42 protein-coding genes and 5 pseudogenes (1 of these 47 running past the window's edge) are annotated in these 57,671 nt (G+C 38.3%); 26 read left to right on the top strand and 21 right to left on the bottom strand.

Translation table 11 applies throughout. The features are described 5' to 3' along the window. Together CEV08_RS03160 and CEV08_RS03155 are read left to right on the top strand one after the other, a co-directional pair. On the top strand, positions 1-2,129 hold the 3' portion of the coding sequence (locus CEV08_RS03160; protein WP_100130348.1) for a TIGR02302 family protein. The gene continues 298 nt to the left of window position 1, outside the view; 2,129 of the gene's 2,427 nt are visible here — the last part of the coding sequence; its start codon lies off the left edge, out of view; its stop codon occupies positions 2,127-2,129. Positions 2,130-2,351: 222 nt separating this feature from the next. Beyond that, positions 2,352-3,122 carry a class I SAM-dependent methyltransferase gene (locus CEV08_RS03155; RefSeq protein WP_100130330.1) on the top strand — a complete coding sequence of 257 codons (771 nt, stop codon included), beginning with the start codon at positions 2,352-2,354 and terminating at the stop codon, positions 3,120-3,122. 840 nt (positions 3,123-3,962) lie between these two features. Here CEV08_RS03155 and CEV08_RS03150 read toward each other — a convergent pair. The 3 genes from CEV08_RS03150 to tsaD all read right to left on the bottom strand — a co-directional run bounded on the left by CEV08_RS03150 (position 3,963) and on the right by tsaD (position 7,734). Next, positions 3,963-4,643: a response regulator transcription factor gene (locus tag CEV08_RS03150; RefSeq protein WP_100130329.1), complete on the bottom strand. Its 681-nt coding sequence runs from the start codon at positions 4,641-4,643 to the stop codon at positions 3,963-3,965. 853 nt (positions 4,644-5,496) lie between these two features. Then, a complete protein-coding gene (locus tag CEV08_RS03145; protein ID WP_100130328.1) occupies positions 5,497-5,931 on the bottom strand; it encodes an EVE domain-containing protein in 435 nt (144 codons plus the stop codon). Positions 5,932-6,639: 708 nt separating this feature from the next. Continuing rightward, complete coding sequence (gene tsaD, locus CEV08_RS03140) at positions 6,640-7,734, bottom strand: tRNA (adenosine(37)-N6)-threonylcarbamoyltransferase complex transferase subunit TsaD (RefSeq protein WP_100130327.1); 1,095 nt, start codon at positions 7,732-7,734, stop codon at positions 6,640-6,642. Between the two features lie 377 nt (positions 7,735-8,111). On the opposite strand from tsaD, the gene CEV08_RS03135 reads away from it, so the two are divergent. The 5 genes and pseudogenes from CEV08_RS03135 to CEV08_RS03115 form a co-directional block, all read left to right on the top strand. Beyond that, positions 8,112-9,428 (top strand): COG4223 family protein, encoded by a 1,317-nt coding sequence (locus CEV08_RS03135; RefSeq protein ID WP_100130347.1) that lies wholly within the window; start codon positions 8,112-8,114, stop codon positions 9,426-9,428. 11 nt (positions 9,429-9,439) lie between these two features. After that, positions 9,440-11,002, top strand: coding sequence for a heme biosynthesis protein HemY (locus CEV08_RS03130; protein ID WP_100130326.1), 1,563 nt, complete (start codon positions 9,440-9,442; stop codon positions 11,000-11,002). A 151-nt stretch (positions 11,003-11,153) separates the two neighbouring features. Then, positions 11,154-11,900 (top strand): glutamine amidotransferase, encoded by a 747-nt coding sequence (locus CEV08_RS03125; RefSeq protein ID WP_100130325.1) that lies wholly within the window; start codon positions 11,154-11,156, stop codon positions 11,898-11,900. Positions 11,901-12,390: 490 nt separating this feature from the next. Next, a complete protein-coding gene (locus CEV08_RS03120; protein WP_100130346.1) occupies positions 12,391-13,359 on the top strand; it encodes a DUF2125 domain-containing protein in 969 nt (322 codons plus the stop codon). A 375-nt stretch (positions 13,360-13,734) separates the two neighbouring features. Continuing rightward, positions 13,735-14,501 (top strand): annotated as a pseudogene (locus CEV08_RS03115) (tyrosine-type recombinase/integrase); the annotation flags it as partial. 925 nt (positions 14,502-15,426) lie between these two features. On the opposite strand, the gene CEV08_RS03105 reads toward CEV08_RS03115, so the two are convergent. Then, on the bottom strand, positions 15,427-20,136 hold the full coding sequence (locus CEV08_RS03105) for an NAD-glutamate dehydrogenase (RefSeq protein ID WP_100130345.1): 4,710 nt from the start codon (positions 20,134-20,136) through the stop codon (positions 15,427-15,429). Between the two features lie 284 nt (positions 20,137-20,420). Here CEV08_RS03105 and CEV08_RS03100 point away from each other — a divergent pair, with 284 nt between their 5' ends. From CEV08_RS03100 to rpsP, 4 genes are all read left to right on the top strand, one after another. Further along, the gene (locus CEV08_RS03100; RefSeq protein ID WP_100130323.1) at positions 20,421-21,077 is read left to right on the top strand and encodes a carbonic anhydrase; all 657 of its coding nucleotides are present in this window, start codon (positions 20,421-20,423) and stop codon (positions 21,075-21,077) included. A 243-nt stretch (positions 21,078-21,320) separates the two neighbouring features. Continuing rightward, positions 21,321-22,883, top strand: coding sequence for a signal recognition particle protein (gene ffh / locus CEV08_RS03095; RefSeq protein ID WP_100130322.1), 1,563 nt, complete (start codon positions 21,321-21,323; stop codon positions 22,881-22,883). Between the two features lie 25 nt (positions 22,884-22,908). Then, positions 22,909-23,238, top strand: a complete 330-nt coding sequence (locus CEV08_RS03090) for a chorismate mutase (protein WP_100130344.1) — start codon at positions 22,909-22,911, stop codon at positions 23,236-23,238. Positions 23,239-23,254: 16 nt separating this feature from the next. Further along, positions 23,255-23,611: a 30S ribosomal protein S16 gene (gene rpsP / locus CEV08_RS03085; protein ID WP_100130321.1), complete on the top strand. Its 357-nt coding sequence runs from the start codon at positions 23,255-23,257 to the stop codon at positions 23,609-23,611. A 108-nt stretch (positions 23,612-23,719) separates the two neighbouring features. On the opposite strand, the gene CEV08_RS03080 is transcribed toward rpsP, so the two are convergent. Next, positions 23,720-23,935, bottom strand: a complete 216-nt coding sequence (locus CEV08_RS03080) for a DUF1674 domain-containing protein (RefSeq protein WP_100130320.1) — start codon at positions 23,933-23,935, stop codon at positions 23,720-23,722. Positions 23,936-24,017: 82 nt separating this feature from the next. Between CEV08_RS03080 and htpX the strand changes: the two genes are divergently transcribed. The 3 genes from htpX to CEV08_RS03065 all read left to right on the top strand — a co-directional run bounded on the left by htpX (position 24,018) and on the right by CEV08_RS03065 (position 28,307). Continuing rightward, entirely contained in the window at positions 24,018-25,064 is a 1,047-nt protein-coding gene (gene htpX, locus CEV08_RS03075; RefSeq protein WP_100130319.1) for a zinc metalloprotease HtpX, read from the top strand. 68 nt (positions 25,065-25,132) lie between these two features. Further along, on the top strand, positions 25,133-26,497 hold the full coding sequence (locus tag CEV08_RS03070; RefSeq protein ID WP_100130318.1) for an RsmB/NOP family class I SAM-dependent RNA methyltransferase: 1,365 nt from the start codon (positions 25,133-25,135) through the stop codon (positions 26,495-26,497). Positions 26,498-26,561: 64 nt separating this feature from the next. Continuing rightward, complete coding sequence (locus CEV08_RS03065; protein WP_100130317.1) at positions 26,562-28,307, top strand: heparinase II/III family protein; 1,746 nt, start codon at positions 26,562-26,564, stop codon at positions 28,305-28,307. Between the two features lie 1,974 nt (positions 28,308-30,281). Here CEV08_RS03065 and CEV08_RS03060 read toward each other — a convergent pair. The 4 genes and pseudogenes from CEV08_RS03060 to CEV08_RS03045 form a co-directional block, all read right to left on the bottom strand. After that, on the bottom strand, positions 30,282-30,434 hold the full coding sequence (locus tag CEV08_RS03060; protein WP_100130316.1) for a DUF1127 domain-containing protein: 153 nt from the start codon (positions 30,432-30,434) through the stop codon (positions 30,282-30,284). Positions 30,435-30,591: 157 nt separating this feature from the next. After that, positions 30,592-30,777, bottom strand: a pseudogene (purH, locus tag CEV08_RS03055) (bifunctional phosphoribosylaminoimidazolecarboxamide formyltransferase/IMP cyclohydrolase); the annotation flags it as partial. Positions 30,778-30,889: 112 nt separating this feature from the next. Continuing rightward, positions 30,890-32,509 carry a bifunctional phosphoribosylaminoimidazolecarboxamide formyltransferase/IMP cyclohydrolase gene (gene purH, locus CEV08_RS03050; protein WP_100130343.1) on the bottom strand — a complete coding sequence of 540 codons (1,620 nt, stop codon included), beginning with the start codon at positions 32,507-32,509 and terminating at the stop codon, positions 30,890-30,892. A 1,090-nt stretch (positions 32,510-33,599) separates the two neighbouring features. Continuing rightward, entirely contained in the window at positions 33,600-34,391 is a 792-nt protein-coding gene (locus tag CEV08_RS03045) for an SURF1 family protein (protein WP_100130315.1), read from the bottom strand. 285 nt (positions 34,392-34,676) lie between these two features. Between CEV08_RS03045 and rpmB the strand changes: the two genes are divergently transcribed. The 4 genes and pseudogenes from rpmB to CEV08_RS10235 all read left to right on the top strand — a co-directional run bounded on the left by rpmB (position 34,677) and on the right by CEV08_RS10235 (position 37,182). After that, entirely contained in the window at positions 34,677-34,994 is a 318-nt protein-coding gene (rpmB, locus tag CEV08_RS03040) for a 50S ribosomal protein L28 (protein ID WP_100130314.1), read from the top strand. 145 nt (positions 34,995-35,139) lie between these two features. Further along, on the top strand, positions 35,140-35,823 hold the full coding sequence (locus CEV08_RS03035) for a VUT family protein (protein ID WP_100130313.1): 684 nt from the start codon (positions 35,140-35,142) through the stop codon (positions 35,821-35,823). A 761-nt stretch (positions 35,824-36,584) separates the two neighbouring features. Then, positions 36,585-36,911 (top strand): annotated as a pseudogene (locus tag CEV08_RS10240) (DNA adenine methylase); the annotation flags it as partial. After that, complete coding sequence (locus CEV08_RS10235; RefSeq protein ID WP_100130311.1) at positions 36,907-37,182, top strand: DNA adenine methylase; 276 nt, start codon at positions 36,907-36,909, stop codon at positions 37,180-37,182. The pseudogene CEV08_RS10240 and the gene CEV08_RS10235, both read left to right, overlap by 5 nt. Before the next feature lie 976 nt (positions 37,183-38,158). Here the strand turns inward: CEV08_RS10235 and cobT are convergent. The 3 genes from cobT to CEV08_RS03010 form a co-directional block, all read right to left on the bottom strand. Next, complete coding sequence (gene cobT, locus CEV08_RS03020) at positions 38,159-40,087, bottom strand: cobaltochelatase subunit CobT (protein ID WP_100130310.1); 1,929 nt, start codon at positions 40,085-40,087, stop codon at positions 38,159-38,161. Positions 40,088-40,102: 15 nt separating this feature from the next. Next, positions 40,103-41,083 carry a cobaltochelatase subunit CobS gene (cobS, locus tag CEV08_RS03015; RefSeq protein WP_100130309.1) on the bottom strand — a complete coding sequence of 327 codons (981 nt, stop codon included), beginning with the start codon at positions 41,081-41,083 and terminating at the stop codon, positions 40,103-40,105. A gap of 200 nt (positions 41,084-41,283) precedes the next feature. Continuing rightward, positions 41,284-41,904 (bottom strand): J domain-containing protein, encoded by a 621-nt coding sequence (locus tag CEV08_RS03010; protein WP_100130308.1) that lies wholly within the window; start codon positions 41,902-41,904, stop codon positions 41,284-41,286. 125 nt (positions 41,905-42,029) lie between these two features. Here CEV08_RS03010 and CEV08_RS03005 point away from each other — a divergent pair, with 125 nt between their 5' ends. After that, on the top strand, positions 42,030-42,302 hold the full coding sequence (locus CEV08_RS03005; RefSeq protein WP_100130307.1) for a BolA family protein: 273 nt from the start codon (positions 42,030-42,032) through the stop codon (positions 42,300-42,302). A 19-nt stretch (positions 42,303-42,321) separates the two neighbouring features. Here CEV08_RS03005 and CEV08_RS03000 read toward each other — a convergent pair whose 3' ends face one another. Next, the gene (locus CEV08_RS03000; protein ID WP_100130306.1) at positions 42,322-43,290 is read right to left on the bottom strand and encodes a tyrosine recombinase XerC; all 969 of its coding nucleotides are present in this window, start codon (positions 43,288-43,290) and stop codon (positions 42,322-42,324) included. A 3-nt stretch (positions 43,291-43,293) separates the two neighbouring features. Further along, a complete protein-coding gene (locus CEV08_RS02995) occupies positions 43,294-44,115 on the bottom strand; it encodes a SapC family protein (RefSeq protein ID WP_100130305.1) in 822 nt (273 codons plus the stop codon). Positions 44,116-44,246: 131 nt separating this feature from the next. Between CEV08_RS02995 and rimM the strand changes: the two genes are divergently transcribed. From rimM to CEV08_RS02960, 7 genes are all read left to right on the top strand, one after another. Next, positions 44,247-44,792, top strand: coding sequence for a ribosome maturation factor RimM (gene rimM, locus CEV08_RS02990; protein WP_100130304.1), 546 nt, complete (start codon positions 44,247-44,249; stop codon positions 44,790-44,792). A 349-nt stretch (positions 44,793-45,141) separates the two neighbouring features. Continuing rightward, the gene (trmD, locus tag CEV08_RS02985; RefSeq protein WP_100130303.1) at positions 45,142-45,840 is read left to right on the top strand and encodes a tRNA (guanosine(37)-N1)-methyltransferase TrmD; all 699 of its coding nucleotides are present in this window, start codon (positions 45,142-45,144) and stop codon (positions 45,838-45,840) included. 213 nt (positions 45,841-46,053) lie between these two features. Next, a complete protein-coding gene (gene rplS, locus CEV08_RS02980) occupies positions 46,054-46,503 on the top strand; it encodes a 50S ribosomal protein L19 (RefSeq protein ID WP_100130302.1) in 450 nt (149 codons plus the stop codon). A 452-nt stretch (positions 46,504-46,955) separates the two neighbouring features. Beyond that, positions 46,956-47,357, top strand: a complete 402-nt coding sequence (gene sdhC, locus CEV08_RS02975; RefSeq protein WP_100130342.1) for a succinate dehydrogenase, cytochrome b556 subunit — start codon at positions 46,956-46,958, stop codon at positions 47,355-47,357. An 18-nt stretch (positions 47,358-47,375) separates the two neighbouring features. Next, positions 47,376-47,762, top strand: a complete 387-nt coding sequence (gene sdhD / locus CEV08_RS02970; RefSeq protein ID WP_100130301.1) for a succinate dehydrogenase, hydrophobic membrane anchor protein — start codon at positions 47,376-47,378, stop codon at positions 47,760-47,762. Positions 47,763-47,768: 6 nt separating this feature from the next. Beyond that, on the top strand, positions 47,769-49,613 hold the full coding sequence (gene sdhA, locus CEV08_RS02965) for a succinate dehydrogenase flavoprotein subunit (protein WP_100130300.1): 1,845 nt from the start codon (positions 47,769-47,771) through the stop codon (positions 49,611-49,613). Between the two features lie 14 nt (positions 49,614-49,627). Next, positions 49,628-50,407 (top strand): succinate dehydrogenase iron-sulfur subunit, encoded by a 780-nt coding sequence (locus tag CEV08_RS02960; RefSeq protein WP_100130299.1) that lies wholly within the window; start codon positions 49,628-49,630, stop codon positions 50,405-50,407. Between the two features lie 113 nt (positions 50,408-50,520). Here CEV08_RS02960 and CEV08_RS02955 read toward each other — a convergent pair. The 7 genes and pseudogenes from CEV08_RS02955 to CEV08_RS09655 all read right to left on the bottom strand — a co-directional run. Further along, positions 50,521-50,776, bottom strand: a pseudogene (locus tag CEV08_RS02955) (Arm DNA-binding domain-containing protein); the annotation flags it as partial. Between the two features lie 2,763 nt (positions 50,777-53,539). Continuing rightward, a complete protein-coding gene (gene virB11, locus CEV08_RS02950) occupies positions 53,540-54,601 on the bottom strand; it encodes a P-type DNA transfer ATPase VirB11 (RefSeq protein WP_100130298.1) in 1,062 nt (353 codons plus the stop codon). Then, positions 54,576-55,724, bottom strand: a complete 1,149-nt coding sequence (gene virB10 / locus CEV08_RS02945; RefSeq protein ID WP_100130297.1) for a type IV secretion system protein VirB10 — start codon at positions 55,722-55,724, stop codon at positions 54,576-54,578. Before virB10 ends, virB11 begins: the two co-directional genes overlap by 26 nt. After that, positions 55,724-56,545 carry a P-type conjugative transfer protein VirB9 gene (gene virB9 / locus CEV08_RS02940; protein WP_100130296.1) on the bottom strand — a complete coding sequence of 274 codons (822 nt, stop codon included), beginning with the start codon at positions 56,543-56,545 and terminating at the stop codon, positions 55,724-55,726. Before virB9 ends, virB10 begins: the two co-directional genes overlap by 1 nt. Positions 56,546-56,558: 13 nt before the next feature. After that, the gene (locus tag CEV08_RS02935) at positions 56,559-57,260 is read right to left on the bottom strand and encodes a virB8 family protein (protein ID WP_100130295.1); all 702 of its coding nucleotides are present in this window, start codon (positions 57,258-57,260) and stop codon (positions 56,559-56,561) included. Further along, complete coding sequence (locus CEV08_RS02930) at positions 57,257-57,400, bottom strand: TrwH protein (protein WP_100130294.1); 144 nt, start codon at positions 57,398-57,400, stop codon at positions 57,257-57,259. Before CEV08_RS02930 ends, CEV08_RS02935 begins: the two co-directional genes overlap by 4 nt. A gap of 98 nt (positions 57,401-57,498) precedes the next feature. Then, positions 57,499-57,671 (bottom strand): annotated as a pseudogene (locus tag CEV08_RS09655) (trwi protein); the annotation flags it as partial.

Below are 57,671 nucleotides of genomic sequence, written 5' to 3'. Positions count from 1 at the left end.
AACACCAGCCTTTGAATATTCAGACAGATCACGCATGTTCTGAAAATGAGGAAGATGTTTGTGCTGTTATTTGGCGTGAGCATCAACGCCGAATGGCAAAAAAATTAGACCATTTAAAAACTGGGTTTATCTCTCTTAATAGTGCGGCTTATGATCCTTTGGCTTTGAGGGCTTTGTGTGTTCTCCTTTTCGTGTGTGCTTTTAGTTTTTCTTTTGGTTCACGAGGGGGGCGTTTGGCTGATGCTTTTGATTTTCGTCCTGTTGTTGATGAAAAATTCATGCGGATTGATGCTTGGGTAACACCCCCTGCTTATACCGGTATGGCACCGATTTATTTGACAAAAGATGAGAAGACACAACTGGAAATTCCTAAAGGGAGTGATGTGGTTGTGCGTGTTGTCAATGGGGCTGGCATTACAGTCAAAGCAAAAACTGTAGAAGATGGGCAGAGAGTTTTGTTTTCAGAAAAAAATGAAAAAACAGCCTTGGATGATCCAATCGTTCATTTTGAAACCCATTTAGAGCATTCAATGGATTTGTTTGTATCATCACGTCGTAAAAAACAGCAATGGCGTTTGCAGATGATCAAAGATGCGTTTCCAACAATTGATTGGCTAGAAAAACCAGGGCGGATTTTAACGGGATCATTAGAGTTGCGGTATGTGTTGGATGATGATTATGGTGTGACAAAGGCTTTTGTTGAAATAGAACCTCTTTTTCAGAATAAAAATGCTTCTTCTCTTTATAAAGCGCCGGAAATAAAGCTTCTTCTTCCACGGGGTGGAAAAGGCAAAATGCGGACGGTATATGATGTATCAGCGCATCCATGGGCCGGTTCACAAGTCAAAATTACTTTGGTGGCAGAAGATGGCGCAGGGCAGAAAGGACGTAGCAAAACTTTTGTTATGATATTACCGCAGCGTGTTTTCTCAAATCCTGTCGCGCGTGCTGTGGGTGAATTGCGTCGTTTACTTGCTCTTGATGCTTCTAAAAGAGAGCGTGTATTGGATATGCTTTCTGCTTTGCTGGTGCGTCCAGAAAAGGGGCTTCAAAATGCAGCGCATTTTCTCGTTCTACAAAGTGCGTGGACAAGGCTTTCTTTGGCACAAACAGAAGAAGATTTGCGCGATGTGGTAGATTATTTATGGCAGATTGCTTTGGGGATTGAAGGAAATCAGCTTGAATCCGTGCAGAAAAATTTAAAACAAGCACAAGCTGCTTTACGGGATGCATTGCGATACGGTGCTCCAGCGGCAGAAATTGAACGGCTTATGGCAGATTTACGTCAAGCTATGGATGCGTATATTCAGGCTTTGGCTGAAAAAGCACCAGATAGTCAAGTTTCTAAAAATTCTAAAAGCTTAAAAAGCCCTAATCTTTCTGAAGATACATTACAAGAAAAGTTGAATCTCATTGAGGAAATGGCTAAAACCGGCTCCTCTTTAGCAGCGGAACAACTCTTGGCGGAAATTGAACAGACACTTGACCATTTGCATGTGCAAAAAGGTAATCAAAATGAGGGAAAAAAAAGCCAATCTGCACAAATGAAAGAAAAAATGGACCAACTTGGAGATTTAATGCGTCGTCAGCAAGAAATCCTCAATGAAACACATCAATTGGAGATGGAACAAAGGCGTGGGAAAAATGTACCGGAAAAACAAAAAAAATCTTTAAAAAAACGCCAAGCTGAATTGCAGTCTGAATTATCAACATTAGAAAAAGAATTATCAGAACAGGGATTTGAAACAGGCGATGCCTTGAAAAAGGCGGAAGAAAAAATGAATTCTGCAGAAGATGCTCTTGATCATGGAGATCATCAGGCATCTATACAAAATCAATCTGATGCTTTGGAAGCTTTGCGGCAAGGTGCCCAAAGTGCTTTGAAAAAAATGCGTGAAGCACTCAAAGAAACAGGAAATGAGCAAAATGCTGATTCTGGTCCGAAAGATCCGTTAGGACGTCCACTTTCTTCAAAAACAGAGGAAGGACAAGAAGGTAAGGCTCTCCCACAAGAAAGTGATCAAATGCGTACGCGGCAAATTTTGGATGAAATTCGCAAACGCCTTAGTAAGGAACATATTCAAGAAGCAGAAAAAAACTATCTTGAAAGATTGCTTCGTTTTAATTAATCGATGTTGGTTTTTTTCTTAATTGATGTCAGAAACAGTCTATGAAAATCTCTATGGGTTCACCTCAAAAGAAAATTGATTAAAGCACTTGTAATGCAATAATCATTTCGTTGTACTGATTTTGGGGTCATTTAAGTTTACAATGTGAAATATTAAAATGTTCGCTATTGTGGAGAAAGAGCAAAAGCCCATATAGGTTGAGTATGTGAAAATCTGTAATACTTGAAATTTGTTTCTACATGGTATGTTGAGTTGGATATCGTTACACTGAAAAATTTTTATGCTTCTGCACTTGGACTGCGTGTGCAAAAGACGCTGTGTGACCAATTGAATTTATGGTGGCCCGATCTTGCGGATAAACGGGTTATGGGGTTGGGTTATACACTTCCTTATCTTTCTGCATTGTGTGAACGTACTCAACAATGTTTTGCTTTTATGCCGGCTCGACAAGGTGCTTCATCTTGGCCTTGTGCTGAGCAAGTTGCTACAGCGCTTGTTTTTGAAGAGGATTTGCCCCTTCCGGATGCATCAGTTGATTGTATTTTATTGGTCCATGCATTAGAATATACAGAGAATTCATTTGAAACGTTGAATGAAATATGGCGTGTTTTAGCCCCCAATGGTCACTTGATTGTCATTGTTCCTAATCGCTCTGGATTTTGGGCGCGCAATATTACCACGCCCTTTGGTTATGGCGAACCCTATAGTCGGCAACAGATTACGCGTTTGTTTGAAAAAACAAATTTTGTTGCAGGGAAAATACAAGGAATTGTCCATTATATGCCTTCGACAGGTTATGTTTCGCGATTGTTTTCATTCTTTTATGAGCCATTTGCGCGCCATCTTTTTCCTTATTTTGGTGGACTCTTAATATGCCAAGCACAAAAACGTGTTTATCAGGGATTGCTTGTACAGCGTCGTCAGTCGCGACGTGTTTTTATTCCTGCTTTATCTCCACAGACAAGAAATATCTTAATTTATAAAGATTATTAATCCCTTTTCTATTGGCATAAGAATCGCAAATGTATGAGACTTCTCTTATTTTAAATTTTTGAATTTACAGTCAAAAAATATCCGTTTGCACATTATATGTGAGATTAGCCAATGAATATAGCTCCTTCTCTCACTCCAAATTACTCTCATGTTGAATCAAACAAAATCATTTGCTTGTATGCCACAAGTGAGGAGAGCTCGTGTGGGTAAAAATTGGATAAGAAAGAATATGTTTCTTATGGTTTGTCTCAAGAGTTGTAGGATTGTCGCAACATTGGAGCAGGCCCAAAGTGTGTGATGGTGCTGGATTTCCCTTTTATTAATAAGCATAAAGATGGTGGTGCTCAATGGTTTTCTTTGTCAATAGGATAGATATATCATATAGTTAATTATCCTGTTTCTTAAGAGGAGATAAGTAAAGGATGGAGCAAAAATATAAGAAATATCTCTTAACTTAGGCGAGTAAATGTGAGGTAAAACAGTGCCTTTAAAAAATAATCATCAATATCAATATGCTAAAGAAAATGGTTATGATAAAGAATGTTGCGACAAGATATTACGATTATTTGTATGCGAAATATATTTAAAATTTTAAAGAGAGCAAAAACATATGAAGCAGCAGCTGCCAAGTATATCGTAAGAAGCATTTCTATTGGGGGTTTTCGTGTTGGAATATTTTCATAATAGATTTTTTTATATTTTGTCATAAAAGTGCTGTTAAGGGAAACTTTATACAGCACTACTCAAATAGCATGTAAGCATTTTTTTCATCTCATTTTTGTTTTAATGCAAAGGAAGATTGAAAATATTAAAATTATTTTTGAAACGATCAATATCAAATTAGAGGTTTAAACGGTACCCATTTTGATCTGTTATGAGAATTTGTGCATTGGAGGGATCATTTTCGATTTTTTGTCGCAAACGATAAATATGTGTCTCCAAAGTATGGGTGATAACGTTTTCATTATACCCCCAAACTTGTTCTAACAATGTTTCACGGCTGACAATTTTATCATTGGCATAATAGAGGCATTTGAGAATCGCTGCTTCTTTTTCTGTGAGATAGATTTCATTATTGCATGGATCAAGAAGGAGTTTTTGTCTTAGTTTAAAAGTATAGGAGCCAATATGCAAGGTTGCGTCTTCATTTTGTTCATATTGGCGCAACTGTGCTCTAATTCGCGCTAATAACACCGCAAAGCGAAAGGGTTTTGTCACATAGTCATTGGCACCTATTTCAAGGTCTAAAAGGGTATCGCAGTCTGTATCATCATTCGTTATCATGATAATGGGAGCACGAAATCCTTGGGTGCGTAATTGTTTAACGGCTTTTCGACCATCAAAATCAGGAAGTTCAAGTCCCAAAATAGCAAGATCAATATTTTCTTCTTGGACTACTTTTATTCCCTCTTCAGCTGTTTTTGCTTGGAAAATTTCAAACTCTTGATGCATTTGCAATTGTTCTACTAAAATGGGGCGTAGATCATCATCTTCAATGATTAAAAGAGTATAGTTGTTCATATTTTTCCTTATAAGCATGTTAAGGCACTGATTGGTAAAGAGTAGTTTCATAAAAAATGAGATTTGATGCAAGAAAAATTAAAAAAGAAAGTCTCTAAAAAATGAATTTTTATGATTTTATGGTTGCTTGTTAAAGAGAAGATGGAACGTTGTGCGTGGAATATTTATACATTGATTGGAAGCGTTGTGTTATACTTTGAGGTGTATTTGTGTCATTGGATACCACCTCTTTACGCTTGTATTAGAGAGAAACAAGCCGGCACCATCATATTTTCGGTCTTCTCAATGTTGAGCTCCTTGGTGTTTGAGATTCTTTATAAGAGGCATGTTTGTGATCCATGCAGGCTTTTCTGTTTTTAACGTGCAAAGGACATGATTTTGATTGTTTCAACATGAAACATGTTTGGAATGAGAGAAATCCTACGGTATGAAGGAACTCTCATTTAATATGAAAACAATGAACACTTTTTAAAATCAATACGATATGTTTTTAAACGTGAAGAGAACAGTGCAATATCGAGCACATAACACTGTGTAGGAGAATTTCACGGTCATTTTTATTGTTTGTTATCCACGTTCAGTTTTGTTTTTTCGTTGCATTTGTATGCGAAGAGGTGTTGTTCGTTATAATCCCCATTATAATCATTGAGTCAGTCTTTCCTTGAGCCATGTTGAAAAGATGCATCATGAAGAAAGTGTTTGCGCAATTTTGGCGGGCTGTATTGAAAAAGGGAGGAAAATAAAAAATAGCAAGGAAAAATATATTAGAACATGAGAGTACGTAAAGGAGGCGTTGTACTTGTTGTTTTGCGCCATAAAGCACTTTTTCATATGATGAGATGAATTTATTGTTTTAAGATAAAAGCATTTCTTTCTTAAGGTTGCCCATTAAACACACTTCTTTCCATTCATCTTCTGTCACGGGTTGTACTGATAAGCGGCTGGCATTGACCAGCACCATATTTGCAAGTTTGGGATTGGCTTTGATTTGTTTTAATGAAACAGGTGTTGGCATGTCACAAAGTGCACGGATATCCACACACTCCCAGCGTGGATCAGAGCTTGTAGAATCAGGGTGTGCTTCAGCACATATTTCGACAATGCCTACAATTTCTAAACCTTTATTTGAGTGATAAAAAAAGCCTTTGTCACCATATTTCATGGCGCGCATATTATTACGGGCTTGATAATTGCGGACACCATCCCATTGTTCGCCATCCGCTCCTTTTTTCTTTTGCATCTCCCATGACCATTTATGAGGTTCAGATTTAAAAAGCCAATAAGCCATGTGTTCACCTTTTTCATAGACTGTTATGCGTTCATCATGTCCAATTTTTTATAAGCATCTTTGTAATATCATCAATGATGATTTTTAAAATGAAGTAAAGAGCAGCTATTATCTGTTTTTTCTTGTTTTAAAATAATTTGTAATAGAGAAACGCGTTCCATTGATTTTTCATGTTGTATAAAGTTGTTTTCTTAATTTTTTAGCAAAAAATTGTATCAATGTATTAAAAAAATAAACTTAAAATTTCTCAGCCACGTGGAGGCTTGATTATCTTTTCAGCTACGGTTTGAAATTCAGTCACTAGAGGCACATTACATTGGAAAAAATTTAGACATGGGAAAAAATTTAGCAAAAAAAATTAGTTTTGAAAAGTTACTACAATGGTTGTGAGACAAATAGATGATTAAAGGTAAGGATGTCAAAGGATGGCTATGTTTTGGTATGGTAGGGTGCGCCTTATGGTGCCGTAAATATTGTCATTTGAAGTGTGGTGATATAAGGTAGTTTTTTTGAAACATGAAGTGTTTTTAAAATATATGATGAATATTTAAGTTTGCCTATCGCGCTTTGAGTTAACTGAAGCCTGTGAAATGAGAAGCAAACAAAATTGTTTGCAGGTGGAAAATTGATTTAATAACCATCTGGATGTTTACAGACTGGATTGAGTGAAAATCTTTGTTCTTTGAAAGGTAAGGGAAATCAATTTTCTTATGCTTTTGTTCCACGGCGTCCCATTCCGATCAAGGGCGTGGCTTTTTCATCTAATGGCCAGCGTGAGCGAGGGGCAATGTCAAGAGGGCTTGTTTCTCCTCGTGCGAGTTTGTGTGCACCGGCAAAAGCAATCATTGCTGCATTATCGGTACACAAGGAAAGAGGAGGGGCTATAAATTCAAAACCATGTTGGTGGGCAAGTTCTTGCAATGTAGAGCGAAGTGCTTGGTTTGCAGCAACGCCGCCTGCAACAACTAAAGCAGGAGAATGCTTTCTTGGATCATGAGAGAGAGGATATTGGTTGGTAAAATGTTGTAGAGCCAAATGAACACGATCATGCACCGTATCGGTCACGGCGGCTTGAAAACTTGCTGCAATGTCTGCAACATCATTTTCTGTAAGAGGCGCTATGGCTGTTGCGGCTTGTCGAACAGCCGTTTTGAGTCCTGAAAAGGAAAAATCTAACCTTTTTTCACCTTTTAAAGGTCGTGGAAGAGGGAAGCGATTTTTATCACCCAATAAAGCTGCTTTTTCAAGTGCTGGTCCACCAGGATAAGGAAGACCTAAAAGTTTGGCAGTTTTATCAAAGGCTTCTCCTAATGCATCATCAATGGTGGTTCCTAAACGCTGATAGTTACCTATTCCATGAACAAGGATTGTTTGTGTATGACCTCCTGAAACTAAAAGTAATAAATAAGGAAATTTGATATTGTGCGTTAATACAGCTGTTAAAGCATGTCCCTCTAAGTGATTTACAGCAATAAATGGTTTTCCAGTGGCAAGAGAGAGTGCTTTTGCGCTCATAATGCCTACCAATAGCCCCCCTATCAAACCAGGTCCACTGGTGGCTGCAATGCCATCAATATCTTTTAATTTTATGTTTGCTTCTGTGAGGGCTTGAAGAATTAAATGATCAAGAATTTCAACATGGGCACGAGCGGCAATTTCAGGAACAACACCGCCGTAAGGTGCATGATGATCAATTTGACTCCAAACAATATTAGAAAGAATTCGGCTGTTTGATTCATTGTTGTATTCAATGACAGCTGCGGCTGTTTCATCACAACTTGTTTCTATTCCCAGCAGACGCATTTTAAATAAAACCTTATATTGAAGATCCTTTTCTGTCTGCGTACCATGAACAGAACAAGACGCAAAGGATTTCTCTTAAGAATTGGGACTTTTATGAGAGAATGCATTGTAGTCCTTTCTTTGAATTTTATGGCATTCTTGATTAAAAAATGAAGCTATATTTTTTCGTGTAAGATTCAGATGTGCTTTTAAAAACTTGTCTATTAAAGTTTATCATTGTAAATATTATTGGGACATTAGAAATTTTCTATAAAATTATATTCTTTGTAAAAAGAATGTAAAGCAAACAAAAATATTTGAAAAAAGCTTCATCTTTAAAACTTTTTTCATTTTATTATTTTATCATTGGAAAGAAGTGTACACAAAAAGTGACAGAGATGGTCGATTCTTCAAAATCAAAAACTAAATCACATTATGCTGGTACGCGCTGTAAGAAGCCCGTTATTGAACATGAAGCTATTTCCCATGATTCAGAGGAAAAAATACAAGATTCTGTAGAATCTCATGTAATAGAAGAACAAAATATACAAGATCAGGATAAAAGTACTTCTGATGCGGCTTGGTTTTGGTTGCTCCTTTCAGGGATTTTCGGGGGAATCATTTCTTTGGGAATTTTTTGGGGACTTCAATGGGCGGGTTTGTTTTCTTCTCCTTTTGTGGAAAATTCTGTTGGAGGCAAAAACGTTTTGCAGATTGCTAAAGCTGCAAAAAGCCAAGGTGAAGAAACAAGAAAACAATTGGAGCGTGTGCTTCAAGAAATTGATGCATTAAAAACAAAGTTTTCTTCTATAGAAAATTCTGTTGGAGAGGAAAAAGTTTTGCAAATTGCTGAAGCTGCAAAAAGCCAAGGTGAAGAAACAAGAAAACAATTGGAGCAGGTATTTCAAGAAATTGATGCGTTAAAAACAGCGTTTTCTTCTTTTTCATCACAACAGTTTAAAACAACGACAAATAATGAACTATCGAAGGAAGAAAGTAGAAAAGCTTTTGCGATTTTAGAGGAAAAAGTAAAAGCTCTTGAAGAGGCTGTACAAACTTTTGTTGGCGAGTCAAAAGAGATAAAGGCGGCTTTGTCTATTGGACAGAGCAATGCAAATGACCTTACTGCGTTAAAAAAACAGTTGGAAGCATTCCAAGAAGAAATTACTGTTAAAAATAGTGAGACAAAAGAAATAAATACGGAGCTTTTTACAGCAATCAGTTCGTTGAAAAATGCTGTAGAACGTGGTGGATCTTATAGCAATGAATTAAAGCTGTTACAGCAATTATCGCCTTCGATTGATGGACTTGATGTGTTGCAAAAGACAGCTACTGTAGGTCTTCCAAATTTAGCACAACTTTCAGTTGATTTTGCTCATGTTGCCGATGCAATTGTTGGTACGCAAAATATTGTTGCGTCAGATGCTGGTTTTTTTGATCGAATTTTAGCGTGGATAAAAGGGCTCGTTGTTTCACGACCGATTGGAAATGTTGAAGGGACAACGCTGGGGGCGATTGCTGCGCGTATGGAAGTTGCTATTCAAACAGGCGATTACGAAAAGGCTTTGAGCGAATGGCAATCATTGCCCCAAAGTGCAAAAGATGTTTCAATGGATTTTGTTCAGCAGCTTGAAAGACATATTGCTATTCAACAGTTGCTGCAGAAATTGCTGTTGTCGGTTCAACAAGGGTCTTTTAAGGCAACAAAGATGTAAATAGGCTCCAGATGATACGTGTTTTTATTTATATTTTTGTTGTTTGTATCCTTGGTCTTGCTTTTGGGTGGGTTGCAAATCACAATGACGTTTTTGTCCTCACATTTTTGCATTTCAGATTTTCCGCTTCATTGCTTACAGTGTTAAGTGTGCTTATTTTGCTTTTTGCAACGCTGGTGTTTTTATGGTGGTTGTTGTCTTTCTTTTTGTCCATACCGCGCGTTCTTTCCAATTATTTTTATAAACGCCATAAAAAGCGTGGTTATGAAGCTCTCTCAAAGGGGATTCTTGCAACTTTTGCTGGTGATAGTATTGCAGCGCAGAAGATGGAAGCAAGAGTTGTCAAATATCTTGCAGGAAAACAAGAACCGCTGGTAAAACTCTTAAAAGCGCAGACCTTGTCTTTACAAAATAATTCTGTTCGTGCCATCAGTCTTTTTGAGGAAATGAGAAAGGAAGATCCAACAAAATTAGTTGGGCTTTACGGTTTGTTTCGTGAAGCGATGAAGAGTAAGGCTTATGAGGCAGCACAACAATATGCAGAAGAGGCACTCACTTTATCGCCGGCACTTTTATGGGCGCATCAGGCGGTGCTTGATCGGTTGGGTGCTGAGGGTAAATGGGATAAGGCACTTACTGTTTTTGAAAAGGCGCAAAAAGCTCTCCCGCGTTCTGTTCGCTCAACTCCAGAGCGATTGCATACACAGGTTTTACTGTTAAGTGGGCAAGCACTTCATTTGTTTGATACATATCCTGTAAAAGCCCGTGAAGCCATTTTGAAAGCCCATAAATTGGCGCCTGATTTTATTCCAATAACAATTATTGCTGCTGATATTCTTTATAAATTAAATGAAACGCGTAAAGCAGATAAAATGGTTATAGCGGCTTGGCAAAAAGATCCTCATCCTGATTTGGGGAGGCTTTATCTTGAAAGAGAAGAAGGAGCTGTTAGGCGATTAAAAAGGGCGAAAACACTTGCTTCTTATCATAAAGATGCTTTTGAGTCAGCTTTCCTTATTGCCAAAGCAGCTTTGGATGCTGGTGAAACAGTATTAGCAAGAGAGCAGGCACAAAAAGCATTGCAGTATCATCCACGGGAAAGTGTTTATTTATTATTGGCAGATATTGAAGAGGCACAGGGGAACAATCAAGGTGCTGTGCGTCAATGGCTTTCTTTGGCACTTCGTGCTGAACGTGATCCAGTATGGATGTGTGAGGGATCCATTTTTTCTTCTTGGTCAGCTGTTTCTCCAATCAGTGGACGTTTGGGCTGTTTTGAATGGAAAGCACCTCCCCATGTACCTTCTCTTACATTAGAGGCAGTCAATATTGTGCCAAAAATTCAAGATGAAGAGGATGTTGCGGAAAAAAATGATAGTGTTGAAGATCAGAGGCTTGAAAAATTAACGCCTATAGATGATTCCTTTTTGCATAATGTGCAGGTGGAAAAACAAGATATAACAGACCAAGATGTAAAAACATTCAGCAAAACTCACTTAAATGTTGATGATCCAGGGGTTAAAACAGAAGAAGAAGGGACATCTTTATCGAGGAAGAAGTTTCGTTTATTTTAAATTGCGTCAATAGGGGGATTTGAATGTTTTTTTCAGAAGAAACAATAAATATAGAAGAAAAAAATTATTATTAATCTTGCACAATAAAATTATTCTCTTATGCTTGAAAAAAACGAAGTTTTACTTCGGTACAGAGGTGATTGGTTAGAAAATGTTTTTAAATCAGAGATGTCTTGGTAAAAAGCAAAAAAATAGCAAACCAAGAATTGCAGTCGTTATTCATCGGCGGTCTACTTATACTGGTCGCTTGGGGAAATTTTTACAACAAAATGGTTTTGTTCTTGATGTTTATCGTCCTATTTTTGGACAAAAACTTCCTGATACATTAGAGCATTATGCTGGTGTTGTTATGTTAGGGGGGCCAATGAGTGTGAATGACAGTGAAGCCTATATTGGTGAGGAAATTGATTGGGTTTCGTTATCGCTAAAGGAAAATAAGCCTTTTTTGGGTATTTGTTTGGGAGCACAAATGTTAGCGCGAAATTTAGGCGCGCGGGTTGGTACAAGCAGTGATGGGACTGTTGAAGTGGGTTGGTATCCACTGGAAGTGACCCCACAAGGGAAGGAATTGATGAATTGGCCGGAAATGGTCTACCATTTTCATGATGAAGGTATTTATGATTTACCAAAAGAGGCAGTGCTTTTGGCAACAGGGAATACATATCCTACGCAAGCGTTCCGTTATGGAAACAATGCATGGGGTTTGCAATTTCATGCTGAATTTACACGCGCTATGGTGCGGCGTTTGTTGGTGCGTTCGGCACATAAATTGACGGAAAAAGGTGCTCAACCTGCTTGTGAACATTTAAAGGGGCGTTTAATCTACGATAAGGCTTTAAGCCAATGGTTTGAAGGTGCATTACGGCAGATTTTTTGTACATCGCCCGCACTTGTGTGAGTAGGCACTGTTTATTATCATTCTTATCGTGTTGTAAAATAGTGTGTTTTTTAAGGTTAAAGATAGAAAAATCATGTAAGCCTTTACATATAAGGTGTTTTTTGTTAAAGGTCTTTCTTAAGAAAGTCTTGCTTTTTGAGTTTATGAGATGTTGTATTTTGGGACGGTAGATTATGAACTCCATGAAGTGGTCAGCATATAAAGCCTGATAGATTAAGAAGCTGGATTATTTATAGATTGTTGAATGTTGAGAATCTTTGTCCTTTTTAGGGTGGGGTGAAAATCAAAAGATAAAGAAAGTTTTAAAGTTGTCTACATCCTCTCAAATACCATCATCACAAAAAAGTTTTTCTTTGCGCTATTTATTTTTTGGGCTGTTTTGTCTTGCTCTGATCCTTATTTATAGTGCTTTCTGGTTTTTTTTTCACGTAAAATAGAAAACTATGTTTCTGATATATCAGTAAAAGCATCTCTCGGTACTAGGGTGGCGGTGTGCGAGAATATGCGCAAGGGTGGTTATCCTTTACGTATCGGTATTGTTTGTGACAAGTTTCAATTTTCTTGGCCTTTATATGGGGTTTCTTTATCGACGGGGCGTTTGACGGCTGGTGCACCAATTTATGCTCCTCATTTGGTCGAGTTTAATGTTGATTCTCCTGCATCAATTGTTTTTTCTGAAAACACTTCCATAGTATCCCGTTGGCGCAATTTGGTGATTGAAACGGAACCTTATTGGAAAACAGGTCAGACATTGAAGTTTATAGCTGAAGGGCTTGAACTGTCTCCTTCGCTTGAGAATCAAAAGCTTCAAGGAACATTGGGATTACAAACGACAGATAAAAAGAAAACACAACAAAATGTTGAAGATCAGACATCTTTGCAAGATAATTCTGATGTGGCTGTTCAGAAGTTAGAGCCAAAAGATATCTCACAAAAAATAACGGCAGAATTTTTACGTCTTGATCTTAAACGTGAAAAGAATCATTTCTCAGGAAATATAACTTTTAACGGTTTTGATGTTTCTCCAATTTTTATATCTTCTTTTGTTGAAGTTCCAAAAATTGATGGCAATTTGAAATGGATTTTAAATGATGTTTCCCTTCTATCTGAAGATGAAGGAAAAAATTGGAGACAGAATCTCCATGGAAAAAGTGGCATCTTAAAGAATGGTAAATTGGCTTTTCATACAGGTGGAGGGGTGCATATCAGTGGACCTTTTTCTTTTGATGATGAAGGATATTTGACAGCAACATTTGAACTTGTCTGTATACAGCACATGAAGTTTCTTGAGACTTTGCAAAATTTGTTTCCTGAAGAAGCGGATAATTTTAAAGCGTTATTTTTTATTTTGAGTACACTTCCTAAAAATGCAGATGGCGCTCCCGTTCTTCCCTTAACTATTAGCCATGGTTTGGTAAAACTGGGGATTTTAAAGCTTGGTCGTCTTGATCCACTTTAGGTTTGAGAGGAAATTGATAAGAGCGTGTCTGTATGGCAAGGTATTGATTTATAAAAAGTGTTCATTGTTTTGCATATTGGATGAGAGTTGCAATATCTTGGGTTTTTCTTATTTAAAATCTGTTTATATTGAATCAATCAAAATCGTCCTGCCTTGCATATTACAAATGGGAAAGTCATGTGGATTACTCATTAAGAAAGAACTAAAAATGCCTCTTATAAATTATCTTGATAATTTAAAGGCTTATTCACAACATTAGGGGCTGCAAAAGGGTGTAATGGTGCAAGCTTACTCTTTCACAAGTGTAAAGAGGGTGCTGCTCAATGGATTTACCATTATACTCTTCATGGGCGTCTTCACGGGCGCTGCCGTGAAATGATCTTGCGTGCGCTTTGAAAGATGTTTCCTTAAAACAAGCTGGTGAATTGGCAAGTGGGTGGCACGCTGTTTGATGTATGGGTCATGATCACATTAAAGAACGCAATAAACAAAAGCATGAGGCAATAAGCAATCTCCATTATTTAAAAGATATTGCCTTGGATACTTTTTGAAACTCGGAAAGTTGAATTAAAAGGAGAGGGGAAAGACGGTAAATAGTTTATACATTTACGGCTTTACATTCACCCTAAATTAGGCTGTCTGTCCGTTTCAGAAATTACGAAAACAGAAATACGCAAACACTTGCCCCTATCTGGCATACAAAAGCTGGAGCTGCTCGAACAGCATTGGACCGTTTCAAACATACGGCTGCATTAGGTTTAGATGTTGACTTACAAGCAACAACAAAAGCACGTGCTCTTTTAGGTAAACAACACCATAAAATCACTAATAGATCAGCCATGGATTGGAAAGATGTGCCGGCTTTTTATCACATGCTTTGTCAAAAAACAACGATGACACATTTTGCTTTGCGTTTACTTATCCTTACAGGGGTTCGTACATGCCCTTTATGTCCATACTCATAAAGATCAAGTTGATGGCGATATATGGACTACCCCAAGCTCGAGAATATGAAAGGAAAGCGAGATGCTACAACAGAATTTCGTGTTTCCTTATCAACAGAGGCATTAGACATTTTAAAACAAGCACGCCTGCTCTCTCGCAATGATTTCTTTTTTTCTGCAACCGGTTGGGGGCTCTTACGCAGAAGTGATCCCCATGGCTTGCTTATTCGCAACATGCAAGGGTGGAGAATTTTGATTGATTTAATATAAGCAAGATCGAGATGAGAGAAACTTGGGATACTATGACTCTGCTTCAATATACAAAATATAAATTTTATTATTATAAATCAAGGCATTATGTTTTTATAATGAGGGATATTTGAAAGAAAAATTTGCATTTGTTTTTTGTTTCATCCGCAGGAATTCTTGATACTTTGCAATGTTTATTTGCTGCCAAGCCTATAGTTTTTAAGTGTTATTTTTTATTTTTGATGCTTTGTTTAAAAATGCGGGATAGCGTCCTGTTCTTCTCTTGTTACCCGTTTTTTTCTTGTTGCCCATTTTTTTTTATTGATTGTAGCTTGTTGGCAAATTTTGTATATTTTAACTTCAAGTTTGTACCAATTCATTTTATTTTTAAATGATTTTTAAGGGGCTTTAAAGAATTCTAAAAGTCCATCACCCTCTTTTTGATACCAAATTTCGATTTTTGCCATTTTTTACATTTTTACGATTTTTAGATGTCAAAATCCATTTTTACAAAATGCACATTGAATGGTAAAAAATAATCACAAAAACAATAAATTAATCAATGTTCCTTTCTCGTTCCACTTGCTATGAAATGTATTGTCATATTACATTGATATGAGCAAAGGGTGGATAGAGCAGGGATAAAAGCTTAGCCGTTTTGTTCTGCTTTTAAGTCTGAAAGTTGATGTTTTTACGTTGAGAAATCAATTTTGTTGTCGTTTTGAAATTCTTTACAAGTAATTCTATTGTGATAAGGAGCGGGAGTTTTATTTTGGGTGCTTTACCTCAAAATGAAAAACTCCTGCTCTATTTTTGCATGTTCACTATGGTGGAATAGAATAGAAGTTTTTAATTGGGCTGTTTTATGCTCATTTTAAGTTTGAAAGCCAATATTTTGAAGTTGAGAAATCAATCCTGCTGCAAAAGTAAAACGAGAAATATTGAGATCATTTTCAATAAGGGCACTAATGCGGTTTGTGATATTGTGAATATCATCTTCTTTTGTTTTTTTCCAAGTGGCAAAAGGATTCTTTTTATTTCCATAATTTTTAAGGATTTTTATAACGATTTGCCGTAAGCTTTCAGAAACATTTTCTTTGGCTTGATTTAAAGCCATACTATCATAGTAATCGAGGATAGGAATTGTCCGCTTGGCTTCATTAATGCGGTTTATACGAATGATTTGCGCAAGTGAGAAATAGATCCCTGCGGTTTTAATAAGATCGCTGTTGCTTTGTTTTGCAATTAAAGAAATATCACAGATGGTTGGAGCTGCTTCCAAAAGAGCTAATTGTTTTGCTAATGCTTTTGGTGCTCCTTCTTCATTGTAGTGTCGTGCTTTTTCTTCAATTTTTTGCTTAATATCGTTATTGTGAGAATGCATAAGCTCTTCTTCAATAACACTACGGGCTTGTTTTATTGTTTTTACAATTTCTTCTAATGGACGAGAGAGATCTATGTTGTGCAGACCCCAATTGGTTGTTTCAAAGAGCATTGGAGTCATTGCTGCATAGAATTTGTTTTGGACAAGACCAGGTACTTTGTTATCAAGTTTATCAATTTTATCAGACAATTGAGGAATTTCAAAACTATCACGGATGGCAACAAAAACGCGAATAATATTTTCAGTCTTTTGTTCTGTTGCATCGTATAGTTGATTAACAAAAGTAGGACCTCCACGATTGACAACATCGTTGGCAATGAGCGTTGCAATAATATTACGACGCAATTGATGGTTAATGACTTCTTTCTCAAAATTTTCTTGAATTTGGGTTGGAAAATAATTCAGCAAAGCTGCGTTGAAATAATGATCATCAATAATGGGGCTATTGGCAATTTCTTCTTTGAGCGTTAATTTAGCATAGGCAAAAATAACGGCGAGTTCTGGACGGATAAGACCTTTGCCTTGGGTTGTTCTTTGTCGTAAAACTTGCTCATCAGGGAGTACTTCAACTCTGCGATCTAGAAGCTTTTTTTGTTCCAAATCGTGCATAAAGCGTATTTGATAGGGTAAATCAGTCGTGCTTTGGCTTTCTGATAAAGAAAGAGCAAGGGGTTGTAGATAATTGTTGCGCAAAACGAGTTGTTCGACTTGCGGAGTCATTTTTTTCAAAAGTTTATTGCGCTCTTCGCGGGAGAGTGTTTTAGCACGAAGTGCCGATGCAAGAACAATTTTGAGATTGACTTCAATATCAGAACAATTCACACCAGCAGAATTGTCAATGGCATCCGTATTGCAACGACCACCATTTGAGACATATTCAATCCGTCCACGTTGTGTAACACCAAGATTAGCGCCTTCGCCAATAATTTTTGCACGCACTTGTTCTCCGGTAATGCGTATTGCATCATTTGCACGATCACCTACTTGGGCATCACTTTCTGTTGTGGCGCGGATGTAAGTACCAATGCCACCAAACCATAAAAGATCAACAGGGGCTTTGAGAAGAGCAGAGATAATTTCAAAGGGGGTTCCTGTTTGTCTTTCGAAACCAATGGCTTTTGTTGCTTCAGGTGAGAGCGTAATGGTTTTTTCTTTTCGTGAGAAGATACCACCGCCCTTTGATAATTTGCTTTGGTCGTAATCCTGCCAGCTTGAGCGAGGCAGTTTGAAGAGACGCATACGCTCTGCATGGCTTTCCTCTGCGTTTGGATTTGGATCAATAAAAATATCGCGGTGATCAAAAGCAGCAATCAATTTTGTTTGTTTGGAAAGGAGCATTCCATTGCCAAAGACATCACCAGACATATCCCCAACACCAACACAGGTGAAGGGTGTTGTTTGAATATCGTGATTAAATGATTCTCGAAAATGTCTTTTGACAGCTTCCCATGCACCTTTGGCTGTGATCCCAATTTCTTTGTGGTCATAGCCTGCTGAGCCACCAGAGGCGAAAGCATCATCAAGCCAAAAATGGTTTGCTTGGCTGATGGCGTTGGCTGTATCAGAAAAGGTTGCTGTCCCTTTGTCTGCTGCGACAACAAAATAGGGGTCAGGATCATCATGACAGATGACATCGTGGGGCGCACTGATTTTGCCATTAACCAAATTGTCTGTAATGGAGAGCAAAGCCGTGATAAAGTCCGTATAAGCTTGCCGTGCTGCTTCTATGATGAGAGCACGGTCACTTGTTTGAGGAAGGCGATGGGGATAGAATCCACCTTTTGCACCGGCAGGAACGATAACTGCATTTTTGACTTGCTGGGCTTTGACTAAGCTAAGCACTTCGGTGCGATAATCTAACGCGCGGTCAGACCACCGAATTCCGCCACGAGCGATAGGTCCAAAACGTAAATGGACCCCTTCAACTTCTGGTCCATAAACAAAAATCTCTCGATAAGGGCGTGGTTCAGGTAAACCTTCAATTTGGCGCGGATTTAATTTGGTGGCTAAAATACGCCGTGGACTACCATCGCTAAGAGGTGTAAAGGCATTCGTTCGTAAACTCGTATCGATAAGGTTACAATAACGGCGTAAGATAAGATCATCATCCAAACCAGATACTTTCTGTAATTTTTCTTCAATGCGCTTTTGAATAATCTGTTGGTTTTTTTCTCGTTCTTTTTCTGTGTGACTTTGATGAAATTTTAAATGAAATAAAGCATAAAGCTCTTTGGTAATGTCAGGATAAGTATTTAAAGTTTGGGCGACGCGGTCTTGCGAATAAGGAATGCCAGCTTGTTGGAGATAGCGCCCGTAATGACGCAAAATAACAATTTCGTGCCAATCAAGCTCAGCTGTTTGAGTGAGGGCATTAAAGGCGTCATTGTCCGCATTTTGTGCCCAAATGGCTTCAAAGGTTTCAGCAAGCTTTTGAGCGTCTTTTTCAAAATCGATACAGCGTTGGAAAGTACTTTCTAGTTGCATATCATGAAGATATACGGATTGTCCGTTGCCATCTGGTAATTCAAGCGTTTGTTCTGCAATAACGCGAAACCCCATATTTTCAAGCAGAGGTACACGTTTGGAAAGAGCAAGGGCTTCATGGCGGTGAAAGAGACGAAGAGAAATGTTTTGTTTTTCTTTGTTTCGCGCGTGATAAAAGGTCACGAAAAGGGGCTTCTCATTATGAAGACATAGAATATGTCCGGCATCTTTAATGGCATCTTCCGCTGAGAATAAATCACGATAGCTGTTGGGAAATTCACGAGCTAGAAGGGTTTGTGGCTCTGTTGTTTTGTGGGTAAGAGCGATGGCTTGAACACTATCTTCCCAACTTTGTGCGATTGAACGCACATGTTGTTCAAGTGTGGTGCGCTCATGAAGCGGAACAGTTTCGCTGCCTTTGCGATGGATAATATAATAAACACGGATAAGGGTGCTTTCTAAAAATAGCGGATAGGATTCAAAAAAGTCGCCTTTATAAAGCTCAACAAAATGTTCGCCAACTTTTTCACGGAGGCTGCTGCTATATTGGTCACGTGGTACATAGACAAGGATAGAAACAAAGCGCCCAAAAGAATCAGTGTGGGCTAAAACCCGCAAACGTGGGCGTTCGTCTAGTTGCAGGATAAGTTTGGCATTTTCTGTTAGTGTATCAACATCCGTACGAAACATTTCATCTCTTGGATAGGTTTCTAAAACACTGATAAGCGCTTTTCCAGAATAGTCAGCACGATTGTATCCAAGGCGTTGAATGATGGTTTGGGCTTTTTCTTTTAAGAAAGGAATTTGCAAAACAGAGCGTGTATAAGCTGAAGAGGTAAAAAGTCCTACAATGCGTAATTCTCCGCAGAGTTTGTCTTCTTTATCAAAGATTTTAAGACCAATATAATCGAGCCAAACAGAACGGTGAATTTTGGAGCGGCTATTTGCTTTTGTCACAATAAATAGGTTATCACTTTCCATAAAGGATAAGACTTCTTGAGGAGGTTCTTTCATACTTTCATCATCGACAATATGAATAGAAGCATCTGCAAGTATACCAAGTTCAATATTACTTGCTGTGAAGGATTTTATAGGTTTTTGATCTTTGATGAAGTTGTAAGTGCGCATGCCAAGAAAGATGAAATTATCATTTGTGAGCCAGTGAAGAAATTCAATAGCTTTTTCACCTTCTTGTTTATAGTGTGCAGGAAGGTTTGTTTGATAGGCATGAATATGCTTTTCAACTTCTTCAAGCATAGGTTTCCAGTCTTGTACAGCAGCATTAACCTGCTCAAGAACTAAGGTGAGCTCATTTTCAAGTTTTTGTATCTGTTGTTTGTTTAACGATTCGATGTGAATTTGCATCAGACTGATGCGTTTTCCAGAAGCACAATCAAGAATGGGGTGTGCAATTAAATAAATATGGTTTTTATGTTGATTGAAGACATTTAAAATAGAATCGAGAAGAAAGGGTTTGTTATCATTGACGAGGCTGATAACAGTTATAGGCTTGTTATTGCGGGTCAGATTTTGTTCAAAGTAGATGGTGTTTTTTCCTGCCTGATGGAGATTAAAAGCTTTTACTGCGGTGGCTGCGGCTTTTTGAAGCTCTTTATTTTCGTAATAAACAATATCTTCTTTATCGGTTTGAGCAAAAAGGATTTTTTCTATTTTATCTGGTGTGTTTTTTGTTGCTGATACTTTTTGTTTTAACACATTCATTCTCCCTTTTTGCTTTTTGCTCTTGGGGTCTTTTCTTGTTTTTATTATTTTAAGAGAAGACCGTTATACTTTCTTACACTGTAACATCTTCTCCCTAAAGAAAACAGCTCTTTATTTGAAAAGAATGACTGTGTTTTTGTTATTTTTTAGTAATAATTTGCACTTTAAAGAGATATTTTGCATCAATAAAAGGGACTTTTTATTATTTTTGTATGTTAATCGTTTTTTTTCTAATTATATGAAATGAAAGTAACGAGAAAATTAGAAGTAAAGAGAGAATGACCCGTTTACCAGAAAGACTTTTAAGTGGTTACCAAAACTTTATAAATAATCATTTTTCAGATAAAATAGAACATTATCAGCAATTGGCGATTGAGGGGCAAAAACCGGAAGTTTTGGTTATTGCTTGTTGTGATTCGCGCGCTATCCCAGAAATGATTTTTGATGCTAAGCCTGGGGAAATTTTCACTTTACGCAACGTGGCAAATGTGGTTCCTCCTTTTTCTCCTGATAACAAATATCATGCAACATCGGCTGCTCTTGAATATGCTGTGCAATTGCTTGAGGTGAAACATATTGTTGTTTTTGGTCATGCCCATTGTGGAGGCGTTCATACGGCTCTTAAGGAGACGTATAAATCTTTATCATCAAATGATTTTATTGGCCAATGGATTAGTCTTTTAGCACCAGCTACAGAAATCGTTTTGAATAATAAGTCGCTGTCTTGGCCAGAAAAACAAACAGCTTTAGAGCAGCTTTCTATTCGCCATTCATTAAGAAATTTAGAGACGTTTCCGTGGATAAAGTTCCGCAAAGGTCAGGGTGTTTTAACATTGCATGGGGTGTGGTTTGACATCTCTAGCGGGCAATTATGGAATATGGAACAGGAAACAGGTTGTTTTATGTGTGTTGAAGTTGAAAGTTTTAAAGTGTAGCATTTTCTGTTTTTATTTCTTCGTATAAAAAGGCATTTTATGATAAAACTTGACAAAGCTAGGGTTTTATTGTTTGAAGAGGTAAGCTTTCAGTGACAAAATTAACTTGGAGCCACCGACTGAGACCCCAATGCAAGGGTATGAAGAGATCTCAGAGGTCAGCATTCGACGGCGCGATGCGTTCTCGGGTGCTGTTTTGGTTTGTTCGTTATGTAACTTTGTTATGCAACAATGAGGTAAATGATGTTTGAATCTTTGCAAGAGCGACTTGGTTCTATCCTGTCTCGTTTAACGGGGCGTGGTGCTTTGTCGGATCAGGATGTTGCAGAGGCACTGCGTGAAATTCGGCGCGCTTTATTGGAAGCTGATGTTGCTCTTGATGTTGTCCGTTCTTTTACCGATAGGGTTCGGGAAAAAGCTGTTGGAACTGAGATTGTTAAATCAATTAAACCAGGCCAAATGGTGGTTAAAATTGTTCATGACGAATTGGTTCATATTCTTGGAAATGAAAACGTTCTGAGTGATTTGAATGCACCAGCGCCCGTTGTTATCATGATGATTGGTTTGCAAGGTTCCGGAAAAACAACCACAACAGCAAAGCTTGCAAAACGTTTCACTGATAAGCACAATAAAAAAGTTCTCATGGCGTCATTAGATACACGTCGTCCCGCTGCACAGGAGCAGTTGCGCCAGCTGGGAGAACAAGCAAAACTTGCAAGTTTGCCTATTATTGCGGGACAACAGCCTGTTGATATTGCATCACGTGCTGTGCAAGCTGCTAAATTGGGCGGTTATGATGTGCTTCTTCTTGATACTGCAGGACGTAATCATATTGATGAAGCTTTGATGCTTGAATTGGCTGAAATTAAAGCGTGTTCTCTTCCACATGAGATTATGTTGGTTGCTGATAGTTTGACAGGGCAAGATGCCGTTCATCTTGCACGTTCTTTTGATGAGCGTGTAGGGATTACAGGAATTATTTTAACACGGATGGATAGTGATGGGCGTGGGGGTGCTGCTCTTTCTATGCGTGCTGTGACAGGCAAACCCATTAAAGCAATTGGAACCGGTGAAAAAATAGAGGCTTTGGAAGAGTTTCATCCCAGTCGTATTGCTGATCGTATTCTCGGAATGGGGGATATTGTTTCTTTGGTTGAAAAAGCTGCTGAAACAATGGATTATGAGAAAGCTGCTGCTTTTGCAAAAAAAATGCAAGCCGGAAAATTTGATTTGAATGATCTTGCAGAACAGTTGCAAAAAATGAAAAAACTTGGCGGAATGGGCGGTATTATGGGCATGTTGCCAGGATTTGGCAAAGTCAAAGAGCAGATTGCGGCTGCGGGGCTTGATGATCGTTTGTTTAATCGTCAATTGGCTATTATTTCGTCCATGACACCACAAGAACGTGCGAATCCAGAGCTTTTAAAACATAGCCGAAAACAGCGAATTGCTAAGGGGTCTGGAACAACGGCGGCTGATATTAATAAACTTTTGAAGATGTATCGCCAAATGGCGGATATGATGAAAGCCATGGGTGGTAAGGGCAAAAGTGGTTTGATGGGAAAAATGTTAGGAGGCCTTGGTTCCAAAATGGGATTGGGAGGAATGGGAGGTGCAGATTCTCCAGCTATGCCTGATTTATCGGGATTGGATCTCAAGCAAATCTCAACGCTTCAAAAGCAAATTGAAAATGGTAATGAGGGAAAACTCTTTCCTGGACTTCCTGGACGTGGTCCTACATTTCCTGGTCTTACCAATGGCATTGTTGATAGAGGAAAACTTCCTCAGCATCTTAAGAAAAAATAAGATGCAAAATAAGGAAAGGACTATGATGCAGGAAACAGTATTAAACGAATTGGCACATTTGCGCGCATCTATTGATAATTTTGATGCAACTTTGATCCATATTTTAGCAGAACGTTTTCGTTGTACGAAAGCGGTTGGGCATTTAAAAGCGCGTTATGATTTGCCTAAAGTCGATGCTCTGCGTGAGCAACAGCAAATAGCGCGTTTGCGACAATTGGCGATAGAGAGTCATCTTGATCCTGATTTTGCTGAAAGATTTTTAAAGTTTATTATTAAAGAAGTTGTGCATCATCATCAAGTTATTGCTGAAGAGCAAAAAACAAAAAAAGTCAATTTAAACGAAAGCCAGAGCTGACAATAGGAGATAAAATATGGCATTGAAAATTCGTTTGTCCCGTGGAGGTTCAAAGAAACGTCCTTACTATCATATCGTCGTTGCAGATGTTCGTAGTCCGCGCGATGGGCGATTTCTTGAACGTGTTGGTGCATGGGATCCTATGTTGCCTAAAGATGGAGCGAGGGTGAAACTTAGTGAAGAACGTATCCAATATTGGCTTGGGCAAGGAGCTCAACCAACAGATCGCGTTTTACGGTTTTTAGATGCAGCTGGCTTAAAAAAGCGTCCAGTCCGCAATAATCCACGTAAAGGTGAACCGGGCAAAAAAGCACAAGAACGTATAGCAGCAGCAAAGCAAGCGGCAGAGGATGCAGCAGCTGCTTCAGCATAAAAAAAAGCATGATTGTTGAATAAACGCCTCTTTAAAAGGGTGTTTATTTAAAATAGCATTGGTTTTTAAAGTTCAATTTCAGAAATCTATGGCTTTAAAAGTATGACTTTAAAAATCAATGGCGCGGCCCTTAATTTCCCAATCTCCGTAGCGAGAAGGGTCTTTTCCGCCGCGCCCACCGTTTTCCAACGGTTGTTCTTTTGTTGTTTTAGCTTTTCGCCTTTCTTCAGCTTCTTTAAGGGCGCGTTTTGCTGCGGGAGAAAGAGATGGCTGTTTAACGACAGTTGTATTTGTTTTGCTTATTTTTTCATCTTTTTTATTCATTTTATACCTATTCCATTGAAGAAGCAGAGAGAAAACACCATCATATAGTATTAGTGAACTTTTATCATGGAGTTTTTGAGTAATGAATATAATGCGTACAGCCATGCTTTTGGCTTTTATGACGGCTCTCTTTATGGGGGTTGGTTATCTTGTTGGAGGGGGCGGTGGCATGGTCATTGCTCTTTTGATGGCAAGTGGTTTAAACTTTTTTTCTTATTGGAATTCAGATAAAATCGTTTTACGTATGTATGGGGCGCGTGAAGTTGATCAGCATTCTTCGCCTGTTTATTATAAGATTGTAAGCGATTTAGCTAAAAATGCTTCTCTTCCTCAACCAAAGGTTTATGTGATTGACAATGCACAGCCAAATGCTTTTGCAACGGGACGTAATCCGCAAAATGCCGCTGTTGCTGCAAGTCGCGGCTTGTTAGAGCGGTTAAGCGCAGAGGAAATTGCTGGCGTTATGGCGCATGAGCTCGCACATATTGAGCATCGTGATACCTTAACCATGACTCTAACAGCAACGATTGCAGGGGCAATTTCAATGCTTGGTAATTTTGCTTTTTTTATGGGGGGACAGCGCGGCTCTTCAGAAGGTTCTCATGGTTCTGGAGCAATTGGAGGATTTATTGCACTGCTCGTGGCACCTTTTGCTGCAATGCTTGTGCAAATGGCCATTAGCCGTACGCGTGAATATGCTGCGGATCGTAGGGGGGCTGAAATATGTGGTAATCCTTTATGGTTGGCTTCGGCATTGCGTAAAATTGCTGATGGAGGGCGTGGGGTTTACAATGAAGAAGCAGAGCATAATCCAGCAACAGCCCATCTATTTATTATCAATCCTTTGAGCGGTCATGGAGCAGATAGTCTTTTTTCGACACATCCTGCAACGGCAAATCGTATTGCTGCTCTTTATCGGCAAGCAGAAGAGATGAAAGGGGCTCTTGCTGAAAATGGGAGATGGAATGAAGAAGGCAGTATGAATAAAAAAAGCAATGAAATGAATTATGGAAATTTTCACAATGGTCAAGCTCATGCATCAGGAGAGCAAGAAGACAATACTTTTCAGCGGGTTACCAAACGTCCTTCTTGGCTTCGTTATGAAAATTCAAAAAGATCTCGTTCATAGAGTTTTTTAGGAGAATTTTGGGGAATCTCTTGAGGAAGCAGTGATATAAGTGATATAAAGGTGTTATTTTGAAACACAAAAAAGCGGGGCATGTGTCTGAAAAAGATGTTCCAGGATTGGCTGTTCGGCAGGTGTGTGTGCGCCTTTTAGGGGCGGTGGTTGATAAGTATACGCCTCTTTCTGGTTTGACGGATAATGAACACGGACACCCACAATATTTAAAGCTTTCACAACGAGATCGTTTATTGTGTCGGGCTATTTTGACAACGTCATTGCGTCATCGCGGGCAGATTACGGCGGCTCTCTCACGCTTTTTAGCGCGCCCTTTGCCTCCACAAGCACTTTCACTTCAGCATCTTCTGCATATCAGTGTGGCGCAAATTCTTTATCTTGATGTTCCGGATCATGCGGCCATTGATTTGGCTGTGCGTGTGGCAAAATTTGATCCGCGTATGCGCCGTTTTTCAGGGGTGGTGAATGCTCTTTTACGCAATGTTGCGCGTGAGGCGGTACCTTTACGCCAACAGGTTCCAACCATTGAAAATGTTCCAGCGTGGTTTAGCCAGCTTTTAGTATCAGCTTATGGAACAGAAAAAGCACACCAGATTATAGAAATTCAAAGTGTGGAACCTTCTCTCGATTTGACAGTGAAATCTGATAGTGTTGGATGGGCTGAGAGACTTGGCGGTGTGGTGTTGCCTAATGGTTCTGTTCGATTGAATCGTTTGGAGTGTTCTGTTTCTGATTTACCAGGCTATCGTGAAGGGGCTTGGTGGGTTCAAGATTTTGCTGCAGCGTTGCCTGCTTGTTTACTAGGAGAAATTCGGAGTAAACGTGTTGCTGATCTTTGTGCAAGCCCTGGGGGAAAAACAGCACAATTGGCTTTGCAGGGGGCAGAGGTGACAGCCATTGAGCTTTCTGCTAACCGCGTAAAGCGTTTAAAAGAAAATATGGAACGGCTTCATTTTTCCGTTCACATTTGGCAGGAGGACGTGAAAAATTTTCATCCCACACAGCTTTTTGATGCAGTTCTTCTTGATGCTCCTTGTTCTTCTATAGGAACGATCCGTCGTCATCCAGATATTGTATGGACGAAATCAAGAGCTGATGTCGTTAAATTAGCAGAATTACAATATGATTTGCTTGTCGCTGCAATTGCCTTGGTCAAGGAGGGGGGACGAATCGTTTTTTCCAATTGTTCATTGGCTCGAGAAGAAGGTGAAGAGCTTATTGAAAAAATTTTATCGGCACGCAATGATATTATTTTAGATCCTATTTATCCAGAGGAAATGGGAGCACTGGCACATTTGCTTTGTGAGGGGATGTTGCGCACGACGCCGGCAGATTTTTGTCATAAAAATTTTGATTCTGAGAAAACTGCGCCTTTAGGAATGGATGGTTTTTTTGCTGCGCGCTTACGAAAAATTGTTTAATTAATACTTCATTTACAAAAATGGTCGAAATTGTGTCTGATTCAGCATAGATGGAGATGAAATTTTGACGGTTGCGGTAAAAGCTCCTCAGGTAAAAGTGGCAGCCTGTGTCGATACGCTACAGCGTGTTGTGCGGCGTTTATGGGTTGGACCCTTATTTCGTTGGCGGTTTTCAGGGTTTCGTCCTCATAAAATTTTAGCGCATCCTATTGATTTGCATATGGCTGATCCGATGATGGCGCATGAGTTTTATCATGGACGTTTTGCTTTTGCTGGCCATATTGTTCATTCTGGTGCTGTTTCACCATTTTCATTGGTTGCGCCAACGCTGGAATGGGAAGCGGCTCTGCATGATTTTCATTGGTTGCGCCATATGGAAGCAGCAGAAAGTGATTTAGCTGCGGCGCATGCGCGCTCTCTTTTAGAAGATTGGCTTGACCATGCTGGAAAGAAAGTAAAGGGGGGTGCGTGGAGTGCGCCTGTTGTGGCACGGCGTTTAATTTCGTGGATTTGTCACTCAAAAATGTTGCTAAAAGGGGCAAGTGAGCGGTTTGAAAAACGCTTTTTACGTGCGCTTGGTTTGCAGTTTCGCTATTTGCGCGTAACAATTTGTAATATGGATCATGATGAACAACGTTTACAAGCAGCAACAGCTTTAACGTTCGCATCTCTTGCTTTGCCTGTTTCTGTGGCTGTGAAAAAAAAGGTACAAACCACGCTTATAGAAGAGCTTTCGCGTCAGATTTTGGTTGATGGTGGGCATATTTCTCGTAGTCCTATTATCTTATTTAATTTATTATCAGATTTATTATCTTTGCGTCATCTTTTTATGCGCAGCAATGAAACAGCACCACGTATTTTGATTGATTCTGTTGAGCGTATGTTGCCAGCTTTACGATTCTTTATCCATGAGGATCAAACATTGGCGCGTTTTAATGGGGTTGGTCCTTTGGTACCGGAACGGTTATTGGCACTTTTAAAGCTTGATGAAACAGGAGGGCATCCTTTTAGTTATGCTCGTTATTCAGGGTTTCAGCGCTTAAAAGCCAATCAAACAACAGTGCTTGCAGATACAGGAAAATTTCCACCACGCTTTGTCGCACAGCAGGCTTGTTCGGGGTGTTTGTCTTTTGAAATGTCCTCACAAGGACATCGTTTTATTATCAATACCGGTGTTAACCCCGATGGTCGGCAAGATTATCGACATTTAGGGCGTGTTACTGCGGCCCATTCAACAGCTACGCTTAATGATTGTTCGGTGGGCACTTTTTATAAAAAAAAGAAAAATAGCGCTTCCTTTTTGTTTGATGGACCAACAGATGTTCAAGTGCACCGTATAGAGGATTTAGGAAAAACAGGTTTTATTGCGAGCCATAACGGTTATGTGCGACCCTTTAATCTTATTCATGAGCGTGGTCTTATTTTAGCGACAAGTGGAGATATGATCGAAGGTTTTGATCGCTTTTTTATACCAAATAAGGGAGGAAAGAGACATAAGAGGGTGCAAAGTGAACAAGATCATGTTGCAGTTCGGTTTCATCTTCATCCACAAGTTGAAGTTAACTATGATGGTGAGCGTGTGTGTTTAGCGGTAAAGAACGAGCACGTAGAGGATGAGCAAGTATGGTATTTTATGTCGCCTGATGCGGATATTTGTCTTGAAGATTCGATTGATTTTGCGGCATTAGAAGGTCCACAACGGACACAGCAGATCGTTTTATATTTCCGCCCTGCATTTCAGGAAAAAGTTCGCTGGCGTTTTATCCGTAAAGCGTTTGATAAAAAATCAGAACATTGTTCTAACCTATAGACTATAGTATTTATCTTTGTGTCCTAACATATAATCGTTTATTGCTGTAACATCCTATTTAAGGATCATGTAAAAATTTTATGCGTTAAGTATTTTTTGTGAGACTATGGGATGGGTATTTTTAGGCAAAGTTTACCTATAACATCTCGTGAGGTAATGCTGAAAGGGGGCTCTGGTGGCAATTGGGTTGTTGACAAACCCTTATTTACTACAGATCGGTTTTGGTTAAGAGCTCTCATTCTTTAAAGATGTGGAGAGAAAATTAAGCTGTTGCTTATCTTTAAAAAGTTTTTGATTACACTATTGTGATTAATATTTCGCTCTAAGGGAGCAGCATGTTTAAGACAATCAAATATTTTTGCAAATTTACGCTTTTGTTTTAAAAAACATTTCTTTTATTATTCTCATTTAACAATGGTGCGCGTATAGAGTATAATGCTGCATTCTCGGCAAGTAGTGTAGAATTATTACACCTTCAACCTTCTCTTTTTATTTGAGTTTATGGCTTGCAAAAGTCTCTAGAAGGGTATTTTTAAAAATAAGGTGGATCATACTTTATTTTTTATCGTTTTAAGAAGTTAGCATATTGATTTATATCATTTATTTTTTGAAGATTAAGTGAAAAATCGGAAAATGGTAAGATTCTCTTTCTGCGAATTTGTTATGATAAAGCGATGCATATATTTCTACGCTATAAGGAGAGGTGGTGTATAAATTCACTAGAAGAAAGAAATAAAAATAGCTCTTCTGAATATTTTCAAATGCCAAGGGTTGTTATAACTATTGGAGGCTAATGCTATAACATTTTAGTTTACGTCTTTATTAAGCATAAAGGAAAGAATGCTTAGAGGATTCTCCCCATAAATGTTACCATGAGAAGAGAATGGTGGGCATTGAGAAATATTTCTTTAAAACAAAATTATGTGAAGGTGTACCATACGGTGATTTAGTTTTGGGTCTTTTGTTTTATAAAACAGCGACAAGCCGGCACCATAACACACTTTGCCAGCCGTCAATGTTGACCAACAACCCTTGGCACTTGAGATTCTTTATAAGAGCCATTTTTACTCTTTTCTTTTCTCATTTTTATTCACAAGGCTCTCTTCGCTTGTGATGTGCAAGTAAGTGATTTTGGTTGATTCAACATAAACAGGTTTGAAGTAAGAGAATCTTACGATATTTGGGGCTCTCATTTAACATGCAAAACAGTGAACTATCTTTATAAACCAATATGTTGCTCTTTGCGTTGGGGATACGATTTTATTAAAGAGCGAGAGAAAAAAGTAAGGGATTGCAGCCCATTTTTTAAAAGATATAGATGTTTTTGAAAGTTTTAAAACTGAATGAAAAAATGATGGTAAAGATGTGAATAGTTTTTTATCTTTGAGATTTCATATTTTTGCTAAATGAGGTCGTTTTCCATTTCAGAAACAAACTCTATCATATTCTTTTTCCCATCTTGCATATAAAAGCGGATAGAAAAAAGCTCTAAACCATCTTAATCTTTTATTTTTATCCCATTATTGCTGCATATAGAGCAAAAAGCTGGAATCATCACACATTTTTTCAGCTTTCAATGTTGTGATAATGCTTGGCGTTTGAGATGGTTTTATTATAGGCATTTTTAGTCCTTTTTTTGTAAAGTTTTATTCCACGCAGATACTCCTCGCTTGTAATGTGCAAGAAACATGGCTTTAGTTGATTCAATATAAACTATATGTGGAATAAGAGAATCCATACAGTAGAGCTTCTCATCCGATGCGTTAAATAATGGACACACTTGATCAATCAAAAGTTATTCATCATAAAAACATTGAGAATTCAAAAAACAGCATTGCAACAAAGCCTCAGGGAAAAATTCCTTCTCCTTTGTATTATCATAATAACAATGAAGTAATAACAAGCAGCCTCAAACTGTTTGCTTCTTTACAGCAAAGCACTTCTTCAAATCTTCAAAGGTTCTTTAAACAACTTTTAGGAAGATTTACGCGAATAATATCGTGCAACTGAATCAATGTTACCACGACAAATGCCAAGATCATTAAGTTCATATGTCGAAAGACGGCTCAACGCGTTAATGGTCCGACGATAACGGCGCCAATTACTATAAGAACGTAAAATATTCATATTCTCTACTCAAACTTTGTTACACTCTTTAGTTTAAGTATAGAGCATATTACTAATAAAGAGTTGTGCTATAATGTCATAGCAGGTATGCATCTACATACAAGAAAAATCCCTTTAACATTTGTCTCATGTGAAAGGGCAACCATTAAAGCCATTGTCATTTTATCCCTAAAACAATGGCTAAATTATGTGCATTTTCTGCAGTGATCACTTCTTCATCACGCATGGAGCTTTCTGGTTGAATAACGGCTGTTGCTCTTGCTGCAGCTGCTAATATACCATCTGCAAAAGGAAAAAATGCATCGGATGCAATCGCTGCTCCTTTTGTGAGCGCTTCTGTGATTGTCTGGATTGAATAACTGCTTCCATTTCAACGATTATCAATCGACATAATGATTTATGCAAAATCCCTTGAAACGGTTATCTCATATGAAGAGGAAATCACCCAAATTATATTAATGACGGAAATGTCGTATTCCTGTAAAAACCATAGCTAAATCTTGCTTGTCCGCAGCAGTGATCACTTCTTCATCACGCATGGAGCCTCCTGGTTGAATGACGGCTGTTGCACCTGCTGCAGCTGCTGCTAATAAACCATCTGCAAAAGGAAAAAATGCATCGGATGCAACCACTGATCCTTTTGTGAGCGCTTCTTTTAAGCCTGCTCTTTTTGCACTCTCTGCTGCTTTAGTTGCAGCAATTTTTGCTGAATCGATACGGCTCATTTGTCCTGCACCAATACCAACTGTTGCGCTATTTTTTGCGTAAACAATAGCATTTGATTTAACGTGTTTTGCAACACGAAAAGCAAATTGAAGATCACGCATTTCATCTTGAGTTGGTGCGCGCTTTGTCACCACTTGTAATTTAAGATCATCAACCACCACATTATCCCGTGATTGCACTAAAATGCCTCCTGCAAGTGTTTTCGCAAGAAGTCCTTCACAACGTGGATTAGGAATACCACCTGTAATGAGCAAACGAAGATTTTTTTTCTTGGCAATAATTTCACGTGCCGCCATTGTTGCATCAGGAGCAATAATCACTTCCGTAAAAATTTTAACAATCTCTTCCGCACATTCTTCATCAAGGGTTTGATTTAAAGCAACAATTCCACCAAATGCCGATACATTATCACACATAAGAGATTTTAAATAAGCTTCTTTCAAATTTTCTCCTTCCGCAACACCACAAGGATTGGCATGTTTAATAAGAGCAACAGCAGCGGTTTTTTGCGGATCAAATTCTGCCACAAGCTCAAAGGCTGCATCTGTATCATTCAGATTGTTATAAGAGAGTGCTTTGCCTTGTAAAAGTTTTGCTGTTGCGATACCAAAACGTTTTTCATTATTGCGATAAAATGCCGCCTGTTGATGCGGATTTTCCCCATAGCGCATAACACTTTCAAGATGACCAGAAAAACTTTGCCATGAGGGTGTTTCAATTTTTAAATCTCGTGCAAACCATGCTGCTATTGCCGTGTCATAAGCTGCGGTGTGTGCATAGGCATGCATTGCTAACTGGTGACGCATGGATAAGCTTAAACATCCATTATGCTGTTTTAATTCGGCTAGAATCGAATCATAGTTATTTATCGCTGTTACAACACCGGTATAAGCATAATTTTTTGCCGCAGCACGAATCATCGCCGGTCCGCCGATATCAATGTTTTCAAGAATTGTTTGGGCATCGGCTCCCGATTGGATCGTTTCTTCAAAAGGATAAAGATTCACCACCAAAAGATCAATTCCATGAATGCTGTTCTTTTCCATAGCTTCCCTATGGGTAGGATTTTCTCTTACCCCTAACAAAGCACCATGAATCAAAGGATGGAGTGTTTTTACACGCCCATCCATTATTTCAGGAAATCCAGTAACTTCAGAAACATCTTTTACGGGTAAACCAGCCGCTATGAGGGTTTTGGCTGTTCCTCCTGTTGAAATCAATTCAACATTGTAAGTCGCATGAAGGGCTTGTGCAAATGCAACCACTCCCGTTTTATCAGATACAGAAAGAAGAACACGACGAACCCGATGAAGATCAGGTATGGGAAAATTTTTGGCAACAACACCCATAACAGAAACCTTAAAAATGAAAGAGTTAAAATTCCAACAAAACAAGCTTACACGCTTATAGCAAAAGCCTTTAGCAAAATACACTGAAAGGATAAACTGTCTTTTTTAAAATATACGATGACTCACCTTTTTTATTATCTCGTTAAAATACCCTCATTTGAGGTGTGGTGATAGGTATAAAAGCCTCATTGACACATTCAATGTTTTTTGCTGTTTATAACTCAATTTCTCATCTTCATAGCGGGTTTGAAACATAAAACGCATCCGTATATTAGCTTTTGTATGTAAGATGAAGGCTAGAATATTGCATATATCCATTTAAGTTATCTCTGAAACGGGAAATAATCAGCAAAAATATGAAAAAATATGAAATTGTAACGGTAGAAATGTCCGCTTATTTTTCCTGCCATTTTTCTTTTATGTTTTTCAAAAGTATTTATGATAATGCTTTTAATAGAATGGTTTTTTAGAGTAGAAATAACATATTAGCCAACATTTTTGTACATGACATTTTTGATGAGATTACGCTCTTCATGCAAAATAAAATGCTATCATAGTGTGAATTTGCGCGCATTTATTTTAAAGAAAAAATTTTTAATGGATCAACTGCTACTTTATGGTGGTTTTGTAAAGAGTGTCGTGTAAATTTTTCGTAAATGGTCTAACAGATCCATTGTATCTATACTTAAAGATGCAAGACAGGGGCGTTATTCTCTTTATCTGTTTTCAATATTTTAATAACTCTTGTTTTAATAATATTGAGCATTTGAGATGGAAAAGGTGTTGATTTTTTTATTTTAATAACTTTATCCCTATGGTTTCTGGGGGCCTCAAAAGAATGATTTTGCCGGTTTTTAGTCAGAAAATTTGAAGTAAAAGAGTCTTACGAATATGTGAAGCAGATATCTGAGGTTTTAATTTTAAGGTATCAAATGATAGAAGTATTATTATAAATCAAATAATTGCTTTTTAAAAAATTGTTATGTGTAAACTCTCAATATAATAGTGTTAAGATCTGCTTCATTGTGAAATGTATGTTTTTAAAGGCCAAACGGTTTAATGACCCTATTGGGGGTGGATATTTTGTTTGTTATTTTTTTAGTTCTTTTTGCTTTAGCAGAAAAAGAAAAGCGCCCAGTACACCAACAGCTAAAATAAACCATGTGATTGCGTAAACAAGATGATTATTTCGAAAGTGGATAATCGTAAGACCAGCGACGGGAAGTTTTGCTTGTGGAGATGTTGTTCTGGCATCAATGAAATAAGGGGCAACAGTGGACAGACCAAGTTTTTCTGCCATAGCGGGAAGATCACGCGTATACCACACATTCTTATCAGGATTATTTTTGCGTGGAAAAAATCCATTTTTTTCACTCATCCGTAATAAGCCGATGATTGTTGTTTGTTCTGTGTTTGTGGTAGAATCTTGCTGAGATGAGGTATGTGTACTGGATTGCTCTGAGTGTTGAAAATTGCTCCGTTCGTCCATGGGAACAAAGCCACGGTTGATAAAGGTTAGTGTGTTGTCAGCGGTTTGCAAAGGAGTCAAAACCCAGTAGCCCGTAGTGTTTTGAGCAGCAGCAGTAACTAAAATGTTTTTGTCTGTTAAAAGTTTTCCTGTGATAACAACAGGTTGATATTCGTTTTTTTCAAAAGTAACATTTGCCCATTGATCTTTCTGGGGGGCTTTTATGGGGGCTAAGTGAACACGCTGATTGGCATTGGCGATAAGATTTGTTTTCCAATTTAATCGTTGTACTTGCCATATGCCTAATGCACTGAAGAGAAGAAAAAAACAAATACATAAAGTTCCAAACAAAAAAGAAGAAAAACAGCAAGAATTTCCTTGAAGCTTTGTCACGGCGGGCTCTTTTTTGTTCATGATTTATGCTTCCTTTCAGGATAATAAGCCTTTATTCTAACACGGTATGCCTTTAAAAGAAGCATTTTGTACACTTTTTGGTGGAATTTGTACGCCTTTATTGCAGAAAAAGATGAAGACTGCGCCAGCAAGAGATGAAAAAGGTTTGATAAAAGACTTGACCTTTTGTTGTCGACCCCCTATTAGAAAGAAAATTCCCGATGATGCCTGTTCAAGGCCGCATTGTGTGTTATGTCCTTTGGGTATAGGGATTTGAAAGTTTCTTAGAGTTTAAGGGTGAAGTTTATGTCTCGTGCATGTGAATTGACAGGGAAAACGGTTCTGTATGGTAATAATGTTAGCCATGCGAATAACAAAACTCGACGTCGTTTTTTACCAAATCTTTGCAATGTGACGTTGATTTCAGAGGTGTTACAGCAAAGCTATCGCTTGCGCATTTCAGCAAATGCATTGCGTTCTGTTGAGCACCGTGGTGGTCTTGATAGCTTTTTGGTTAAAGCGGATGACAAAGAGTTATCGCAACGTGCGCGTTTGTTAAAACGCCAAATCGTTAAGAAAAAAGCTGAGCAAGAAAGTGAGAAAAAGGCTGAACAAGCAGCGTGATTATTGCAATGTGATTGTTCGTGTCGTTGTTTTTGGTGAATTGACGCTTTGATCACGGATTTTAGTCTTAAGGAGTGCACCTTTTAGGTTTTTTGCTCTTTGATCGCTTTATTATTGTATTGGTTCCATACCCCAGGTTAAAAAAATGTTTTCAAGCGGTCTTTTATTAGAACGGCAAAAGAGAAAGTATGTCGTTTTTTCTATTTTAGCAATGTGTTTTGCTGTCACGGCTTCTAATATTTTGGTTCAATATCCCGTCTATTGGTTTGATTTGAATGAGCTGTTGACTTATGGGGCTTTTACCTATCCATTTGCCTTTTTAATCAACGATTTAACCAATCGTTTTTATGGCCCATCTGTTGCGCGGCGTGTGGTTTATGCTGGTTTTTTTGCCGGTGTTTTTGTTTCTTGGATATTGGCGACCCCGCGGCTTGCAATTGCTTCTAGCTTGGCATTTTTATTTGGGCAACTCCTTGATATTGTTGTTTTTACGCCTTTGCGACGGAAAACATGGTGGAAAGCACCTTTAGCAGCTGCGTTGGTTGGTTCGGCGTTGGATACAGTGTTGTTTTTTTCTCTTGCTTTTTCGAGTTCTTTTGCCATTCTTGATAAAATAACAGGGTATGCTGATAGTTCACTGGTGGAGAATACTGTTTGGGGAGGGATAGGCATGCCGGTTTGGCTTTCACTTGCTTTTGGCGATTTTTCCATAAAAATTATTATGAGCTTGTTGATGTTGATTCCTTATGGAACAATCCTTAACATTGTAAAGCTTCCTCTTTATCAAAGTCATTCAAAGGACGATTCCTCTTTGGCTTGTAACAAATAATAATCTTTGATTTTTTGTTTTGGCTAAAGGAAAGTGGTGCTCTGTGTTCTGTAAGGCAGTACTGGAGAGGATTTGTTCATAAGAGGCATTTTTTGATCATTCCTCAAATGGTATTTATCTAATACATTATCTTTTTTTATGATGCGTAAGAAATTGGTTTTTACTGATTCAATATAAGATGATGTGAGATAAGAATATCTTGTTAGTCTTAAAAATAGAGATTACAGCTCTTGTAGAAACTAAAAAATGTCTTTTTAGGAGTTGAGGTTTCTTACAGATGATTATTTAAACTATAAGAAGCTTTGTTCTTATAAAGATAAAAACGATTTAATACACACTTTGTGTGGTATATAAATAGAAAAGTAAATACCTATTGTATTAAAATCCCTTTTGGCAGTTTTAAAGTGTGATTATACTGGTATTTATCGTGATTTTAGTCACAAATGCTTGCGTAGGTATCTGAATAAATTTAAAATTTTTTATAATGTGGTCTTTATAAAACTTGGCAAACGCTTCGAGTTTTTATTTCAGATAATTGTCAGTTGAAAAATGTGATACTTGGAGTGGATCGTATGAAAAAAATGATAAATCAAATAGATCATAGAGAGATTTTATTTGATAATTTTGTATTAACTTCTTTGAAAAAAAAAGAAAGCTTATTGAGCTACCTATTGTAAAATCACCTCTTCGTTATCCGGGAGGGAAAAGCCGTGCCGTTCCTATGATTATTAATAACTACATAAGGAAACAAAAAAACTTTATGTTCTCCTTTTGTAGGAGGAGGTTCAATTGAATTAGCCTTAGCAAAAAGAGGAACAAAGGTTTATGCTTATGATGCTTTTAAGCCACTTGTTATTTTTTGGCAAATGCTTTTGAGAGATGCTCCAGCTCTTGCAGAAAAAGTGAGAGAATATGAAGATATGACTCCTGCAATGTTTTATAATCTCCAAAAAACTTTTCGCGAATATAAAAAATCAATTAGAGATTGCTGCTGTTTTTTTGCTCTTAATCGCTTTTCTTTTTTCCGGAACAACACTTTCTGGCGGTATGTCTCTAAGACATCCTTGATTCAATTATCGTTCTATTGAACGGCTTAAAGATTTTAAGATTGAAAATTTCACAGTGGAACACAGAGATTTTACAGAAAATATTCCTAAACACTTTAATGATTTTCTTTATTGTGATCCTCCGTATCTTATTAATAAAAAACTTTACGGTCACAGAGGCAATAAACATAATTCTTTTGATCATCAAGCTCTTGCTGAATTTCTGATAAAGCGTCAAGGATGGGTTTTATTTTATAATGATTGTGTGGATGTTAGAAACCTTTATAAAGGCCATACAATATTCAATCTTTAATGGACTTACGGTATGGGAAGCCATAAAAATTATTTATTTGCGCTTTCATAAAAAAACGGGTGAATAAACGCTATTTGAAAGAGGTTAAAAACACCTCCTTATAAACTACATTGATGTAAAAGAAACTTCAGTTATGTGTTACTAACTTATTGAATTTGTGATGATAATTCATCATTTTGCAACGTAAGAAAGCTGCATATAATCATCTTCGCGTATTGTAAATTTTCTTATATTAAATTTAATCAAAGCCATTCTTTGTGTTTCATAAGAAAGGGCGGCATGCGGGTAAATGCCCTTTGAAAGGATGCAAAATACGTTTTTATGAGTAGTTTTAATATAAAAGAAATTGTCGTGTGTGGCTATCAATGTGTTGATTTATGTCAAAATATTAAGAGCTGGAGAATAAAGCTATTTGCATAGATAAAGGTGATTGTGTTGGATTATATTTTATGTAACACATTAATTTAATAAGAATATTTCATTTTTTATATGTTGAATGAAAGCCTTATATCGTAAAGACCTTTCGTTTTAATCTCTTTATATATTGCCTCAATCAAAAGTATTTCTCTTGCATATGACAACTGGGGAAGATCGTGTCGATGAAAAAACATAAACATTAAAGAAAAGACAAAAATGCCTCTTAAATGAATCATCTCAAATGCTAAGGTTTGTTGCGATATCGGGAGAAACAAGCATAATGATTGTATCGGTTTTCTTTTTTATGAAGCGTAAAGATGGTGATACTTAATGGATTTTACACCTAATATCGTTTATGGGTGCTTTGGCGTTTTTGTGAAATAAGCTTGGAAATAAGCTGAAATGTTTCTTTAAAATAGGATTATGTTTTCCAGTATCGCTTGCCATGTGCAAAAAAGTAGTTTTGATTGATTCAACGGGGGATAGATTTAAAACGAAGGAATCTTATGGTGTGCAGGGACCTCATTTAAGTTGAAAAACACTAGATTATCATTATAAATTAATGTACTGCTGGTCTAAGGCGGGTTTTTTTCTTATAAATTTGAGGTATTTTATCACTAAAAAGTGCTTCTAATTGTTTTGTTATGGCGTCGGCGAGTTCTTCAGCATTCATAATGGTTACAGCACGTTGATAATAACGTGTGACGTCATGACCAATTCCAATGGCAATGAGCTCAACAGGGGAATGTGTTTGGATTTCCTGAATCACTGCACGTAGATGTTTTTCTAGATAATTGCTAGAGTTGACCGATAGTGTGGAATCGTCAACAGGGGCACCATCCGAAATGACCATGAGAATACGACGTTGTTCACACCGTGATAAAAGGCGTTGATGCGCCCAAATTAAAGCTTCTGCGTCGATATTTTCTTTTAATAATCCTTCTTGCATCATCAAACCTAGATTGCGCCGTGCTCGACGCCATGGCATATCGGCACTTTTATAGATGATATGACATAAATCATTAAGGCGGCCAGGATGATGAGGCTTATGTTGCTCGAGCCATTTTTCGCGTGATTTCCCTCCTTTCCAAGTTTTGGTGGTAAAACCTAAAATTTCAACTTTGACACCGCAACGTTCAAGCGTTTGTGCCAAAATATCAGCACAACTTGCGGCAACGCTAATGGGGCGTCCGCGCATTGAACCAGAATTATCAATAAGGAGTGAAACAACTGTGTCCCGAAATTGGGTGTTGCTTTCCATTTTAAAAGAAAGGGGTTGCATGGGATCAATAATCAGACGTGGAAGCCGTGCTGTATCAAGATATCCTTCTTCAAGGTCAAAGGTCCAGTTGCGATTTTGTTGTGCCATAAGGCGGCGTTGGAGACGGTTGGCTAAACGTCCAACAATGTTTTGAAGATGATTGGTTTGCTTATCAAGATAACGGCGTAAGTGATCTAACTCGTTTTCAGAACAAAAATCAGTTGCTTCCAAAATTTCATCAAATTGACGCGTAAATATTTTATAATTCCCAAGTTTTTCCATTTGTTCCGAATCGGCAAAAAGACGTTTGGGTTTGCTCGGCTTTTCTTGCCAAGGTTCATTTTTTTGCTCGCCGTCAGCTTGATCATTGTCGTTTGTTTGTGTTGCTTGTGTTTTTCCTTCGTCTTGCACATCACTTTCTTGTTCAGTGCTCGTTTGTTCTTCACTTTGAGTATGTTTTTTGTTTTTACTTTCTTCTTCGGCTGCTTGGTCTTGAGGTTCACAGGCGTTTTTTAATTTTTTATTGTTTTCACTGTCGTAAGGTTCATTCTGTTGCACTGTCATTTTGAGTGTCGCAAGCATTTGGCGAACGATCTGTGCAAAAGCTTGTTGATTGTAAATATGATGTGTGAGTTCATCAAGCCCTGTTGCAGCTTTTTGTTCAAGTTCTTTGCGCCATAATTCTAAGACGGGACCTGCTTCTTTTGGGGTTGCGCGCTTTGTTATTTTTTCACGCAATAAAAGTGCTATCGCTTCTTGGATAGGGGCTTCGCTTTGATTGCTTATTTTTTCATAATGGGCTCTTTTGTATTTATCGGCGAGCATGACATCAAGGTTTTTCGCAATCCCCTCCATGGCTAAAGTACCGATTGCTTCAACACGTGTTTGTTCAAGAGCATCAAAGACAGCACGTGCTTCTGATTCTGGCGGAGCAAATTGCATGTGAATGCGGTTATCATGCCATGCTTTGCGCAGAGCCATGGAATCCCCTAATCCGCGGGTAATCGTGATATCTTGATCTGTTGCGCGTTGTGGTAATTCTGGTAGACGTGCATAATTTTCGCTCAAAGATGGTCTGTTGGGACTAAAGGAAACTTCTAGCTTAGATGTACCAGCAATGGCACGCATACAGGTGGAAAGAGCTTTCTTAAACGCTTCATGATTAAGCGTATTGGGGGGAGGATTATTTGTTTGATTTTTGCTGTTGTCGTCAGGGTCGATCGCCATAATTGACATATTCCTTTAAGACAAGACACCCTGTATGAGTGATTCTGGAAGCTCTTGTTCAAAGGCGCGTTGATAAAATTCTGCGACAGTGGGACGTTCAAGTTCATCACATTTATTGAGAAAGGTTAACCGGAAGGCAAGGCCAACATCTTGAAAAATTGTGGTGTTTTCTGCCCAAGTAATAACAGTCCGCGGGCTCATGACTGTTGAAAGGTCCCCATTAATAAAGGCTTGGCGAACCATATCAGCAACGTGAACCATTTGTGAAATTGTCTTTTTTCCCTCAGCCGTTTGAAAAGATTTGACCTTTGAACAAACAATATCAACCTCTTTATCATGGGGTAAATAATTGAGTATCGTAACAATAGACCAGCGGTCCATTTGAGCTTGATTGATCTGTTGGGTGCCATGATAAAGCCCTGTTGTATCGCCAAGACCAATGGTATTGGCTGTTGCAAAAAGACGAAATGCTGGATGAGGAGAGATAACACGGCTTTGATCAAGTAAGCTTAGTTTTCCAGAAGTTTCAAGAACACGTTGGATGACGAACATAACATCGGGACGCCCCGCATCATATTCATCGAAAACAAGAGCAATATTATTTTGATAAGCCCACGGCAAAATACCCTCTTTAAATTCAGTGATTTGCAAGCCATCTTTTAAAACGATAGCATCTTTTCCTACAAGATCGATACGGCTTACATGACTATCGAGATTAATGCGAAGACAAGGCCAGTTAAGACGGGCTGCAACTTGTTCGATATGTGTTGATTTCCCTGTTCCGTGATAGCCGGAAATCATTACTCGGCGGTTAAAGGTAAAGCCTGCGAGAATCGCTAAAGTTGTTTGCGTATCAAAAAGATAATCGGGATCGATATCCGGAACATGGGGGCTTTTTGTGCTAAAAGCAGGGATTTTCATATCTGTTTCAATATGAAATAGATCGCGAGCGCAAAGTGTAATATCGGGCAAATTTTCAACGGTAAGATTTGTCATGATGTTTCTGGAAGGGAAAGGACGCTATTTATCTCATGAGAAAACGATACAAGAGTTAGAGCATTTATGCAATGCTCTATAACGAGAACCTTAGAGAAGAAGAAAGATCGTTTTCACGTATTCTATACTATTTTACAAAAAAATATTCTATGCAAAGAGTAATGGTCTCAATGAGAATGGATTCATATAAGCGTGCGTTTTTAGCACAAACCAGATTTTTTGAGCAAATTATAAGCATGCAAAACATCGCGAAAGCGCTCTTCTGAAGCGCGATTACCCCCATTGGAATCAGGATGGTGTTTTTTTACCAACTCTTTATATTTCATTTTGATATCTTCTGCTGAAGCATTTGCTTGTAATCCCAGTGTATCAAAAGCTTTTGCTTCTAAGGGCTTTAATTTTCGTGAGAAATTATTTTTTGAATGCCGCTCAGTAAAAAGTGTAAAAGGATCACGCATACGATTTTGATAGGTCGCTGTTCCAGAGCGAATCTTTGCATAGTTAGAGGCTGTTTTTTTCGATGTACCATTGCTAAGATCTGTCGGCCACGTTGGGCGGTGTCCTGTGATAGCATCCTTTTGGAATTTTGCGATATCTTGATTGCTAAGACCAGAGAAGTAATTAAAATTCTTATTATAAGCACGCACATGCTCAATACAAAAATGTAGATATTGTCCTTCGTGATTTCGACCTGCGGGCGCCCTATGAGTTCCTGTCTTTTCACAGCCTTCCCACTGACACTGTTGCGCCTCTGGCTCAGATTTTTGTTTTTTATTTGAGCTTATGCGAATTGAATCGAATAATTTAGATGTGATTGTCATATTCTTGATTTTATGCAAAATTGATTAATTTTACAAGAATTGACTTTTGAAAAATTTGTTTTCACATTGAATTTGATGATGAAAAAGGTGTATTTTTGCACTTTTATTTTGTTAAGGAATGAAAAATGTCTATAGAAACAATAATCAAGAGAAAGCTTCAAGATGCTTTTCATCCCCAAAAACTTAAAGTGATTAACGAGAGTCATCTTCATGAGGGGCACCCGCATAATGAACATGCTTTTGATGGTAAAGGAGAAACACATTTTCGAGTGAAAATTTTATCTTCTTCTTTTTCTAATATGACGCGCGTAGAAATTCATCGAGCGATTTATCAAGTTTTACAAGAAGAGCTGGCTACTTGTGTCCATGCTTTGGCACTTGAGGTTGAAAAACTTTAATTTTTGTGATGAGACGTTTTTAAGAACGAGGATGGGCTTTTTGATAAATTTCCAACAAACGATCTGTATCGACATGGGTATAGGTTTGTGTGGTGGAGAGACTAGCGTGCCCAAGAAGCTCTTGAATTGTTCGCAAATCTCCCCCCCGTGATAAAAGATGGGTGGCAAAAGAATGGCGTAGTGTATGAGGGGTGGCCGTTTCTGGTAACCCGAGACTTGTCCGTAAGTTGCGGACAGTTTTCTGAATAATAGCGGGCTGTAAGGGCCCCCCTCGTGCACCACGAAAGAGAGGTTGTTTTTCTATTAAAGGATATGGGCAACATTTGAGATAATTTTGGACAGCTTCGTAAACAATTTTAATAAGAGGAACAAGGCGTGTTTTTCCCCCTTTTCCTGTTATGAATAAACTTGTTTGTTCCGGATTAGAAAATTGTTCTGGGGTGAGGCTTAAGGCTTCAGATATTCGCATTCCACAGCCATAGAGAAGCATAAGGACAGCCGCATTACGAGCGTTAATCCAAAGTTCGTTTTCCAGCTGATTTTCTTGTTTAACGACGTGGAGGGCCGATTTTATCGCTAAAGGCTTTGGGAGCGATTTTGGATGTTTGGGGCTTTTGATCAGTTGAGCCGCCGGAATATTGACGATTCCTTCGCGAGATAGGTATTTGAAAAAAGAACGAATGCCCGCTATACCGCGGCTTAAAGAGCGTGCACTGACATTGTTTGTACGCCGATAAGCAAGATAAGCACGCAAGTCACTGACGCGTAAATGAGCAAGATCTTTAAGGGTTGGGGCTTTATTGAAGTGTTGACAGAGAAAAGACAAAAATTGCCGCGTATCACGCTCATAGGCTTGCGCTGTTTGTGCGGACATACGACGTGTTTTTACGAGACACTCTAACCAGTTTTTCCTTGCGGTTAAAACCGCATGGTCTGCTGGAATAAGCGGACTATTTTCATCTTTTCTCTTATCATTTTTTATAGGCATTATTTAGTTGAGGGTTTCTTTCTTTTTAGATTTTTCATCGCTAGAGTAAGTATTCTTTTTTTCGGATTGCTCTTCACGATTGATAAGTTGCTTTTCACCTTTGAGAGAGAGTATTTTTAAAAGATTATGCGTTGACATCAAATGCGCAAAAATTAATCCTAAAAAACCATTTTTATGAAGCTTGGCAAGTTGGCTTGCTGAGAGTTTATTCAAATTTTCTTCGTCAACAACCCAAAAATTTTCTAATTGTGCTGAGAGACCTTGATCATTTTTCACATTGATTGATTTTTGACTGAGAAGATCCATTTCCACAAGAGCATCAATAAATTCAGAGGTTTTCTCCATAGCGATTTTAAAACTTTCAAGAAAACGAATACGTTCTTCCATAAAAGGAGAAATAGAGCCATCGGAATTAAAAAGTTCTGTTCCTGAAACTTCATTAAACATTCCAGACTGCTGATCAAAGCAAACAGAAAGTTCTTTTTCATTGCTAATTTGTGCCAAAACAAAAGGGTAGCGGCGGACAAAAGCTGGAACATAAGTATTGTTTTTCCAACTTTTATCAGAGGTGATATAGTCATTTTCATCGTTAGAAAGACCAACAAGAGCGGCGGATGTATAGTGCCGCTTTTTTTGTTCATCTTCTGCGCACATAAACAAAATAGGATAGTCTAGTGCCGCTTGAAAATATTCAGTACTTGCTAAGGGAACCCAGTGCGTATCTTTAGCAAAAGACATATCACTTGGCGGCGCAAATTTTAGACTTTTATGGGAAACTTTGTTGATGGGTGTGACATCTTTGTAAAATAGCATAATATTTGCCATAAGACTTTCTCCTTTATTAATTTGTTTTTGTTACCAAGAAAGGTCTTTTGGGAAGATTGTTTCATATGGCAACAAGATTGAATAGAAATGATTAAGATTGAAGGTTCATTTTTGAGAGATAATGTTTTTGCATGAAGTATAATAAAGAAAAGCTTAAAAATAAAGTCTATCTTGCCATTATTGGTATGCCCCATGGTATACGAGGAGATGTTTTTGTTAAAATTTTAAGTGCCAAGCCACAGCGTTTCAAGTCTTATGTGACCCTTTATGATGATATGGGGCGTTCTTATGAAATTGTAACTCTTCGCACACAAAAAAATAATGCAATTGTCCATTTTAAAGGAATAGAAGATCGTAATGCTGCTCAGTCTTTAAAAGGGATTCGTCTTTATGTAATGCGTGATCAATTGATTGATGATTTGATGGAGGATGAGTTTTATCAAGTTGATTTAATAGGGTTGCATGTTCAAGAATGTGGGGGAAAAATCTTGGGTGAAGTGTGTGGTTTTTATAATTTCGGAGCTGGTGATTTGCTTGAAATACGTTTGAATACAAGCAAGAGAGTGCTGATTCCCTTTAGTAAGGTGGCGGTACCAGAAATTTGTATCGATTCTGGTTTTCTTATTGTTAATCCCATAGCTGCTGGCCTTAGCGATGAGGAAGAAAATGATCTATAAGGAAATGGCTTAAATTTAAAAATACAAGGTGAAGGTAAAAAATAACCACTGAATTTCATCAATAATAAAGTGGAAAATATAAAAAAATACGCTTTTGAGAAGATGTGATAGCATTTTATTTCGAGATATTCCCAAATTTTTAGAGGGGGCGTGCAAGTGATGGTTTGTATTTTAAAGTGTAAGTATTGAAGAGAGGGATCGTATCGAATAGGGCTGCAGTGAGCAGATAAGAAGAGATCTACATTTAACGCTATAGCGTTATAAGATCTGGTTTGCGCTATTTTTGCTAAAAGTCTGTTTAAGAATTTGGCTAAAAGTTTGTTGAATAAAATGAGGATGAAAAATAAAAATGAAGTTTCAGGCACGTGTTTTAACTCTTTATCCTGAAATGTTTCCTGGTTTTTTAGGGTATTCTTTAGCAGGGCAAGCTTTAGAACGCGGAGTTTGGTCACTGGAGACAGTGCAGATTAGAGATTTTGCTTTGGATAAACACCATAGCGTTGATGATACACCCGCTGGTGGGGGGGCTGGTATGGTGATGCGGGCCGATGTATTGGCAGCTGCGCTTGATCATTGTCCACAGGATTCGCCAAGATTATTGATGAGTCCACGGGGGCGCCCTTTTGATCAAGCTTATGCGCGTCGTTTGGCTGATGATCCAGGCATAACATTGGTTTGTGGACGTTTTGAAGGCGTTGATGAGCGTATCATAGAAGCACGGGAATTAGAAGAGGTTTCTATTGGTGATTATATTCTTTCAGGGGGTGAAACCGCTGCACTGGTTATTTTAGATGCTATTATACGTCTTCTCCCTGGTGTGATGGGCAATAAAGCTTCTGCAAAGTGTGAAAGTTTTGAAAATGGTTTACTGGAATATCCGCAATACACGCGCCCTTCTCTTTTCGAAGGACGAGAGATTCCGTCTGTGTTAACCTCAGGTCATCACAAAGCGATTGCAGATTGGCGTCAAAGCCAAGCCGAGTTGTTAACACGTCAACGCCGCCCTGATCTTTATGCGCGTTATGATAAAAATCGTCAGAAAACTTGATTCATAGGATAAGGTGGTGTATTGCATGGTTCTCTTTGATTGAGAGAGTTTTTAATAAAAGGTTTTCTGTGATTCCAAAATTAAAATGAAGGAATGGTGTATTCGCTCCTGTGTAAGGCATAGCCTAAAGAGCATCTTATTCGTAGTACAAGGCTTTTTGAGGCAAGAGTTGAGCGCTCTGACTGTTCGATAAAGAACATGAAGGATAAAAAGATGAATATTATCGCACAGCTTGAAGCTGAACAATGTGCAAAAATTGAAGAAAAGCGCCAATTTCCAGCCTTTCAACCAGGAGATACAGTCCGCGTCATGGTGCGTGTGACGGAAGGTACGCGGACGCGTGTTCAGGCTTATGAAGGGGTTTGCATTGCGCGTTCAGGTGGTGGATTGAATGAAACCTTTACAGTCCGCAAGATTTCTTATGGTGAAGGGGTCGAGCGGGTCTTTCCTGTTTATTCCCCTTTGATTGAAGCTGTTGAGCTGGTGCGCCGTGGTAAAGTGCGTCGGGCAAAGCTCTATTATCTTCGTGGTTTGAGGGGTAAAGCTGCCCGTATTGCTGAAAAGAGAGATTATCGAAAAAAGAGTGAAAATGGTATTGAAAAAGTAGAAACCACCGCTGTAAGCGCAGATGTTGAAACGCAAGTTGCTGAGCAAAAATTGTAGCGGTTAAACTTTATGTAAAAGCGGCTTTTATGCCCTTTCGTGATTCATTTTGCCCTTTAAAAGGCTTGGAGGGGGCATAAAAATGTTTAACCTCTCCAAATTTTTCTCTTTTTTATTCTTAATAATGGGTAAAGTGCAGGATATCATTGTACATATCGTAGGTACTCACACGGAATAAGTATCGTCTGAAAAAATGTCTGTTTATATTTGAGAAAAGATGTTAGATCTTTGACGTGAAGATAAAAGTGTATTAGATTAAGGCGAGTTTGCGGATCATATCCGTAGAGTAATCGGTTTTTTTATGCGTGACCTTTAATCCGTTATTTGAGACAACCGACCTGTGATATCGGTATCTTGAGATGCCAAACAAGTGAAAACGAGATGGTGTATTGAGTCGTTTTGTGCGAACTTTCTCGTTTATTGCGGTTGCAAAAACCAGGTCAGGATATTTTATGACAGAGACAATTAGGATAAAAGAGCGCCCTCGTTCCCCTCATATAAGTATTTATCGTTGGACAATTACGATGGCCATGTCCATTGCGCACCGCATTACGGGTATGGCCCTTTATGTTGGAACGGCTTTTCTTGCTGTTTGGTTAATTGCTATTGCGTGTGGAGAGGAGACATTTAGAACAGTTCACGAGATTTATAGTTCTTGGTTTGGATTGTGTATTTTGTTTCTTTATACTTTGGCAGGGGTTCATCACATGGTTGGTGGTGTTCGCCACATTGTTTGGGATTTAAAGCCTTGCCTTTTGGCGAAAGAAAAGGCAACAGTTACTGCTTGGGCGACAGTGTTTATTTCTCTCATTGTTACTTTTGCAATTTGGATTATTGGATATACCGTTGTGTAACTGGGGGTGAAAAGAGATATGGAAAAAGATTTTCGAACGGAACTTGGTAAAGTACGGGGGCGTGGGAGTGCTCATGAAGGAACAGAACATTTTTGGCGAGAGCGTTTGACAGGGTTTATCAATCTACCGCTTTTGATATTTTTTATTGTGCTTATTCTTTCACTTGTGGGAAAGGACTATAGTATTGTGCGTGCAAGACTCGCACATCCTATTGTTGCTATTTTGATGGGGTTGATGACTCTTTCAGTCCTTTATCATATGAAACTTGGTATGCAGGTAGTGATTGAAGATTATATTCCACGTGAAGGTTTCCGGTTATTCTTTTTGGTATTAAATATTTTATTTTGTTTTTTCATAGGCGGTGTCATTATTTTTTCTCTTTTGAAAATTGCATTAGGGGGGTAAACAAATATGGCGGGTACAAGATCATCTTTGAGCACTAAAGCAGGTAATACTCCTTATCGCACTGTAGATCATAAATTTGATGTCGTTGTTGTTGGGGCAGGTGGAGCAGGATTACGTGCAACATTGGGTATGGCAGAACAGGGATTAAAGACAGCTTGTATCACAAAAGTATTTCCAACGCGCTCACACACGGTCGCAGCACAAGGGGGAATTGCCGCATCGCTTTCAAATATGGGACCCGACAATTGGCAATGGCATTTATATGATACCGTGAAAGGTTCTGATTGGTTGGGGGATACCGATGCAATGGAATATTTGGTGCGTAATGCACCTGCTGCTGTGTATGAATTAGAACATTATGGCGTTCCTTTTTCACGGACACAAGAAGGAAAAATTTATCAACGTCCTTTTGGTGGACATACGACACAATTTGGTGAAGGCCCCCCTGTTCAACGGACTTGTGCAGCCGCTGATCGTACAGGCCATGCTATTTTGCATACGCTTTATGGACAAAGCTTAAAGCATAACGCGCAATTTTTTATTGAATATTTTGCTCTCGATCTTATCATGACAGATGGGGTGTGTACGGGGGTTGTGGCATGGAATCTCGATGATGGTACCATACACCGTTTTTCTGCCAAAATGGTGGTTCTTGCAACCGGTGGTTATGGACGTGCTTATTTTTCTGCGACATCGGCCCATACTTGTACGGGTGATGGGGGTGGAATGATCGCACGGGCTGGATTGCCACTTCAGGATATGGAATTTGTGCAATTCCATCCGACAGGAATTTATGGCTCTGGTTGTCTCATTACAGAGGGCGCTCGGGGTGAGGGGGGCTATTTAATCAATTCTGAAGGTGAACGCTTTATGGAGCGCTATGCACCTTCCTTTAAGGATTTGGCTTCACGCGATTTGGTTTCACGTTGTATCACGCTGGAAATTCGTGAAGGGCGTGGCGTTGGACCTAAGAAGGATCATATTCATTTGGTTCTCAATCATATTGATCCTGCAATCTTGCACGAGCGTTTACCAGGAATATCAGAATCAGCACGGATATTTGCGGGGGTGGATGTAACAAAAGAACCTATTCCCATCTTGCCAACGGTGCATTATAACATGGGCGGGATTCCTACCAACTACTACGGGGAAGTTCTCAACCCAACAGCTGATTCGCCTGATCAAATTCAACCAGGATTAATGGCGGTAGGAGAAGCAGGATGTGCTTCTGTCCATGGTGCTAACCGCTTGGGATCAAATTCATTGATTGATCTTGTGGTGTTTGGGCGTGCTGCTGCCATTCGTGCGGGTGAAGTGATTGATCGAAATGCTGAAATTCCACCTTTGAATGAAGAAGCGGTTGACCAAATTATGGCGCGTTTTGATCGTTTGCGTTTTGCGCAAGGAGCCATACCAACAGCCGTGTTGCGTGAAAAAATGCAACGCACGATGCAAGAAGATGCTGCTGTCTTCCGTACAGAAGATTCTTTGCAACAGGGTTGTCAACGGATGAATAAAATCTGGGGGGAATTGTCTGATCTTAAAGTTACAGATCGTTCTCTGATATGGAATTCTGATTTGGTTGAAACATTAGAGCTTGAAAATCTTATGGCGAATGCAATCATGACTGTTCATTCTGCACAAGCACGTTTAGAAAGCCGTGGTGCTCACGCTCGTGAAGATTATCCAGAGCGTGATGATAAAAATTGGCGAAAACATACCCTTTCACATTTGTCAAAAGAAGGTAAAGTTACTTTATCCTATCGACCTGTCCATGTGGATCCATTAACATCTGAAGCTGATGGTGGGATCGATTTAAAGCGCATTGCACCTAAAAAACGAGTTTATTAAGGGGAGAATGAAATATGGTACAAATTAAACTTCCCAAAAATTCTCAATTAAAACCGGGTAAGGTTTGGCCTAAACCTGAAGGTGCGACAAAACTAACAGAATTTCACGTGTATCGTTGGTCGCCTGATGATGAAGAAAATCCTCATCTAGATACTTATTATGTGGATCGTTCTGCTTGTGGTCCTATGATTCTTGATGGGCTTTTGTTTATTAAAAACCATATTGACCCAACTTTGACACTTCGCCGATCATGCCGTGAAGGCATCTGTGGTTCATGTGCGATGAATATTGATGGGGCGAATACATTGGCTTGTACCAAAGGTATGGATGATGTAAAACATCCCATTAAGGTCTATCCTTTGCCTTCCATGCCGGTTGTGAAAGATTTGGTTCCTGACTTGAAACGCTTTTATGCACAACATCGAGTTATTGAGCCGTGGTTGCAAACAGTTTCTCCTGAACCTGCAAAAGAGTGGTTACAAAGTCACTCAGACCGCCAGAAAATCGATGGTCTTTATGAGTGTATTTTGTGTGCGTGTTGTCAGACATCATGTCCAAGTTATTGGTGGAATGGTGATCGTTATTTGGGTCCTGCTGTTTTGCTCCAAGCTTATCGCTGGATTGCGGATTCGCGTGATGAGATGTGTGGTGAACGTCTTGATAATTTAGAAGATCCTTTCCGTCTTTATCGCTGTCATACGATTATGAATTGTGCGCAGACTTGTCCAAAGGGATTAAATCCAGCCAAAGCGATTGCTGAAATTAAAAAACTCATGGTTGAACGCCGCCTTTAAAGAATGATCCATTAATGAAAGTAAAGGTCAAAGCCAAAAATGGTATGTACCTTTAAAAACTTAATCTTTAAAAGCACATTAGCCTCTTATGAAGGGGAGGTAGTGACTAGAATCTTTCTAATCGAGTTGCGGCCTTCACGTAAAACAGAGCGCCATTGGTTTGCCACTTCACGGACTTGTTTTAAAGAAACATGTCTCAAAGCGCACCCAATCTCATTTCGCGGCGGTGCCCATGAATTGTATAATGGTAAATCCATTGCGCACCTCCATCTTTATGCTTATGAAGAAGCAAGCCGTCACCATCACACACTTTGCCAGCACGTGGGTTGCGATAAGCCCTTGGCACTCGAGAGCGTTCATAAGAACCATTTTTACTCCTTCCTTATACAAATTTTATCCACACATTCATCCCGCTTTTAACGTGCAAGCGAATGATTTTGATTGATGCAATAAAGAGATTTGAAATGAGAGAATCTTACGATATTCGGGACTCTCATTCAACATACGAAACAGTGAATTATCATTATAAATCAAAATTTTATATAAAAGCGAAGTGCCCCTTAAAAATGAAGTCATTCTTGTAGAAAAAATCCTTGCAATGGTATGAGCTTAAGAAAGTTCATGATTGAATACTATTGTGGAAAATTGATTAATTCATGAACTGTAAAGTGAAACACGGAAAATAATGTTTTTTGTGCTTCTTAAGACTTAATCTCTAAAAGTTTATTGGTTTCTGTAAGATGGTCAACATAATTACTCCTGCCTTAAAAAGGTATGTGTCTTGTGGGTAACATAAATACTTAAAACAGCATTCTATATAAAAACAATATGCCATGTATTTTCATTAAATGCGTATCAAAACTCTTATTTTAATGCATGATTCAATTGATCGTTTTTTATAAAAATTACCTAATCTCGATAGAGTATAACAAATAATACAAACATTATAACGCATGTAAATTATTCAACTGAAATACAAAAGAGTGATGACAGTTCGTAATTTTACGATACGTTTATTATAATATCACAAACACTGCTGATATTTAGTGATTGGGCGCTTTTGATACTATCATCACATATATTTGAAGATCATGTTTACTTTAGGGATTCGATTGTTCGTCGCATTAAAAAATAAAACTTATAGTTCTCAAAATTGGAGAACGTAAAACCACTCTCTATTATTATTGTGATAAATCATATAATTAAAGGGGGAAGTCGTTTAAAACTGTTATAACGTCAAACGATTTAAATTGATTAGAGAGCCCATAAAAGGTTTTTGAGAAAATATCAAATTTATAGGTTTTTCTAAAAGTTTAGAAAACGGTCATAGAGATTTTAGAAATATGGGTTGTGAATGTAAAATAAGCGGTATCTGTAAATTAATTCAAGCCGAATGAACGCGATTATCAAAGATAAGTGTATTTTATTTTTATGAAATTTGTAGGATTTGATTTTGTAGGTTTTTATCCATAAAAAATATAGAGATTTATAAATTTTATTTTTTCTTGCACATATGCTTAAACGAATCTGTTTAAGCAGTGAAGGTGCTTTTTTATTATTCGGTATAAGGGATATTTTTTAACATGAAAGAAAGCTCCCTAAGTATTACCGGTATAATCAGTAATTGTTTGGGTATTTATTCTGTTGTTTGATAAAACACTATCATTTGAGATGTGGTGATTAAACTATTTAGAAAATGAAACCTGCTAGGCAAAGAGATACAGATCGGCGCGGGTGAAGAAATTTTATCCTTTGAGGTAGTGATCGGTAGAGTCTGCTAGCCAATCACGTAAATTAGAACGAAATCCATGTGGACAGCCTTTTAATCGCATTGCTCTTATATATTGTTATATGGAATGCACATTAAGAGGGCTATGTACCGGTTGCAAAAAAAAAGAAATCATTGTGAAAAATCAAGCCTGGGTGTTTCTCACGTTTTTTAAGAGAAGCGCGGCATCGTGTAATACAGAATGCTCCAAAAGAAATATATTTGTGTTGCCAATTGATAGGCTTTTTTAAAGCAAACATTTCTTAATGTTCGTTATCCCCATTTTGCGACGGTGCCCGTGAATGGTGTAACGATAAAGTTTTCATGGAAATAATATAAAACTCTGTAGCGCAGCACTATCTTTACGCTCGTGAAGGGGAAATTGGCACCCATCACACACTTTGTTAGCTCCCAATTGAACCAAGTCCTTAGTGTTTGAAATGGTTCATAAGAGGCATTTCTAGTGCTTTCTTATATAGTTTATCTATGCAGGCCTCCTTGCTTGTAACATGCAAGCAAGTTGTTTTGGTTAATTCAATATAAACAGATTTGGAATGAAATAATACGACAATGTTAAGGTCTTTTATCTAACATGCAAGACAATGAACATTCTTTATAAATCAATGTGATGCGTCTTAAAAAGTGGAATTATCGATTTGTGCTTGTCAAAACTTTCGCTTTTTGAAATCTTGAGAAGAGGGCGGTCATATCTATGGGTAGGATTTGCCTATATGGTTTATGGATATCGTCTTTGAAGGTGGCGATATGAGCCCCACGTGATATGGCTAGAAAAGATTTTTTTAGAGAAATTTGATTGTTTACAAGTTGGTGTAGAATAAGAAGCTTTTCTCGCCCAAGAAGAAATCGATGGGTGACTGTATGTTCTATTCTTAAATAGAATGTGATTTATAGATGTTAAATCAAAAAAGTGTATTTATACGAGTTTCTCTCTATCTGAAGATTATTTGGATAATAAATATCTTTATTGATCACTCAAAATAAGCTTTTGACTTTATGATGATAATTATTGGTGATAATCGGTACCTGTTTCACGAAGCTTTTATTGATAGCGAAATTTATTCTTTTCTTTTTGTTAAAATATTCATTTTTTCTCTTTTGCATAAAATATGCACTTTAAAAAATAAATAGAGAAAATGATTAAAGGTAAAAGTATCGAACCTCCTATGTGATTTTGTTTTCTTGTGAAGTTGTTGTCTGTTTATTTTTTGATTTTTTTATTCATGAAGAGTGTAGAAAATGCATTAGAGAAGCAAAGAGAAAAGGAGGGGATGCCGAATAAAAAAGCCGCAACAACTGGTTACGGCTCTTTTAGTCTGTGTGCCATTACCGAGAGAGCATGCCTTTTAAGTGATTTTTGATTTTGCAAAAATAGGGTCGTAAAAGACTTCAGAAAGTTTCCTATTTTTAAAGAACAATACGACATCAACTGTTGTGTAAAGAACGATCTTTATCATTTCTAGCTCAAGTTGGCGACCAACTTCTGATCTTTTAATCAAGGTGGCACATCGTTCAAATGTCTGCAAAGCACTGTTGGCATGTGTTGTTGTAATCGACCCGGGATGACCCGTGTTGAGTGAATTGAGATATTCCCATGCTTCATTACCTCGCAATTCAGCAAGAAAAATTCGATCAGGTGATTGACGCATACATGCATCTAGGCATTCTTCAGCTGAAACACGCCCCGCATTTTCACCATAAATCATATTTACGTGATTAGGATGATTGGGTAGAAAAAGCTCATGAACATCTTCAATCGTAATAATACGCTCTTCTACAGGGACTTTTTCAATGAGCGAGCGGGCAAATGTTGTTTTACCAGATCCTGTCTTGCCTGCAACGATAATGTTGCGTTTGTTCAGGACACATTCTTTCAAAAATTCAAGAATTTTTCCCTCACGTTTGTGTTGTAAGAGTTTAACTTCAAATGGTTCCAACCGTGTGAAGTCATGCTTCGATAACAAGCTATCGGCTTCTTTTGCTGAAGGCTTATTAAAACTTACATCAAAAACATCATCAAATGCTCCTTCTTCTTTGAGTTCTTCTAACGTCTTAACTATAAGAGAATGTTTACGAATTACAAAGGAAAGAGTCCCATCAACAACAGCTGGCGTTTGTATAATTGTACCACGTTGCCCACCAGGCAAGCGCACATAATTAATACTTCTAGGAGCCATACCGTTATAAACGATAATAGCTGTAATGAGCGTTTGCAAAAAAGCTGTTGTTAACTCTGGTACGCTATGGACTTGCCACCCGTTGAAGCTTTTTGTCCATACTTCACAGGGGCGGCAGATTGATAATTCAGTGATTTTCGGATCTTCCAAGAAATGATCAAGCGGTTGCAGAAGTTGAGAAACTGCTTGATCTTTTTGTATCGGATTAACGTGTGACAAGACTGTAGACATCGCTGAAATCCAGATCACGAGCAACAAAAATATTCACCCGTTCGCCTTGGTTTTTGTAAAGTGTTGGTGTTATATTAATCGAATTTTGAAGAACATCGTTTACTACCAATTCAGCACCATGAGGCCCTTGATGTTGTGCGTTTTCTTTACTGTTTCTATTAACTTTACTTTTTGCCCATTCTCCTAAATCACCGATGATACTTACCATAATTGCGCTACCAAATCGCTCCCAAAAATGCCTATCAACCCAGCCACCGATACCAGCCTGACCAAGAGGGCCTGTACCAGGTGAGTCAAGATTGACAACAACACCAGAAGGTGTTTCAATGCGCGACCATTGCACGAACACACGTGTTTGCCCTTGTTGCATGCCACTTTGATAAAAACCAACGACTTTAGAACCACGATCGAGCAAGACAACACGACCACTTGTAGAATAAACATCACGTGTTAAATGACATGTCGTCATTCCTGGTTGCGATGTGATGATCTTTGTTTCCAATGCACAATCTATTTGCGTCCCTTGCGTAATCAAGAGGTCACGGTTATGAAGTTGCATCGCATGCGATTGACCTAAACGTACAGGTTGGAGATTGTCGAATAATACACCACTATTTTTATCATCACTCGATGCTTTTTTGTTTGTCTCCGTAGATCCTTCACTCCCACCACTGTTAAGACTAGAACTTAACATACGTTTGCGTGCTAATTCTTCAGAATCTTGGAGCATATGTGGAGGAACGGCTGTTTGAAGAAGCCTAGCCAAGGCCGGTGGAATATCTAGGCTTGATTCTTCTGTTTCTGTTGATTCTTTTGATTCTTCTAAAGGTTCTGGCTCTTTTATAATCCTCGGGGTATAGGTTGGTATAATTTTCTGTACCGTTTGTTGCGGTTTCTCTTCCTCAACTTCTAGGGTATCACGCATTTTAAAAGCTTTCCAAGTCAGAGCAATCGGTACCGCTATTATGACAATAAGCCCTACCATTAACAATGCACGGGCCCCTGGAATTCTTGGACGGTACTCAGAACCTAGTTCGGAGTTTCCATAGGCATCTTCAGTATGTTCTTGCTCTATATCGTCCAATTTTCTATTTTTTTCGTCTCCTTCCTTATTATCAAACATTATTTTTCTCCTTTATTGATACGATAAACCACCGAAGACACTGTTCTCGTTGTGTTTGGTATACCATGGGGATCATAGGCTTCATTAAAAACAGCTAGAGCGCGTTTACCAAGTCGTATGAGCCATTTAGGATTAACCCTATGAACGGCGATAATATCATTAGAACTGCCAACAACAGTGCGTGCTATTAAGCTTTCATTTCCTTCAGCATCTACGATATAAACCGATGGCATATCTATGTTAGCAGGAAATTTGAAGTAAGTAATACGTCCATTGTCCCAAGCATTTATCGGAGCAATATCTTGATGACCGCTCATGGTGTAACTAAGATTATAGCCTTTTACACTTTGGTGAAAACCATTTTCGATCGCAAGTCGTTGGCTGTTTTGTTCTGATTTCCTTTGTTCTGATTTCCCATCATATGAATCGGGATAATGGAAAGCTAATTCATATGTTGATCCTGCACGGTCGTTTCGAAATTGTAGTCGGAATTTGTAACTGCGTTTGTCAGTTACAACAATAAGATTGGTATTAGCAAGTTCTGCTTTTGGTTTAATAAAAATATGTCGCCCTTTGTGAGCAAAGGCATAGGCTTCTGAATCGCCAAAGGCATGAGTAATATACTGTTCACCTTCTTCAAGAATAATATGTGTTGCCACACCAAGAACTGTTTCAATTTGAACTACATCGGCTTCGTTATATGTTATATAGCGAATGCGGTGATCATATTGTGAATTTGATGGACTTTTGAGTGCCTGCACAGGTACCGTATAAAAAGAAGAAAATGAAGACAATAGAACAACGAATACAAGTTTTTTCATAACAATCAATCCCTTAATCATTCAACAGTATTTCTGGATCAGAACGGTAACTTGTTACTTGAAAGCCAAGGGGGTTAAGCAATCGATCAGATAATTTCATGGGCGTACCGACATAGGTGTAACCAATTGTTGCAATATGGTGCTGTTTTGGTCCAATAGCAGCACCGTTCTTATCAAGTTGTCGAGTCGTAAAACGTACAGTTGCTTGACCAAGCCCATTGGGCTGGATTGATCGCACTTTAACTGTGATCCGTGCTTTGTTGGAAAGCACTCTATCCCGTGCATTTTCCCCATCATAGATTTTATAATATTCTTGTTGAACAGTTGCTGCACTTAAAAGCGCTGTTGTGTCATAATTCAGTTGAATGGTATCGTAGTCATAAGCTTCACGATTAAGCACATATTGGTTAAGCCAATATCTATCTACAACTTCACCATAGCTTGTTTCATGCTCACGCATGATCGAAACAACATCAACTGCGCCCGTTGTATTATCAACACGCAACACTAAAGGTGTCGGTGCTGGTTGAGAGAAACCAACAACACCACATATCATACCCAATAGGCCCAAAATACCAATAGCACTGGCCACACGCCATGCCATCTTGCGCGATCTTATAAATTCGTCTATGAGATCCCGTTCTAGACCACGGCTTTCTTCGTAATAACTGCTAAGTCGTTCAGCTTTCACTGGTTTTGCTTGTTTTTTTTTCATATTGCTCCTCGCTGAATTTCGGCAGGGATTGTTTTATTAATAGGCACACGGTCCCTATCATTGGGTTGTTTTAGCTTTGGTGCTAATGTACAAGCCGACAAAATGTTTGTAATCAAAATTATAAAAATGATATTTTTCATTTTATACTCCTCTTTAATGCAACCACAATTTGTTCCTCTAGCATTTTTTTATCATTATTTCAATTTTGAATGTAAAATATATTTATTAATTTTCACTTTTATTTTCTTGCATTTCTATTACGGGAAGTGGTGCTACCTGTTCCACCTAATCTCCATAAATGTCCGAATGTAACGCCTTTTGCGAGAGCATTGGCGATACTTGTTATTTTGATCAACAGCACAATAGAGATAATGGACAAGATGAGCGCACCACCCAGCGAATATACCATCG

The organism is Bartonella tribocorum, from assembly GCF_002778015.1.
GTDB lineage: Bacteria > Pseudomonadota > Alphaproteobacteria > Rhizobiales > Rhizobiaceae > Bartonella > Bartonella tribocorum_B.
Note: the sequence above shows the minus strand (reverse complement) of the source record. Positions and strands in the feature narration are given on the sequence as shown.

Excerpts from the sequence above, each read along its gene's own strand:
- CEV08_RS03150 (WP_100130329.1), bottom strand. The coding sequence starts at position 4,643 with ATGAACAACTATACTCTTTTAATCATTGAAGATGATGATCTACGCCCC.
- CEV08_RS03145 (WP_100130328.1), bottom strand. The coding sequence starts at position 5,931 with ATGGCTTATTGGCTTTTTAAATCTGAACCTCATAAATGGTCATGGGAG.
- tsaD (WP_100130327.1), bottom strand. The coding sequence starts at position 7,734 with ATGCGTCTGCTGGGAATAGAAACAAGTTGTGATGAAACAGCCGCAGCT.
- CEV08_RS03135 (WP_100130347.1), top strand. The coding sequence starts at position 8,112 with ATGGTCGATTCTTCAAAATCAAAAACTAAATCACATTATGCTGGTACG.
- CEV08_RS03130 (WP_100130326.1), top strand. The coding sequence starts at position 9,440 with ATGATACGTGTTTTTATTTATATTTTTGTTGTTTGTATCCTTGGTCTT.
- CEV08_RS03125 (WP_100130325.1), top strand. The coding sequence starts at position 11,154 with ATGTTTTTAAATCAGAGATGTCTTGGTAAAAAGCAAAAAAATAGCAAA.
- CEV08_RS03100 (WP_100130323.1), top strand. The coding sequence starts at position 20,421 with ATGACCCGTTTACCAGAAAGACTTTTAAGTGGTTACCAAAACTTTATA.
- ffh (WP_100130322.1), top strand. The coding sequence starts at position 21,321 with ATGTTTGAATCTTTGCAAGAGCGACTTGGTTCTATCCTGTCTCGTTTA.
- CEV08_RS03090 (WP_100130344.1), top strand. The coding sequence starts at position 22,909 with ATGCAGGAAACAGTATTAAACGAATTGGCACATTTGCGCGCATCTATT.
- rpsP (WP_100130321.1), top strand. The coding sequence starts at position 23,255 with ATGGCATTGAAAATTCGTTTGTCCCGTGGAGGTTCAAAGAAACGTCCT.
- CEV08_RS03080 (WP_100130320.1), bottom strand. The coding sequence starts at position 23,935 with ATGAATAAAAAAGATGAAAAAATAAGCAAAACAAATACAACTGTCGTT.
- htpX (WP_100130319.1), top strand. The coding sequence starts at position 24,018 with ATGAATATAATGCGTACAGCCATGCTTTTGGCTTTTATGACGGCTCTC.
- CEV08_RS03060 (WP_100130316.1), bottom strand. The coding sequence starts at position 30,434 with ATGAATATTTTACGTTCTTATAGTAATTGGCGCCGTTATCGTCGGACC.
- purH (WP_100130343.1), bottom strand. The coding sequence starts at position 32,509 with ATGGGTGTTGTTGCCAAAAATTTTCCCATACCTGATCTTCATCGGGTT.
- CEV08_RS03045 (WP_100130315.1), bottom strand. The coding sequence starts at position 34,391 with ATGAACAAAAAAGAGCCCGCCGTGACAAAGCTTCAAGGAAATTCTTGC.
- rpmB (WP_100130314.1), top strand. The coding sequence starts at position 34,677 with ATGTCTCGTGCATGTGAATTGACAGGGAAAACGGTTCTGTATGGTAAT.
- CEV08_RS03035 (WP_100130313.1), top strand. The coding sequence starts at position 35,140 with ATGTTTTCAAGCGGTCTTTTATTAGAACGGCAAAAGAGAAAGTATGTC.
- cobT (WP_100130310.1), bottom strand. The coding sequence starts at position 40,087 with ATGGCGATCGACCCTGACGACAACAGCAAAAATCAAACAAATAATCCT.
- cobS (WP_100130309.1), bottom strand. The coding sequence starts at position 41,083 with ATGACAAATCTTACCGTTGAAAATTTGCCCGATATTACACTTTGCGCT.
- CEV08_RS03010 (WP_100130308.1), bottom strand. The coding sequence starts at position 41,904 with ATGACAATCACATCTAAATTATTCGATTCAATTCGCATAAGCTCAAAT.
- CEV08_RS03005 (WP_100130307.1), top strand. The coding sequence starts at position 42,030 with ATGTCTATAGAAACAATAATCAAGAGAAAGCTTCAAGATGCTTTTCAT.
- CEV08_RS03000 (WP_100130306.1), bottom strand. The coding sequence starts at position 43,290 with ATGCCTATAAAAAATGATAAGAGAAAAGATGAAAATAGTCCGCTTATT.
- CEV08_RS02995 (WP_100130305.1), bottom strand. The coding sequence starts at position 44,115 with ATGGCAAATATTATGCTATTTTACAAAGATGTCACACCCATCAACAAA.
- rimM (WP_100130304.1), top strand. The coding sequence starts at position 44,247 with ATGAAGTATAATAAAGAAAAGCTTAAAAATAAAGTCTATCTTGCCATT.
- trmD (WP_100130303.1), top strand. The coding sequence starts at position 45,142 with ATGAAGTTTCAGGCACGTGTTTTAACTCTTTATCCTGAAATGTTTCCT.
- rplS (WP_100130302.1), top strand. The coding sequence starts at position 46,054 with ATGAATATTATCGCACAGCTTGAAGCTGAACAATGTGCAAAAATTGAA.
- sdhC (WP_100130342.1), top strand. The coding sequence starts at position 46,956 with ATGACAGAGACAATTAGGATAAAAGAGCGCCCTCGTTCCCCTCATATA.
- sdhD (WP_100130301.1), top strand. The coding sequence starts at position 47,376 with ATGGAAAAAGATTTTCGAACGGAACTTGGTAAAGTACGGGGGCGTGGG.
- sdhA (WP_100130300.1), top strand. The coding sequence starts at position 47,769 with ATGGCGGGTACAAGATCATCTTTGAGCACTAAAGCAGGTAATACTCCT.
- CEV08_RS02960 (WP_100130299.1), top strand. The coding sequence starts at position 49,628 with ATGGTACAAATTAAACTTCCCAAAAATTCTCAATTAAAACCGGGTAAG.
- virB11 (WP_100130298.1), bottom strand. The coding sequence starts at position 54,601 with ATGTCTACAGTCTTGTCACACGTTAATCCGATACAAAAAGATCAAGCA.
- virB10 (WP_100130297.1), bottom strand. The coding sequence starts at position 55,724 with ATGTTTGATAATAAGGAAGGAGACGAAAAAAATAGAAAATTGGACGAT.
- virB9 (WP_100130296.1), bottom strand. The coding sequence starts at position 56,545 with ATGAAAAAACTTGTATTCGTTGTTCTATTGTCTTCATTTTCTTCTTTT.
- CEV08_RS02935 (WP_100130295.1), bottom strand. The coding sequence starts at position 57,260 with ATGAAAAAAAAACAAGCAAAACCAGTGAAAGCTGAACGACTTAGCAGT.
- CEV08_RS02930 (WP_100130294.1), bottom strand. The coding sequence starts at position 57,400 with ATGAAAAATATCATTTTTATAATTTTGATTACAAACATTTTGTCGGCT.